62 protein-coding genes and 2 pseudogenes (1 of these 64 running past the window's edge) are annotated in these 55,328 nt (G+C 60.3%); 37 read left to right on the plus strand and 27 right to left on the minus strand.

Going from position 1 to position 55,328, the window contains the following annotated elements; genetic code table 11:
- Both YH62_RS30860 and YH62_RS23990 read left to right on the plus strand, forming a co-directional pair.
- Positions 1-179 (plus strand): annotated as a pseudogene (locus tag YH62_RS30860) (nucleotidyltransferase); the annotation flags it as partial.
- 98 nt (positions 180-277) lie between these two features.
- Positions 278-739 (plus strand): hypothetical protein, encoded by a 462-nt coding sequence (locus YH62_RS23990; protein WP_046796835.1) that lies wholly within the window; start codon positions 278-280, stop codon positions 737-739.
- A gap of 89 nt (positions 740-828) precedes the next feature.
- Here YH62_RS23990 and YH62_RS23995 read toward each other — a convergent pair whose 3' ends face one another.
- Genes YH62_RS23995 through YH62_RS24055 form a run of 13 tightly spaced genes read right to left on the minus strand, consistent with a single transcriptional unit; the run spans position 829 to position 10,378 of the window.
- Positions 829-2,397, minus strand: coding sequence for a hypothetical protein (locus YH62_RS23995; protein ID WP_046796836.1), 1,569 nt, complete (start codon positions 2,395-2,397; stop codon positions 829-831).
- Positions 2,394-3,221 carry a type III secretion system export apparatus subunit SctT gene (gene sctT / locus YH62_RS24000; RefSeq protein ID WP_046796837.1) on the minus strand — a complete coding sequence of 276 codons (828 nt, stop codon included), beginning with the start codon at positions 3,219-3,221 and terminating at the stop codon, positions 2,394-2,396. Before sctT ends, YH62_RS23995 begins: the two co-directional genes overlap by 4 nt.
- Positions 3,222-3,225: 4 nt before the next feature.
- A complete protein-coding gene (locus YH62_RS24005) occupies positions 3,226-3,495 on the minus strand; it encodes a flagellar biosynthetic protein FliQ (RefSeq protein WP_046796838.1) in 270 nt (89 codons plus the stop codon).
- Between the two features lie 3 nt (positions 3,496-3,498).
- Positions 3,499-4,155, minus strand: a complete 657-nt coding sequence (sctR, locus tag YH62_RS24010) for a type III secretion system export apparatus subunit SctR (protein ID WP_046796839.1) — start codon at positions 4,153-4,155, stop codon at positions 3,499-3,501.
- Positions 4,156-4,169: 14 nt separating this feature from the next.
- Positions 4,170-5,135: a FliM/FliN family flagellar motor switch protein gene (locus YH62_RS24015; protein WP_245282176.1), complete on the minus strand. Its 966-nt coding sequence runs from the start codon at positions 5,133-5,135 to the stop codon at positions 4,170-4,172.
- A 53-nt stretch (positions 5,136-5,188) separates the two neighbouring features.
- Positions 5,189-5,674 (minus strand): hypothetical protein, encoded by a 486-nt coding sequence (locus YH62_RS30295; RefSeq protein WP_137326546.1) that lies wholly within the window; start codon positions 5,672-5,674, stop codon positions 5,189-5,191.
- Positions 5,671-6,999, minus strand: a complete 1,329-nt coding sequence (sctN, locus tag YH62_RS24025; RefSeq protein WP_170986279.1) for a type III secretion system ATPase SctN — start codon at positions 6,997-6,999, stop codon at positions 5,671-5,673. The genes YH62_RS30295 and sctN overlap by 4 nt, the downstream gene beginning before the upstream one ends.
- A 5-nt stretch (positions 7,000-7,004) precedes the next feature.
- Complete coding sequence (sctL, locus tag YH62_RS30560; protein WP_046796843.1) at positions 7,005-7,595, minus strand: type III secretion system stator protein SctL; 591 nt, start codon at positions 7,593-7,595, stop codon at positions 7,005-7,007.
- Complete coding sequence (locus YH62_RS30565) at positions 7,592-8,179, minus strand: hypothetical protein (RefSeq protein WP_046796844.1); 588 nt, start codon at positions 8,177-8,179, stop codon at positions 7,592-7,594. The genes sctL and YH62_RS30565 overlap by 4 nt, the downstream gene beginning before the upstream one ends.
- Positions 8,176-9,000: a type III secretion inner membrane ring lipoprotein SctJ gene (gene sctJ, locus YH62_RS24040; RefSeq protein WP_082118483.1), complete on the minus strand. Its 825-nt coding sequence runs from the start codon at positions 8,998-9,000 to the stop codon at positions 8,176-8,178. Before sctJ ends, YH62_RS30565 begins: the two co-directional genes overlap by 4 nt.
- Positions 9,000-9,452, minus strand: coding sequence for a hypothetical protein (locus YH62_RS24045; RefSeq protein ID WP_046796845.1), 453 nt, complete (start codon positions 9,450-9,452; stop codon positions 9,000-9,002). The genes sctJ and YH62_RS24045 overlap by 1 nt, the downstream gene beginning before the upstream one ends.
- Before the next feature lie 38 nt (positions 9,453-9,490).
- A complete protein-coding gene (locus tag YH62_RS24050) occupies positions 9,491-9,706 on the minus strand; it encodes a hypothetical protein (RefSeq protein WP_046796846.1) in 216 nt (71 codons plus the stop codon).
- 54 nt (positions 9,707-9,760) lie between these two features.
- On the minus strand, positions 9,761-10,378 hold the full coding sequence (locus YH62_RS24055) for a secretin N-terminal domain-containing protein (RefSeq protein ID WP_046796969.1): 618 nt from the start codon (positions 10,376-10,378) through the stop codon (positions 9,761-9,763).
- Positions 10,379-10,760: 382 nt separating this feature from the next.
- On the opposite strand from YH62_RS24055, the gene YH62_RS24060 reads away from it, so the two are divergent.
- Entirely contained in the window at positions 10,761-10,988 is a 228-nt protein-coding gene (locus tag YH62_RS24060; protein WP_046796847.1) for a hypothetical protein, read from the plus strand.
- Positions 10,989-11,332: 344 nt separating this feature from the next.
- Here YH62_RS24060 and YH62_RS30300 read toward each other — a convergent pair whose 3' ends face one another.
- Positions 11,333-11,602, minus strand: coding sequence for a hypothetical protein (locus YH62_RS30300; RefSeq protein WP_137326547.1), 270 nt, complete (start codon positions 11,600-11,602; stop codon positions 11,333-11,335).
- Positions 11,603-12,192: 590 nt separating this feature from the next.
- On the opposite strand from YH62_RS30300, the gene YH62_RS24070 reads away from it, so the two are divergent.
- Complete coding sequence (locus YH62_RS24070) at positions 12,193-12,420, plus strand: hypothetical protein (protein ID WP_046796849.1); 228 nt, start codon at positions 12,193-12,195, stop codon at positions 12,418-12,420.
- Between the two features lie 33 nt (positions 12,421-12,453).
- On the opposite strand, the pseudogene YH62_RS29670 reads toward YH62_RS24070, so the two are convergent.
- Positions 12,454-12,718 (minus strand): annotated as a pseudogene (locus YH62_RS29670) (transposase domain-containing protein); the annotation flags it as partial.
- Positions 12,719-13,297: 579 nt separating this feature from the next.
- On the opposite strand from YH62_RS29670, the gene YH62_RS24075 reads away from it, so the two are divergent.
- Positions 13,298-13,537 (plus strand): DUF378 domain-containing protein, encoded by a 240-nt coding sequence (locus tag YH62_RS24075; RefSeq protein WP_046796850.1) that lies wholly within the window; start codon positions 13,298-13,300, stop codon positions 13,535-13,537.
- 174 nt (positions 13,538-13,711) lie between these two features.
- Here the strand turns inward: YH62_RS24075 and YH62_RS24080 are convergent, their stop codons facing one another.
- A complete protein-coding gene (locus tag YH62_RS24080; RefSeq protein WP_046796851.1) occupies positions 13,712-13,900 on the minus strand; it encodes a hypothetical protein in 189 nt (62 codons plus the stop codon).
- Positions 13,901-13,991: 91 nt separating this feature from the next.
- On the opposite strand from YH62_RS24080, the gene YH62_RS29675 reads away from it, so the two are divergent.
- A complete protein-coding gene (locus YH62_RS29675; RefSeq protein ID WP_082118497.1) occupies positions 13,992-14,219 on the plus strand; it encodes a DUF982 domain-containing protein in 228 nt (75 codons plus the stop codon).
- A gap of 982 nt (positions 14,220-15,201) precedes the next feature.
- Here the strand turns inward: YH62_RS29675 and YH62_RS24085 are convergent.
- The 4 genes from YH62_RS24085 to YH62_RS24105 form a co-directional block, all read right to left on the minus strand.
- Positions 15,202-15,438: a hypothetical protein gene (locus YH62_RS24085; RefSeq protein ID WP_046796852.1), complete on the minus strand. Its 237-nt coding sequence runs from the start codon at positions 15,436-15,438 to the stop codon at positions 15,202-15,204.
- 393 nt (positions 15,439-15,831) lie between these two features.
- The gene (locus tag YH62_RS24095; RefSeq protein WP_046796854.1) at positions 15,832-16,125 is read right to left on the minus strand and encodes a hypothetical protein; all 294 of its coding nucleotides are present in this window, start codon (positions 16,123-16,125) and stop codon (positions 15,832-15,834) included.
- Between the two features lie 130 nt (positions 16,126-16,255).
- Positions 16,256-16,498 (minus strand): hypothetical protein, encoded by a 243-nt coding sequence (locus YH62_RS24100; protein ID WP_046796855.1) that lies wholly within the window; start codon positions 16,496-16,498, stop codon positions 16,256-16,258.
- 62 nt (positions 16,499-16,560) lie between these two features.
- Positions 16,561-16,755, minus strand: a complete 195-nt coding sequence (locus YH62_RS24105) for a hypothetical protein (RefSeq protein WP_046796970.1) — start codon at positions 16,753-16,755, stop codon at positions 16,561-16,563.
- Positions 16,756-17,498: 743 nt separating this feature from the next.
- On the opposite strand from YH62_RS24105, the gene YH62_RS24110 reads away from it, so the two are divergent.
- The 8 genes from YH62_RS24110 (at position 17,499) to YH62_RS24145 (ending at position 24,113) form a co-directional block, all read left to right on the plus strand.
- A complete protein-coding gene (locus tag YH62_RS24110) occupies positions 17,499-18,170 on the plus strand; it encodes a hypothetical protein (protein ID WP_137326548.1) in 672 nt (223 codons plus the stop codon).
- Positions 18,171-19,090: 920 nt separating this feature from the next.
- A complete protein-coding gene (locus YH62_RS24115) occupies positions 19,091-19,300 on the plus strand; it encodes a cold-shock protein (protein ID WP_046796857.1) in 210 nt (69 codons plus the stop codon).
- A gap of 626 nt (positions 19,301-19,926) precedes the next feature.
- Positions 19,927-20,229, plus strand: a complete 303-nt coding sequence (locus tag YH62_RS24120) for a hypothetical protein (RefSeq protein WP_052760496.1) — start codon at positions 19,927-19,929, stop codon at positions 20,227-20,229.
- A gap of 467 nt (positions 20,230-20,696) precedes the next feature.
- Positions 20,697-20,906, plus strand: a complete 210-nt coding sequence (locus YH62_RS24125; RefSeq protein ID WP_046796858.1) for a cold-shock protein — start codon at positions 20,697-20,699, stop codon at positions 20,904-20,906.
- Positions 20,907-21,086: 180 nt separating this feature from the next.
- On the plus strand, positions 21,087-21,467 hold the full coding sequence (locus YH62_RS24130) for a DUF6481 family protein (RefSeq protein ID WP_046796859.1): 381 nt from the start codon (positions 21,087-21,089) through the stop codon (positions 21,465-21,467).
- A 46-nt stretch (positions 21,468-21,513) separates the two neighbouring features.
- A complete protein-coding gene (locus YH62_RS24135) occupies positions 21,514-22,551 on the plus strand; it encodes a fatty acid desaturase (protein ID WP_046796860.1) in 1,038 nt (345 codons plus the stop codon).
- A gap of 177 nt (positions 22,552-22,728) precedes the next feature.
- Complete coding sequence (locus YH62_RS24140) at positions 22,729-23,187, plus strand: type II 3-dehydroquinate dehydratase (protein ID WP_046796861.1); 459 nt, start codon at positions 22,729-22,731, stop codon at positions 23,185-23,187.
- Entirely contained in the window at positions 23,184-24,113 is a 930-nt protein-coding gene (locus YH62_RS24145) for a glyoxylate/hydroxypyruvate reductase A (RefSeq protein WP_046796862.1), read from the plus strand. Before YH62_RS24140 ends, YH62_RS24145 begins: the two co-directional genes overlap by 4 nt.
- A 4-nt stretch (positions 24,114-24,117) precedes the next feature.
- On the opposite strand, the gene YH62_RS24150 is transcribed toward YH62_RS24145, so the two are convergent.
- The gene (locus tag YH62_RS24150) at positions 24,118-25,035 is read right to left on the minus strand and encodes a LysR family transcriptional regulator (protein ID WP_046796863.1); all 918 of its coding nucleotides are present in this window, start codon (positions 25,033-25,035) and stop codon (positions 24,118-24,120) included.
- Between the two features lie 342 nt (positions 25,036-25,377).
- Here YH62_RS24150 and YH62_RS24155 point away from each other — a divergent pair, with 342 nt between their 5' ends.
- From YH62_RS24155 to argE, 15 genes are all read left to right on the plus strand, one after another.
- Positions 25,378-26,421: an ABC transporter substrate-binding protein gene (locus YH62_RS24155; RefSeq protein WP_046796864.1), complete on the plus strand. Its 1,044-nt coding sequence runs from the start codon at positions 25,378-25,380 to the stop codon at positions 26,419-26,421.
- Positions 26,422-26,493: 72 nt separating this feature from the next.
- Positions 26,494-27,345: an ABC transporter permease gene (locus YH62_RS24160; protein ID WP_046796865.1), complete on the plus strand. Its 852-nt coding sequence runs from the start codon at positions 26,494-26,496 to the stop codon at positions 27,343-27,345.
- Position 27,346: 1 nt separating this feature from the next.
- Positions 27,347-28,162, plus strand: coding sequence for an ABC transporter permease (locus tag YH62_RS24165; protein WP_046796866.1), 816 nt, complete (start codon positions 27,347-27,349; stop codon positions 28,160-28,162).
- Positions 28,146-29,291, plus strand: a complete 1,146-nt coding sequence (locus tag YH62_RS24170) for an ABC transporter ATP-binding protein (protein WP_046796867.1) — start codon at positions 28,146-28,148, stop codon at positions 29,289-29,291. Before YH62_RS24165 ends, YH62_RS24170 begins: the two co-directional genes overlap by 17 nt.
- 581 nt (positions 29,292-29,872) lie before the next feature.
- On the plus strand, positions 29,873-30,856 hold the full coding sequence (locus YH62_RS24175) for a TRAP transporter substrate-binding protein (protein WP_046796868.1): 984 nt from the start codon (positions 29,873-29,875) through the stop codon (positions 30,854-30,856).
- The gene (locus YH62_RS24180) at positions 30,853-31,659 is read left to right on the plus strand and encodes an Asp/Glu racemase (protein ID WP_046796869.1); all 807 of its coding nucleotides are present in this window, start codon (positions 30,853-30,855) and stop codon (positions 31,657-31,659) included. Before YH62_RS24175 ends, YH62_RS24180 begins: the two co-directional genes overlap by 4 nt.
- Positions 31,656-32,174, plus strand: coding sequence for a TRAP transporter small permease subunit (locus YH62_RS24185; protein WP_046796870.1), 519 nt, complete (start codon positions 31,656-31,658; stop codon positions 32,172-32,174). The genes YH62_RS24180 and YH62_RS24185 overlap by 4 nt, the downstream gene beginning before the upstream one ends.
- The gene (locus YH62_RS24190; protein ID WP_046796871.1) at positions 32,174-33,454 is read left to right on the plus strand and encodes a TRAP transporter large permease; all 1,281 of its coding nucleotides are present in this window, start codon (positions 32,174-32,176) and stop codon (positions 33,452-33,454) included. The genes YH62_RS24185 and YH62_RS24190 overlap by 1 nt, the downstream gene beginning before the upstream one ends.
- Positions 33,455-33,762: 308 nt before the next feature.
- The gene (locus YH62_RS24195) at positions 33,763-35,013 is read left to right on the plus strand and encodes an NAD(P)/FAD-dependent oxidoreductase (protein WP_046796872.1); all 1,251 of its coding nucleotides are present in this window, start codon (positions 33,763-33,765) and stop codon (positions 35,011-35,013) included.
- An 82-nt stretch (positions 35,014-35,095) separates the two neighbouring features.
- Entirely contained in the window at positions 35,096-36,121 is a 1,026-nt protein-coding gene (locus YH62_RS24200) for an NAD(P)H-quinone oxidoreductase (protein WP_046796873.1), read from the plus strand.
- Positions 36,118-36,753 carry a glutathione S-transferase N-terminal domain-containing protein gene (locus YH62_RS24205; protein WP_046796874.1) on the plus strand — a complete coding sequence of 212 codons (636 nt, stop codon included), beginning with the start codon at positions 36,118-36,120 and terminating at the stop codon, positions 36,751-36,753. The genes YH62_RS24200 and YH62_RS24205 overlap by 4 nt, the downstream gene beginning before the upstream one ends.
- Before the next feature lie 104 nt (positions 36,754-36,857).
- A complete protein-coding gene (locus tag YH62_RS24210; protein ID WP_046796875.1) occupies positions 36,858-37,271 on the plus strand; it encodes a RidA family protein in 414 nt (137 codons plus the stop codon).
- A gap of 50 nt (positions 37,272-37,321) precedes the next feature.
- Positions 37,322-37,996 (plus strand): DUF1028 domain-containing protein, encoded by a 675-nt coding sequence (locus tag YH62_RS24215; RefSeq protein ID WP_046796876.1) that lies wholly within the window; start codon positions 37,322-37,324, stop codon positions 37,994-37,996.
- Positions 37,997-38,032: 36 nt separating this feature from the next.
- Positions 38,033-38,971 (plus strand): LysR family transcriptional regulator, encoded by a 939-nt coding sequence (locus tag YH62_RS24220; protein ID WP_046796877.1) that lies wholly within the window; start codon positions 38,033-38,035, stop codon positions 38,969-38,971.
- A 62-nt stretch (positions 38,972-39,033) separates the two neighbouring features.
- Positions 39,034-40,200 carry an acetylornithine deacetylase gene (gene argE, locus YH62_RS24225; RefSeq protein ID WP_046796878.1) on the plus strand — a complete coding sequence of 389 codons (1,167 nt, stop codon included), beginning with the start codon at positions 39,034-39,036 and terminating at the stop codon, positions 40,198-40,200.
- 249 nt (positions 40,201-40,449) lie between these two features.
- On the opposite strand, the gene YH62_RS24230 is transcribed toward argE, so the two are convergent.
- From YH62_RS24230 to YH62_RS24240, 3 genes are all read right to left on the minus strand, one after another.
- Positions 40,450-42,666 carry a xanthine dehydrogenase family protein molybdopterin-binding subunit gene (locus YH62_RS24230; protein ID WP_046796879.1) on the minus strand — a complete coding sequence of 739 codons (2,217 nt, stop codon included), beginning with the start codon at positions 42,664-42,666 and terminating at the stop codon, positions 40,450-40,452.
- A gap of 3 nt (positions 42,667-42,669) precedes the next feature.
- A complete protein-coding gene (locus YH62_RS24235) occupies positions 42,670-43,128 on the minus strand; it encodes a (2Fe-2S)-binding protein (protein ID WP_046796880.1) in 459 nt (152 codons plus the stop codon).
- A 251-nt stretch (positions 43,129-43,379) separates the two neighbouring features.
- Positions 43,380-44,324, minus strand: a complete 945-nt coding sequence (locus YH62_RS24240) for an AraC family transcriptional regulator (RefSeq protein ID WP_245282171.1) — start codon at positions 44,322-44,324, stop codon at positions 43,380-43,382.
- A 243-nt stretch (positions 44,325-44,567) separates the two neighbouring features.
- On the opposite strand from YH62_RS24240, the gene YH62_RS24245 reads away from it, so the two are divergent.
- The 7 genes from YH62_RS24245 (at position 44,568) to YH62_RS24275 (ending at position 52,330) form a co-directional block, all read left to right on the plus strand.
- Positions 44,568-44,945: a cytochrome c family protein gene (locus YH62_RS24245; RefSeq protein ID WP_052760497.1), complete on the plus strand. Its 378-nt coding sequence runs from the start codon at positions 44,568-44,570 to the stop codon at positions 44,943-44,945.
- Between the two features lie 590 nt (positions 44,946-45,535).
- Positions 45,536-47,140 (plus strand): ABC transporter substrate-binding protein, encoded by a 1,605-nt coding sequence (locus YH62_RS24250; RefSeq protein WP_046796883.1) that lies wholly within the window; start codon positions 45,536-45,538, stop codon positions 47,138-47,140.
- Between the two features lie 70 nt (positions 47,141-47,210).
- Complete coding sequence (locus YH62_RS24255; protein WP_046796884.1) at positions 47,211-48,173, plus strand: ABC transporter permease; 963 nt, start codon at positions 47,211-47,213, stop codon at positions 48,171-48,173.
- A gap of 3 nt (positions 48,174-48,176) precedes the next feature.
- Positions 48,177-49,082 (plus strand): ABC transporter permease, encoded by a 906-nt coding sequence (locus YH62_RS24260; protein ID WP_082118485.1) that lies wholly within the window; start codon positions 48,177-48,179, stop codon positions 49,080-49,082.
- Positions 49,069-50,118 (plus strand): oligopeptide/dipeptide ABC transporter ATP-binding protein, encoded by a 1,050-nt coding sequence (locus YH62_RS24265; RefSeq protein WP_046796885.1) that lies wholly within the window; start codon positions 49,069-49,071, stop codon positions 50,116-50,118. The genes YH62_RS24260 and YH62_RS24265 overlap by 14 nt, the downstream gene beginning before the upstream one ends.
- A complete protein-coding gene (locus tag YH62_RS24270) occupies positions 50,115-51,128 on the plus strand; it encodes an ABC transporter ATP-binding protein (protein WP_046796886.1) in 1,014 nt (337 codons plus the stop codon). The genes YH62_RS24265 and YH62_RS24270 overlap by 4 nt, the downstream gene beginning before the upstream one ends.
- Positions 51,129-51,148: 20 nt before the next feature.
- Entirely contained in the window at positions 51,149-52,330 is a 1,182-nt protein-coding gene (locus tag YH62_RS24275; RefSeq protein ID WP_046796887.1) for an amidase, read from the plus strand.
- On the opposite strand, the gene YH62_RS24280 is transcribed toward YH62_RS24275, so the two are convergent.
- Positions 52,318-52,974, minus strand: coding sequence for an aspartate/glutamate racemase family protein (locus YH62_RS24280; RefSeq protein WP_046796888.1), 657 nt, complete (start codon positions 52,972-52,974; stop codon positions 52,318-52,320). The two genes, YH62_RS24275 and YH62_RS24280, sit on opposite strands and share 13 nt — an antisense overlap.
- A gap of 36 nt (positions 52,975-53,010) precedes the next feature.
- Here YH62_RS24280 and YH62_RS24285 point away from each other — a divergent pair, with 36 nt between their 5' ends.
- Positions 53,011-53,499 (plus strand): RidA family protein, encoded by a 489-nt coding sequence (locus YH62_RS24285; RefSeq protein WP_046796889.1) that lies wholly within the window; start codon positions 53,011-53,013, stop codon positions 53,497-53,499.
- A gap of 548 nt (positions 53,500-54,047) precedes the next feature.
- Here YH62_RS24285 and YH62_RS24290 read toward each other — a convergent pair.
- Positions 54,048-54,983: a pirin family protein gene (locus YH62_RS24290; RefSeq protein ID WP_046796890.1), complete on the minus strand. Its 936-nt coding sequence runs from the start codon at positions 54,981-54,983 to the stop codon at positions 54,048-54,050.
- Between the two features lie 166 nt (positions 54,984-55,149).
- Positions 55,150-55,328 carry the final stretch of a LysR family transcriptional regulator gene (locus tag YH62_RS24295; protein ID WP_046796891.1) on the minus strand. 697 nt of this gene lie beyond the right edge of the window, so the window shows 179 of its 876 coding nt (coding positions 698-876); its start codon lies off the right edge, out of view; the stop codon is at positions 55,150-55,152.

The following is a 55,328-nucleotide window of genomic DNA, read 5'->3' on the forward strand; positions in this document are numbered from 1 at the left end:
GCTTCACCGCCTGGTACAACATCCTCAACGAGGCCTATGTGAAGGCGCGCTATTCAAAGCATTTCGAGATCACCGAGGAAGCACTCGCCTGGCTTCTCGAACGGACGGAACACCTCCACAGCCTTGTCGAGATGGTCTGCAAGGAGCGGCTGGCGGAATTGGAGCAGAAAAACGCGTGAGCTGATGTCTTCGTCGCCGGGAATTCCATTCGCTTCATACGGGCGTCACGCGGGTGGTTAATAGATGCTGACGGTTCAAAAAGCCGAGGAAGTATCCGATGTCCATCACATTCCCCGCCGGCATTACGCCTCCGACCCAAACCTCCAGTGCTTCGTCGTTCGAGCAGAAGCTGAACGCCGCGAAATCCAGCCAGGTTCTGGTGGAATATTTGAAAGAGAACGGAAAGTCCGCGATCAATGCGCGTGAACTCTCCGAGCTTGCGAACAACGCCAATGGCGGCGTTCCTTCCGATGTTTCGGCAGCAGCCGCCTACATGGTGCGCCATGAAGACGTCTTTGCCTCGATCGAGACCCACGACGTTGCCGGGGAGGATGGTCTTTCTGGCGTTTGGAATTTCGAATGGGCAGCTGCGGGCGGCCTTGAGGGCTCGTCCATCGAAGCCATTGCCGCCATGAGCGATGCTTTCGATCGCGCCATCAACGCCTCGGCGAAGATCACCGAGATCACCACCGAGAGCAAGACGGAACTCGACGCGACCAAACAGCGCGCGCAGAACTGATCTATCCAAAAACGGAACGCCGGCAATGCACGAAGACCCTGCCGGCGACCCGTTCATGGACATGCCATTTCCCTTTGCGGCTATGCCGCCTAGATCTGCATGTCAGGATCGTCGAAGCCAACGATATCAGGCGTCGCGGCGACGACGTATTGCCCGTTCAAGAAAGCTAGAAGACGCTGGAATGCGCGGCCTTGCGCTTCCATCCGCGTGAAGCTTTCGAGGGCCGTCCAGTTCGCGCCCAGCATAAGCGCGTTCTGACTAAGCTGGCTGAGATCGGCCAGGAAGGCGGCGCGCGGCGCATCGAATCCGACATCCGTCAATGTCAGCCGCATCATCTCCAGCGAGGGCCCCGGTTCTTCGCCGCTTGCAGCCAGCGAAATCTGCCGAATGTCTTTGAGTGCCGCATTGCTTCCGGCGATCGATGCAAAGACGCTCCGGCTGGCCAGAAAGCGGTCATGCACATCGCGCAGTTTGCCGTCGAAGGAATAGGCAGCAAGATCGCGAATGGCGCGAAAAGCTTCCAGCCCTGTGTGTTCGAGACGCTCCAGCCGCGGTTCCAGATTGTCCAGAAAAGCCGACTGCCCCTTGAGGAAATCGATGAGCGCCTGGATCGCCTCCTCCTCGCCCTCTCCCCGCCACTTTATCCATTCGATGCAAAGCGGGCCGGCATGCCGCAACAGGTCGGAATAGGCTTCGTCGATACGCTCGCCGAGCCGGACGAAGCCGGCGAGAAGAAGCGTCAGCAGCGCCTTCGCGCGCGATGGATTTTTGTCGCGATGGGCGAGTTGCGCCGCAATCGCCAGCGCCAGCTTCGCACCCGCACCGATGCCGATCGCCTGGGCAAGGCCTGAAAAGATAGTGTTGTCGTTCGGGGTCGCCGGCGCCAGGATGACGGCGCTGATATCCTGCATCAGGCGGGTCGCCGCTGGATTGCGAGGGTCCTTGTCGATGGCGGCCGCGACTTGGGCGAGAGCCAGCGCGGTGCGCACCTCGCGCTGCCTCTCATCGATCCTGCCGCCGCGATCCTCGCCGCGGACCACCTGTTCGAAAATCGTCGCGACAAGTCCGGCTGCCCTGTCGAGCAATGCCGAGACCTGTTCAGGAGAAAGCGAGCGTACGGCCGCATGCAGCTTCTGCGCTGCGACGAAAGAACCCGATGCTGCGAGACTGTACTCGATGCCGGATGCAGCAGCTGCAATCGCCTGTCCTGATCCGGAGGGGGAAGACACAGGCGACGGCGAGCCAGGATAGGATATGGTCTGCCATTCGGCGGCGGCATTCGATGCGGCAGTCATACGCATCTCCGCTGCCGGAGCGACCCGTGCCGGCGCGGCGAAGTCGCCCTGACCTTTGTCATCACGATCTTCCGTCCCGCCTACCTGAGCCGGCCTGCCGGCATCGTCGATCAGGTTTTCAAACGTTAGCGGCGCGGGGTCGATCACGTCGGGCTTCGATGGCTGGACCCGTGCCAATGCATCTGCGACGACCGATGTCGTCAGCGCCGTGCCGGACAGCTTTTGTCTGGCATCCGCCCCCAGCGATCCCTGTTCCTTCTCCAGGTCCTCGATCTCGGTCCAGTTCTTTTTAGCGGCGCTGTCTAAAAAGGCGTCGCTCAGGCCTGCCAGACCGTCGAGCAAGGGAAGCACCGGATTGTTCATGACGCACCCTCTCCATTCGTCACGAAGCTGCGCAGGATGTCGAACGTGCCGCGCAGCGCCCCCAGCTGGTCGAGCAGCAGCGGTACCAGGAAGATAAGGTATAATACCATCAGAAATGCGAAGAGCAGGTTTTTCACCGCCAGCGACAGATCGAAGACGTGGAGCTGCGATGCCATGCGCGACAGAAAGGCCATCATGATGTCAACGATCAGAATGGCGATCACCAGCGGCGCGATGATGATGACGCCAATTTGCATGATACGATCCAGGACACGCAGGATCCCCGTAAATGCCTCTGCGTTCAGAACGGGGGCGAAATTCGCCGCCGGCCAGAGCTGATAACTTCGGTAAAAACCATCGAGCAGCAGCATGAATCCGCCCGACATGAAGAAGAGCGCCAGCAGCGTAACGGTCAGCAGCGTCGCCGTGACGGAGGATTCGCCGGCCGCCAGCGGATCGACGAGCTGCGACATCGTCGATCCGCGCTGCAGGTCGATCAGGTCACCCGCCACTTCGGCCGCCCAGAAGGGAATGCCGAAGGCAAGTCCGATCAAGGCGCCCACCACCATTTCCTTGATGAGGAGGCCGGCAAGATCAAAACTCGTCGGCTGGCCAGTCACGGCAAGCTGCTGAAAGATCGGAAAGATCATCGGCAAGGAGATGGCGACGGCCACCGCGGAACGGATCATCCCCGTCAGGCCGAGCCGCATGAATGCCGGCGTCAGCATGATCATGCCGAGCGCGCGTGCGACGGCGATCGAAGCGGCGACGAGCACCGGATAGGCAAATTCGGTGATCGCTGCCGTGATCGCCGCGAGGTTCATCGGCCTACCGTGTCAGCGACGCGAAGCTGTCGAGCGATTGGCTCGCCAGCGCTGCGACCTGGACGGCAAGAAGCGGCCCCGCGAAAATGAGAACCAGCATGACGGCGACCAGCTTTACCGCCTGCGGCAATGTCTGGTCCTGGATTTGCGTCAGCGCCTGAATAAGGCCGACGCTGATGCCGATGATGATCGCCACACCGAGTGCCGGCGCCGAGACGATCAGTACCGTCACCAGCGCGCGGTTCATTTCGTTGAGAAAGACCTCCTGGCCCATCCGCTATCCTCCATAACTCAGGATCAGCCCGTGCATCAGACGCGACCAGCCTTCCACCGCCACGAAGAGGAAAATCTTCAAGGGAATGGAGATCAGCGTTGGTGAGACCATCATCATGCCCATGGCCATCAACACGTTGGCGACGATCAGGTCGATCACCAGGAACGGGATGTAGAGAAGGAAGCCGATCTCGAAGGCGCGCGTCAGTTCGGATGCGACGAAGGCCGGGATCAGCACCACGAGATCGTCGTCGCGAAGCGCGGCGCGAGCTTCCGGCGACCACACACTCTCCGTCGCCTCGATGAAGAACTGGCGCTCGCGCTCATTTGCAAAGCGCTTGAGATATTCGCGCAAGGGCTCGGCCAGCGTTTCTCCTACACTGCGCAGCCCCTCGACGGTTTGGATATCCATCGGCCGGCTTTCGGCCGCCCGGTACATATTGCCAACCAGCGGCGTCGTCACATAGACCGTCAGGATGAGCGCGATGCCGTAGAGGACAAGGTTCGGCGGCGATTGCTGAATTCCGAGCGCATTGCGGATGAGGAAGAGCACGACGGAAATCTTCAGGAAGCCCGTCATTGTTACCACCGCCAGCGGCAGGAGACCAATCGTCGAAACGACGATGATGATGGCGATCAGGTTCGGCTGGAATTCTGTCATGATGTCTGGCTGCTTTATACCGGGGTCGCGGGCAGAAGATGAAGGATGCGCACACCCATGCCGGCGCCGATCATGACGAGCTCGCCGCGCCCGATACGCCGGCCATCGACGACGATGTCGACGCCTGTTTCATCGAAATAGGAAAGCGGCAACGGCTGACGCAACTTCAGCGCATCGATTTCGCCGAGCGTCATCGTCGTCCGTGCGAATTCAGCGACCATATGCAGGATGTGCGTACCGTTCCGATTGTCGCGAAGATCCGGCAGCGAGCCGACCATGGCGCGGCGGCTCTTCGGATAGAAAGGCCCATCCAGCTCGGCGCAATCCGACTGGCGCCGCACGGGGGCAATCAGCTTTCCATCCAAGACCACGACTGTCCGATGGGTTGCGAGCATGACGATATCGCCGGGCCGCAGGCTCTCCAATTCGTCGAGAGTCAGATCCTGCGATCCGGCCTCGATGACGAGCTCAACCGTGAGCCCGGAAAGGTCCGCCGGTTCGGACGGCTGGACGCGGTCGAGAAAATCAGCCCAGATCTCGGCGAGCTGAGGCGGCAATTCCAGACGCAGCGGAAGCGACCGCTCGTCGGCGACGAAGGCCAGATCCAGCGTATGCGGCAAATCCGCGTCGCCACCTTCGCCGAACCGGATGTCTTCGCTAAGCCGGCTTTCCAGCAGGTGCAGAAGATCGAGGGCCGCCAGCTCCAGAAGCAGGGCACGCTGTGGCGGCTCCTCGTCGATCAGCACACCTTTGAGCCCAAGCGGCTGCTGCAGCCATTCGATCAATGCCGCCGACAGGTGCAGGCGGCAATCATCGGCGCCCACACGGACCGGGACAGCCACGGCATCTTCGCCCGAAAACACCTCGCCGATATGGAGGCTGACTTTCCTCTCGCCGAGCACACATGCGATCGGCGTGCGCCGACGCGACAGGCGCTCCTGAAGGCCGGCTGGCGGCAGTTCGGGCGGCGACGCAAGCATGTTCACGACACTCGCTCCACCGCATCCGATTCCGAAATGGGCGCCCGTATCTCTCAGCATGATAGTCGTGCCCGATCTGCACTCATTTCTTCCGCTTCCTGCTCCGCCAAGGCGTCGATCCGCGCCCGGTCCGAATGGCGCAGCCGACTTTCCGCCTCGGCCAGCTTGTCGCGCTCGAACAGGCGCCGGCGCCACTCGGCTTGGGCCGCGGAAAGCTGCCGCTCGCGGTCACCAAGCGCCTCAGCGGCTTTATTCCGCTTGTCGATCAGCGCATCGCGCCGCTGATCGGAGGCGCGCAACAGGTCATGCGTTCGGCCGAGTTCGTTTTCGGAGAGAGGCCGCATATGCATGGCCTCGAAAAACCGCCGCTCCTGTTGATCGGTCTCAAGGTCATGGGCGTCAATTGCCGCTTCGGCCTCCGACATGGCACGGGATGCCTCCTGAAGTCGGGCCGCAGCGATCGATACCGCAGCTTTCGCACGTTCTTCGCGGAGAGACCGCAGCGCCAGAAGCTGCGGTAGATCCGATGTTGCACTCATGCGACGATCTCTTTCATCCGTTCGACCGTCGTCCGAATATCGCAGATCTCGTCAGAGGGCTGGCGCAGAAAGGTTTCGATCGCATCGTGGCGGGCCACAGCCAAATCCGCGCGCGCGTCGCTGCCTGCCTTGTATTCGCCGACGCGCAATAGCAGCTCGATGTCACGATAGGCCGCCATGTTTTCGCGAATGGTGCCGGCAAGGTCGCGATGCTCGGCGGAAACGATGCCGTTCATCAGACGGCTTCGGCTTTTCAGCACGTCGATCGCCGGAAAATGATTGCGCTGGGCAAGCTCACCCGACAGCACGATATGGCCGTCGAGGATCGCCTTGGTTTCCTCCGCCACCGGATCGAGGCCGTCTTCGCCCTCGGTCAGCACGGTATAGAGCGCCGTGATGGACCCGCCCTTCCCCGGCCCGGCCCTTTCGAGGAGGCGCGGCAGGGCGGCGAAGAAGGACGGCGGAAAGCCGCGCCGGGTCGGCGGCTCGCCGGCCGCAAGCCCGATCTCGCGCTGTGCACGGGCAAAGCGCGTCACCGAATCCATCAGGAGCAAGACGTTGCGACCACGATCGCGAAAATATTCGGCGATCGTGGTCGCGACATAGGCGGCCTTGACGCGCTCGATGGCCGGGCGATCCGACGTCGCCACCACGGTGACGGCTTTTTTGCGCGCCCGCGCACTCAGTTGCACATCGACGAATTCCCGCACTTCGCGGCCGCGTTCGCCGATCAGGCCAACGACGATCACGTCCGCCTCGGTGCCGGCGACGATCGAGGCAAGGAGTGACGACTTTCCCACCCCCGGCTCGCCGAAAATGCCGACGCGCTGACCGCGGGCTACGGTCATCAACCCATCGATCGCACGCACGCCAAGGCGCAATGGATGCTCGATGATGTCACGCTCCAGCGCATGCGGCGGATCGGCCTGTACGGGATAGGTCTCCGTCGTGGCCGGAATCGGCGAACCGGCATCGAGCGCACGCCCGAGCGGATCGATCACCCGCCCCAGCAGAGCCTCGCCGACCGGCACCCGCAAGGCCCGCCCGGTCGGGATGACTTCGGCACGCGCGGACATTCCCTCCAGATCCCCGATCGGAGAAAGCACCGCACGCTCGTCCTCGAAGCCTATGACTTCGGCCGGTACCTGCCGCCCGGTCACCGGATCGCGCAGATGGCAGAGCTCGCCGATACGCGCTTGCGGCAGACTGGCATGAACGATGACGCCGCGGATCTCGCGAACCCGGCCGCGCGTCGGGCGCGTATCGACGGAGGACACCGCCAGCGACAGACGCGGCAGAATGGAATCGAGATCGGAGCGGCGCATCTGGTTCATGCGCCGCTCCTGCCCTGTTCGCTCATGGCGGCGCGGATCGCATCGAGTTGCGCATCGATACCGACATCAATGCTCGTCGCAGGCGTCGTCACCATGCATTGCCGCGCCGAAAGATGCCGGTCGGCAGAGATACGAATGGTCATACCCGTCGGGCCAATCGCAGCCAGATGCTGCTGCACGTCGCCCACCAGCTCGGGCGCGACATTCACGACGACGGCATTTTCCTCGCGTAGGGCTTCCAGCGCCTGGCGCGCCGCACGCGCGACAAGTTCGGCGTCGCCGATCGTGCCGATCACCCGTTCGACGATCTCCATGGCCAGCGCCGCCACCATCGGCTCGACCGATGCGAGATAGCGTTCGACATCCGCCTGGGTGCACATGAGGAGGGCCGCGGCTTCTGCCTCGCCGGACTTGCGTCCTTCCTGACGTCCCGTTTCACGCGCCTTGGCAACTTCGTCTTCGGCGGTCGAACGAATGGCCGCAGCCTCGGCCTTTGCCCGCTCCAGGAACGCGAACCCGTCAATCCAACTGGCTGCGTCCTCCGCCCGGATGATACGAGCGAGCGGCCGGTTCGGCATTTCCGTCATGCGCCAAGGCCCGCAACGGACGCTAGGCGTCGCAGAATAACCGGCCCCCGTTCGATAACATAGGCATCGTCGGTCGACGGTACGGCGTGGTCGTTCGGCCATTTCAGGCATACCCGCCGCGACAATGGCGCCGGCAAAGCCGCAATCCAGGCGGCAAGGCACGCTTCGCCATCGAGGCTCACGGCAGCTTCCAATCCGTCGAGATCGATCGCCGGCGGTCGATTGCCCGCAAGGTCCACATGCCGGCGGGCGTCTTCGAGCGCGCCTGGGCCGAATCGTTCGGCCAGGGCGGCCAGCACCGGCCCCCGGATTTCCCGAAGAAATTCTCGGGCGCGAAGAATGACGCCCGCACGCACGGCGAGCCGTTCGAGTTCGTCGCGCGAAAGAGCGACAAGGCCCTGATCTTCTGGTGCACCGCTGCCTTCGTCCATCTCGGTCAGATCGTAATGTCGGTGCAGCACGCCGGCGAGGCGCCCCGCGAAACGTGGCTCGGCCGTCAGTCTTTTCGGCAGGCCGGTGGCGCCGACCGTGCGAAAACAGGCCGCCATACGATCCGGATGCAGATCTGCCGGCATCTCGCTCATCGGTAGCTCTCCAGCTCATAGGTGCGATGACCGCGCTGGCGCCAGATTACCGCTGCCAGCGCGCCGGCGAGCGCGACCACGAGGAAGGCGAGGCCGCCAATGATCCACATCGCGCGGGATACGCTGGTTTCCAGCATCCAGAGGCCGAGGAAGGCGACCATCGGTTGCGTGGCCGAAGCCGGCTGCGTGACAGGTGCGGCCACAGGCACGACCGAGACCTTGTCATAGGAAAGGCCGGCGATACCATTGGCGACCAGCGTCTTGATCTGTGGAATGAGCGGATCGATCTTCAGGCCAGACTCATGTCGGATGAAGACCGAAGCGGAGGACGGCGAAGCTTCGCGGCGCAGCGGATCATTGTCCGGCAGCACGATATGGATGCGTGCGGAGAGAACGCCATCAATCTCCGAAACCGTCTTCGAAAGTTCTTCCGACAGCGCATAGAGCATCTTGGCGCGCTCCTGCATCGGCGAGGCGACCAAGCCCTCCTGCTGGAAGACTTCGCCCATGGTAGCAAATGCCTGCTTCGGCAGGCCGGCATCTTCGAGCACGCGTACCGCCTCGGAGAAGCGGTCGCGATCGACGACCACCTTCATGCGGCCGTCCTCCTGCAGCATGCGGCTCGCCGGAATGCCGTTCCGCTGCAGGGTTGCGATCATGGAATTAGCTTCGCGCTCGGCAAGATTTGTATAGAGATCCTCCTGGCAGCCGGATAGAACCAGCGCACACAGGATAAGCGCCGCGCCCGCGAGCTTGCGCAATGGCGCAAGCACCAAGGGTGCGGCCAGGGAGGTAGTTAGCCCCGAAATACGCGCGTTCATCACTGGCCGCGCAACAGAGTATTCGCTGCGCCCGATACCTGGGTCGTACCGCGCACCACGAGCTGCGTCTCGATCGAATGATCGAACATCATGCTGAGCGACTGGATGACTTTGTCCATCTGGCTTTGGTCGACCGGGATTGCCGAATTCCGCGTCTGCGGAAGATCGGCCAAACCAGCGCCCTTCGAGCCGGCGCTGACGAGCTCTCCGCCCGTCGCCTGCGGCGTGCGCTGCGTCAGACTGCTCGCACGCTCGGCAAAGCTGCCGCTGCGCTCGAAAAAGCCCTTGAGGTTCTGCAGCATTTCCTGGCCGAGCTGCGCCGGTCCAGCACCTTCCGGCAGAGCTTTGGCTTGGGCTGCGACGTGTTCGAACAGGTTCTGGGTCGCCTGCGGCAGCACATCCTGTACTGCTGTCGGCTGCTGCACGCTCGCAGCCACGATCGGTGTCGTCATGACTTTCCCTCCAAAAGGAGCACCTAGTTCTCAGACGATTATTCGTCGGACATCGCTTCGTTGAGAATGTCGTTGGCGCGCGGCATGATGATCATCTGGCCACCGATGGTGATGGCGCCCTCGATCATCATCTCTTCCATCTCGGGCGTCATCTCGCCGCTCTGCGCGTTGTTCAGGGCCGCATCAAAAGCGGCTTCGCCGTTGGTCGTCGAAAACGAACCGGAATCCACTCCGGAAACAGGGGTCATTGCCATGCGTTGCTCCTCTTTTTTAGGCTAGGTGACAAGCGAAAGCGCCTTCCACCCGTCTCAAGGTCGAGCCGCCCGCGCCTTGCGGGCAGCATTCTCACGATCCGAACCGGACTGGTCGGCCTCTGTCGGCCCGGTCGAGACGACTTCCGTCATCACGCCGCCGCGAAACACACGCACGCGCGGATCGTCACCGGAAACGACCGGTTCGGGCTGCATGCGCTCCACGAGCTGTCCGACGACATTGATGTAAGCAGGTGGTCCTGACACTGTTATGACATTTCCGTTGCGCGCCGCGCGGAGCGAGAAACGTTCATCAGCCAGACCCAGTTCGCGCATCTCGCTCGCCACCGCCTCGCCGCGCAGGCGACCGGCATCGAGAACGCGCGTCACGAATTCCTTGTCCGCGCTGACATGCAGCACGGAACCGTCGAAATACCAGGTCAGGCCATTGGCGCCGGCCAGGCGCTCCATGAAATCGCCGGCCGTCCTGGCCTCGATTCGTCCGCGGACACGGCCGTTGACGGCATCGGACAGCACCACGGGCAGGCCAAGGTTGCGTCCGAACTCGGTGAGTGCGACCCGCACGTCCTGATCGAGAACGACGTAATTATAGGGGGAATTGAACCATGCCGGCGCAGCATTGGCCGGGGCGGCAAAGCCGGCAAAAGCAATCATCGCGCTTGCGGCAAGATACAGCCTTGCGCCCGAAAAAACGGGCTTGGCCCGCCAGGAAACGGCAGCGGTCGTCTTCCACACGGAAAAAGGCGAGAACCAAAACCCCATGCTTAAAGGCTAGCGGATCGAACCGCCCGAATGAACCGGCCAATATGAAATTTTGATGAAATTTCACCCTCTCCGGAGACCTTAAAACGCTGGAGCGAGCCCAAGCTTTGGGTACGGCACTTTTCTGACAAGAGCGAGACCCGCACCTGAACCGCGACGGTTGCCCTCTAAAGAAGCTCAGCACGGACAGCCGCCTATGCCATGTCGGCTACAAGCGCACTTCCGATAGTGCTAAGCTGTTTATATGCAGTCTTATGAGGGAGGCAGTCGGGCGATGAGCTGGAAGTCGAAAGTGATTGGGTGCTTTGGGAATGTGGACTCTTCTTCTCGCACTCTTGATGAAGGAAACGCGCGAGATCTCATTCTCGAAGCCAAGATCGCAGGAGCGAGTTTCGAGGAACTCGAACGAGAAATGGTTTGGAACCTATATCGTAAGGGCGCCACACGCGAACAGATGGATAAGCAGATCGATCACGCCCGCCGGCTCTGGTCTCCTTCGTGAGCGGCGAGAGCAGGCTAGCTTTAATCATCGACGAGCATCGCAAGTTTGCTGTGGTCCGATGCGCGCTTCCAGCAAAGCAAAATGATAAAGAGAACGGATCCGCAGATCATCCATGGGACGTGGAGATCGATCCGCGGTGCCGTCGAACTTCCTTACGAGCTCGACGAACGTCATCATCACGTTGCCTAATTGCTCGTCACCGCGAGAAGCTATCGATCCGCGCCCGCCACAGCTCCAAGATTGAAGGCCATGTTCGAAAGCTTGAGCCTTGTGTTCGAGCGCAGCTATCCTGGACCGCGGTCCGCAGCTCCCTGGAGTGCTCCCCTTTCATCGTGCCTGTCAGCTCAACGCAGCACGTTGCCAGCTTGATCTATGTACAAGACGACCGATTTCATTGCCGAAAGATGGCCATAGCTTCCACGACCGCTTACGGAGTGCCTACCGAAATGCTCGTCGATCACGTCCAACTGCTTCAGCCGATCGAGCCAGATCAATTGGAGATGTTGCAAAGAGTATTCGATCGCGCGTGTGAAGCCAAACTTGCCAGCAAGCGCACAGTCGAAGCCACCGAATTGGCCGCCCAGATCATTAGCTTCTATCAGCATGGCGTTCATGGAGAGCATCAGCTCTACGTATTGGTCGCAGGAGACTGATCGACGGAGCCGTCTTTTGGATTCGTCGGATCGAACAATGCAGCCTCAGGTTTATTCCCCACCATTAAAAGTATGTGTCTGACTGTCCTGGATGAAGGCGTGAAGGTTACTTCTTTCATAGCTTTGCCATGCCATTGGCCAGTGTTTGATAGGTGTCGTCCTCCTTGCAGCCTGATACCTACGATCCAAAGGAGTAACGAGGCGGCTCGTTTCCACTATTTTGAGGGATTGTCGCGATTCTATTTCTGGGAGAGCATGCCATTGCCGTTCCCAAACCCTAACCCGAGCGGCGAGAGGGGTCCGAATCCTGCTTCGCAGCTTGGTCGGGCCTCTTTTTATATGTGTTGGTTCAGACGTCGGTGCATAGCAGTATCCTATAGAATGTAAGGAAACACACGGTGTCCTGCCGCCAAGGCGTTGACCAACAGCCACAACAGGTCAGTTTGGTAGACACATGCTCCTCGCGGAGCGAATTGCCTTGGTTTTACCTTCCTGCGGACATCAGCGCTTCTTATCGGCGTGCGAATCTGAGAGCTGAAAAGGAGGCGATCATGCCGGAAATGACAGCCGAAGACATGCTGAACGATGCCGTGATCGGCCAGGTTTTGCGAGCCGATGGAATCGATCCACGCTGGTTTGCAGCGTTTTTAGAGGTTTCAGCAACCCGATACCTATCAGGATTGGGGCGTGCCTTCGAGCTGCCTGCTCTGAACGAGGCCATTGTCGATGATGTTGTTTTGCCCCAGGTGTGCAATGCACAATATGGCTGCCCCCACTAAAGAGTATAAACACCACAGCTGATATCGAATGCGCTAAAGGTGGGATCGGAGGAGACGGAAGTTCTGACGGCAATCATCGAGGTACGGACAGGTGACCGGCATGTCGGCGATGCTTGCGAGAACGTCGACAAGCCATGCCCGCGGATCGATGTCGTTGAGCGTTGCCGTCATGATCAACGTGACCATGAACGCGGCACGGCCAGCGCCGCGATCCGATTAGGCTTCTTGCCGGGCGCGAGCCCTGCATCGCTCGCTCAGCAGCATTATTCGTCAGACAAAACCTGCCGACCTCCAAAAAAATATCGCATAAACCCGGGAGCAACCGTTGCAGTCGATTTGACGGCTGGGTTGAACGAGTAAAAGCGTTGGTTATATTCGTCCGATGCCCCTTCAGACCTGCGAGCTTTTACCATCATCCTGGTTTTCGCGGCAATGGTATGCGGCCTCGTTTTCGCCATTTCCGCGTGGATGACCGATTCCACAGGTAACGTTGATACGAAGAGCAGCGTCACCAACCCACCGCACTAAACGAGGCTACCTAGTTGCGGCCGCGCAGTTAATCTGCTCGCGCCATGCCGATCTTTCGAGGAAGTTCTTCTCCGCGGTCCTTGCCATATCGCTGACGAGCCACAGGGAGGTCTCATCGATGAAGGCTTGTTGTTGGCGGTCTCTGCCAGCATCATGACCACGAACCGCGCGTGGTCGTCTCATAGCGGTTCTGATGCGGTCGAGCGCGCCTATTGCAAAGATTACTTCGGCCCCGGGTGGTTCATGCGGCCCTCGCCCCGGTAAAGATCACGAATGATTGCGCAGTACCCGTGGAACGCGCGAGCCGCAGCAACGTTGGGTCGATTATAAGCACGCAAAGGAAGAAGAAATGCACGCGCTCAACCTCGTCACCCTTTTGCTGATCATCATCGGTGGCATCAGTTGGCTTTTCGTCGGCCTCTTTCAGTTCGACCTTGTAGCCACGTTGTTCGGTGGTCAGGAAGCTATCCTTTCTCGGATCGTCTACGTCCTGGTCGGCCTCTCCGCCGTGTACCAGCTCATCCCGTTCTCCAGAGCCATCTCGATCGGCGAACCTGCTGCGGAAGGTTCTCTTGGTCATCGCCATTGAAATGGATCGGAATCATCGAGACCGCAGGATCCGTTCCTGCGGTCTCGCCGACGACGACAGCCATTTTTCCGCTCGAGCGACGCCTTGAGCACTTCGCTGTAAATCAACTCTCTGGAACCTTCGATTAGCGCTAGCTGGTGAATACTCATGCTTCCGCCCTCACCCGCTCGACCTCTACGGCCTCGCTTTGCGCAATAGCTTCTTGGCAGTCGCGCGCCGTGTTCTCTTCAGCGTCAGCGCATCAACGCCATGCCACGAGGAGGAAATCGTGCCGGATGACGTTCTTCCCCAATAGTGGACCATCCGGTAGAAGCTGAGGAAACCACCGCGCAGGGGGATTGCGGCGAAGTTGAGCTTGTTCATGACTTCACTCCTCATTTGTGATTGTCGACGGAACTATGACAGCCTGCCCGGAATTGGTTTGTATAGACAATGCGCCACTAGGGACTGGATTATGCTCGTCACACGTTGGGATAAGCCCATAGTCTTTGAAGATGATGGCCTTCGGATAAGCGTCGGATCGCCCGAGGAGGCGTTGACTTGGCTTTCTCACACTCCGAACCAGACCAGTAGGAGTTGGCGTCACGCATGGAAAACCTGCGTAGCCGTTCAGGAAGGCAGACGGTCGCCTGATGATGCGAAGGTTGCCGTCGAGCAGGCAGTTAGCAGCACACGGCACTAGGTTTCGGGTGGAACTACCAGACCCGCGTATCGGATGGGCATGACCGGCGTAGTGGTTCAAAGCTCTGTCTCCTTTTCGGCGACCAGCTTGGATAGAAGCGCAAGCACCCGTTACGGTCTCGTACTTAGGAATAAATCGGACTCCGACCTCGTGCGCGTGGTAATGAAGACAGTCGGGGAGATTTCTCCTCGGCCATCTGAGAGGTGAGCGTCCTTGAGTACCGTAATCAGGATCGCATTTGCCGCCCGCTGGCGACGCCCAGTGCACGTGGAGGGAGCCGATTTGCTCGGCAGGGCCATCAAAGGTCCCGGCGATGCTCTTCGGCACATGCAAGAGCATTTCCGCCACAAATCCGGGCCGCTCTACTGGAGCGCCTTCAATTTATGTCACAGCGCAATCCGCGGCGAAGTTCGCACCGAACAAGCCCGTCCTCATTTCGTTGCGGCCTGCGCTGAGGACGATGCTCGTGATCACCTTCACCATTAGCACGTCTCCTCTTGCGCTCTTCTGGGCTTAATCGATCCGTAGCGGGTGAACTGGGGTTCAAATTGAAGCGCTTCACGGATGGTGGGATCGCCAAAGCGGACCTTGGCAGAGTTGATGGCGGCGGTGGCCACGTACTGGACGCCGATAGGGGCCAGCGCCTTGAGAAGGTCACCTCACCGGGAATACGGTCTGCCGAAAGCTTCGGATCGCGCGGTTTACCCCGATGTGGTGGATGACGATGAACAGTGTTTGCCATTGGGGAGATTCTTGATGAACCGGCGGCATCCGCGGCATCGAATACTGGACGGCATCCAAAGGAAGTCGGCTATCGAATGGCGGTGAAATCCAAGATAGCCAGGATGAGAAAAGCGCCTGCTGAGAAAGCAAACGTCTTCCCTATCTTACCTACCTTAAGCGCCTGATAGACGGCACGGTCATTGACCGCCGCACGGGCGAAGCCGTCGGAGCCGCACAACTCCGCAGCGGCTTCCGCCCATCATTGGTTGTCGTCTTGAGTGTCTTTCCGGCTTTCCATGGCAAGACTGTGAAGCCCATGCACCGTGTCCGGATACTTCTCCGCAGCCATGATGACTGCGTAAAAGGCGCCGCGGGTGATCTCTCCCTTCGTTGCTTTTGGATGCACTTTCCTCACCGCCTCGAACAGGTTCTTCGGCTGCATTTTCGGCTTCGCCAGTTTAACAACCGTGTTCGCAATTTTCTCGATCTCGGACATTGCAGCTTCTCTGTTGGTAAGGAATCTTGAACGGCATGACGCTGTCACAATCAAGCATGTCGGAGTGGAGGAAAGCGCCGAAATCCGCTCCGCCCCTCATTGCAGGGAGCCGAGCGGCGGCGTATCGACATCACTTGCGTGGCACGGAAGCGTGGCTTCTCAAGCCATGCCGACATGGAGGCTGGGCGAGAGTACCCGCGGCAGGCGCCTTGGGGCTACATCATCCGGTCCGACAACGGGAACAGCCTAGGGCTGAGTGATATTGACGGTTATCATGCCACATTTGAGGCGTCGCAAGCGGCAGCATGGACCGTCCGCCCCAATTTCAGAGGGCTGTTCCTTCGCTCGGATGCTAGAATTCGCTATTTGCTTTGAATAGCGAAGACCGGCGTGTCACTTGTCTTTCAGAAGCCACATCTTGCCAGCCATCGTAATCCCATGGGCGGCTTCCTCTGTTTTCACATCCGGATTGAGACTTCGCAGAAGCCCCAATTCCCTCAATGCATCCAATGTCTCTGTCGTCAGGAACTTGATTTTTTGTGGCCGCTCCTTGAACCGATCGCTTTTGGCGTAGGTGACGACGGCATTGAGATGCGTCCATTTCTTCGCCTCTTGGGGAAAGAGGTCTCCTTCCTTGGCGAGTTTCAGGCCCCTGATTTGGACGGGCGTAAGGGTAATTTTATTCAACGTTCAATCCTTGCTGGGTGGAGTAATCTATTGGGAAATTTGCTATTGGGGGCCGGTTGTTAGGCTCCAAGGCCTATGTCGGCATGGCACGGCGAGGCGATCGAAATGCGGGGTTACGGGAGCTGCGGCATCACAACTTTCTGGTGAGCGGGTACCCAGCAGCGTCGTAGAGCTTGCGCATCTGCATACCATCGAAACGAGCCTCCTCGACCTCGAGAACGGAGCCTCGAAGCAGAGAGGCCGGCATGTCCTCAATTGCAAAGCGAAGCGCCTCTGCGGCAGAGTCGAACCTCTTATAGCGGAGATGACTCCTCCTCTTGAGGGTTTTGCATGGGTAAAGCCCCGCGCCGGCGCTATAGTCGAAAATTGCCATGTTTTATTCCTTACGATCAGAGACGTTGCGGACGAGCCCGCTGGACTTTGCAACTCACGGCGTCAACGGAAGAACAAGGTCATGGCAGGATCCGCAGCACGCTTTTCAAGACGCTGCTGCAGCTCGGCAAGCTTTATCTCGCGTTTGCGGAGGATTTGCCTGCTGCGGAAGTCTCGCAGCTTCGCGGCGTTAGACCCTTCCCCGGCGTCCGGACGTTTGAACAGGCCTTCGGCGGCATGGCGAGCGGTATCAATCAAGGTAGTATCCTCGTTCTGGCTTGCGGACGACAAACGTCCGACGCAAACATCTCCAGCCGGTGGGGCGGAGTTCAAAACGTTCGCAAAATCAGGGTTAGCCAAGCAACCGGCTGAGCCGGGAGGATCAGGTAGCCGAAAAGGCTGAAAACGTGAGACCCAATATAGCGATGCATTGTGCCTCTTTCAAGACGAAGGCCGATGACCAAAGCACCGCTTGCCAGAAGCGGGAATGAAGTCCAAGGTGACACGTCGGCCGCTATTTGTAAGGGCGCTGCCGCCTGAGGGACAGTAGGTGAGCCCTAGCCCCCGACAAGAGGAGGACGCGATGCCGTCCTACTCCTCACATCTGAACTTTCTGCTTTATTTCCAGAAAATGCTCGTGAATGTCCGCGGCATGAATGAGCGGGATCTACGAGATCATCGAGTTGGAATGGCGGCAATTCTTAAGGGACGACCTCTTCAAGGTCCACCGCTTGCAAGTCCGGCAATCTCTCCGGTCCGCATCGACCTGTGGATGCACCGAAAAAATTGAAGCCCCGTAGGCTGGGCCGCAACCACCTTCGTTCTTCCCTGCCTTCGACCTGCTTTCCACGAACCTTCGGACCTGGAGGCGCCGGTGCAGGCTTATTGGAGATAAATTTATGTACCGACAATTTCGCAGGGCAAAGGTCCTGACAATAGCCGTACTCTTGCTCTTTGCGCCGATGCTCAGCTCCACTACATTCGGCCAGACTGGGAAACCGATGCCTGAAAATGCCCAAGCAAGCCGCTACGGCTCCGGCTGGGAGTGCAGCCATGGCTTCCGGAGGCAGGATGACACCTGTTTTGAAGTAAAACTCCCAGATAATGCGTTCCTGACGAACAGTTCCTACGGCAAGGGCTGGGACTGCCACTATGGATTCGTCGAGACGGGCGATCAATGTCTCGCCGTCCCGGTTCCAGACAATGCCTATATCGACCCGTATTCCGGCGATCGCTGGAAATGCCTGCGTGGATACCACCAGAGCGATGCGGGCTGTGACCTGATCAAAGTTCCGGAGAACGCCTTTTTGTCGGAAACCACTCAAGGGTCGGGTTGGGAATGTGAAAGGGGATATCGCACCACCGATCAGGCATGCGTCCAACTCGAAGTTCCGGCCCATGCATATCTGACAACCAGCGGAAATGAATGGAGGTGCGATCGGGGCTTCGAACAGAAGGATCAGGCTTGCATCGCCGTTCAGGTTCCGAAGAACGCTATTTTCGTTGACGCGCCATATGGCCAGAAATGGAAATGCGACAGGGGCTTCGAAATGAAGTCAGATAAATGTTTGCAGATCATGGTTCCGGAAAACGCGCATCTGAACTCGACCGGCAGCGCATGGGATTGTAACCATCCTTATCGACTCCGCAGCGGCGTCTGCGTCATGGAGTGAGTGGCGGGGCAGAGGCGCCAAGCCGGCGCCTCCCTAAACCCTGCGCCTACGTCGAATTCATGTATGTTTCTTCCCGAGACCAAGGCCACTGCCGGCAAGCTTGACCTGCGCCCCCTGAACTGCCGCCACCGGAGCTGCGCTCTTATCCTTTTTCGGCTTTCTAGCTTCCCGATTGCTGCGCATTTGTCCTTTAGCCATTTCTGTATCCTCTGTATTGTTTGGGTATGAGATTGCTTCCGTTCAAGCCGATACATCTGCTGTTGCGCTGACGATCGCAATTACGGTCTATTTTACAGCAGAGGCAGTGCCGTACCCCCACGCGTCTCGGACAAGTTGATGCCTAACTTGAGGAGACCAAATGATGAAAATGATTGATGGCCGGCACTGCATGTCGAGCGCGCTCTCCGGCTTCCCTGAGTCCGATATTCTGTCGGCATCTCGGGCAATCTTGAGGTGAAGGATGGAAGACACGGTGTCCTCCTTTCATTGGGCCAGGGTAAGGACACCCTGAAACAGCAGCGCCCTTTAACGGCTGCTGATGCGCAGCATGCGCTCTAGGCGTGGCGAAAGCAATGGGTGAACGGATGTCAATACGAGCAACTGCAAGCCCTAGGCCACTGCCATTGCTAAAGAGGCTCCCGTCGGCACTCGATTCTCGATCTGAGGCCAGGTGTTCTGACGATAAGGGCGGCGAGGCCCAGGACAGTTGCACGTCATCCTCACGTTAACAGCCCGCGCCCCATTCAGCTTACCGCCTTTCTAGGAACACAGTTGTAGCCCACCTACTAAATATCGAGATTGCTTGTCGAGCTTCGTTTTTGCGCATTTGCGCACGAGCTGATCTTTCCTTTCAAAATCGATCTTTTGCCGCAAGCGTATTGCTGCGCGGCTGGCGCATAACGATTGAAAGGATAGTCTTCATGAACAATGGTATCGTAAAATTCTTCAACACTGCCAAAGGCTTCGGATTCATCCAACCCTCTGATGGCTCGAAGGACGTGTTCGTTCACATCTCTGCGGTCGAACGCTCGGGCATGACCTATCTTAGCGAAGGCCAGAAGATCAGCTATGATCTTGTCGAAGACAAGCGCTCGGGCAAGAGTGCCGCGGAAAACCTGCAGTCCATATAAAGCCAATATCGCTTCCGTCTTTGACCCGGATGCACTGGATTTGAATATTGAAGTGCGAAGGTCGGGTTTCCTACCCGGCCTTTATTTTTCTCACACGAAAGAGTTTTCATGAAAAAGCATAACGCAGAGCAGCAACTGAGAAAGGCCCAGCGCCAAGTTGCCAATACCAGCGGCGGCGGCCATCTCGGTGGCACGAACCACGGTCAAGGTTACGATGCAAAGACGTCGTCAGCTTCCAGGAGCAAGACGGACAAGGGACGTCGAAAATAACGGCGCGTTGGATGTTAACGTGAGGCACGACCAATGGCGACATATCTAGTTCAAACATTTCTCGATGATGCAGACCGCCCTGGCATCCATGCCGGAGCCGCCCTTGAAATAGAAGCAGATGACCCGTTTCATGCGGTGTCCAAGCTTCTTGGGCATTCTGTGGAACCCAGTTCGCCGGGTGGCAGGTTGGCTGCTGTGGTACGAAAACCGAAACTCGCTGGTCCGGAACCACAATCATTCGATTTCATTGACTGATTGGCACCTCATGAGCTGACTGCGAGCTTTAGGCTCTGGGACAGCCTTTGAGCGAAAGCACTCTCTTGCATTCCATCTTCCCTATGCAAAAGGAGAAAAGAATGACCAATCGAATGGTAGCTCCGATATCAGGGGAGTTCACGGTCCTGAACTTGAGCGCCGCGATAACCATGCTTGGACCGGCACTACAGACGGTAATCGAAAAACTTGCGACCATGCGGACAGAAGGTGACTTGGCCTGGTTCGATGAACTTGAAAAAGAGCTCCTCCTCGAAGCCAAAAACACCATTTCTGAGGGTGTTTCAATTGAGGCGGAGGTTGAAGGTCTCAAGTTCGGAGTGGACTTGCTCCAGGCTACCCTCGATTGTTGTCGCGACAACCTAAGACTTAACTACCGCGAATAACCGATCCGCAGCGCTCGAATGGCTTTTCCCACAGCGTTCTTCTCTCCGCTGCGGCAATGGAGACTGGTCTTTCCTGCGAAGCAGCCATTTAGCATGGCTGCGGGATCTGGCCACGTCCCCATTCCTGCGATTGGTCGAGCGTAAAACACCGAAGCCGCGGATCGTAAGGAAACATTAACTGATGCGGCCCCGTAGCGCGCGATACGCCGGACGCTAAATCACCAAGGGAATTGCGGATGGAGATATTTTCCAGACATGTACTTATGGTAGTAAATTGCTTTTTCATAAAACAAAAAGTTGACATCCGTATAAGGATGGTATATCGGAAGATCCATCGATACTTTGTTTGCCGATATTTGTTTTGTGCTGCACTTCGCACCTCTTGACGAACTTCCCCTCTCAAAAGTCGAAAACAACCGCCGTGCGTCGCCCGGTGGTAGATCAATGTTGCTATGAAAGGGTTCGTTATGACCACAGGCACAGTTAAATGGTTCAACGCCACCAAGGGCTTCGGCTTTATTCAGCCTGACGACGGCAGCGCCGATGTCTTCGTTCACATCTCTGCTGTCGAGCGTGCCGGCATGCGCTCGATCGTCGAAGGCCAGAAGCTTGGCTTCGAGCTGGAGCGCGATCCCAAGTCGGGCAAGATGTCCGCGGGCCAGCTCCAGGCCGCTTAAGCTTTAGCGTCCCATGACCACGGATGTACTGGCATGGTAGCAAAAGTGTTCAAAGGCCAGGCGGATGTCTGGCCTTTTTCCGTTACGGCCATAGGCTGACGCGAATATCCGCACGACCTCCCGTTAAGCGCGATATGCATCCTCAGCCCGGCCCGCCCGAAACCCGATAAGGAAGACACGTTGAGACACCCGAACGACAATAGCTTTGCCGAGCGCCGCAAGACCGCAGAGGCTGCCAAGCAGCAGCTTTTGGCAAAATTTGCGTCCGCTCCGAAATCGACCGACCCCGCCATACAGGAGCGGCGTGCCGCTCGCGAGGCCGTTGCCGCCGCAAGGAACGAACGCCGCGCCGCGCGCGAAGCCTTAAAGGCGGCGGAGGCCGAGCGCATTTTGACGGAAGCGGCAGCTCTGACGGCAGCTGCGGAGGCCCATGAGAAGGCCGAGGCGGAAGCCAGGCAGGCGGAAATCAATGATCGCGTTGCTCGCGTCGTGGCCGATGAAGCCGCCCGCAAAGCGGAACGCGATCGCCGATATGCGGCGCGCAAGGCCCGTCAAGGCTGACGTTTGAAGAGCGTGCCCGAGGCCGAGAAAAAGCGGAGCGAACTCCATGAATGCCCATGTAATTGAGACAGCTCCGAAGGACGCAGCCGGCGCTTGGCTGAAGACCCTTTCGAAATACCGGCAGCCGCGTTTCGGACGCAGCATATTCGAGCTTTTCGTGACGGTTCTCCCTTTCGTCGCATTCTGGGCCGGCGCCTATATCTCCGTCTTTCAGGGTTTTTGGCCCGGGCTGATCCTGGTGCTCCCGGCAGCCGCCTTCCTGCTGCGGCTTTTCATGATCCAGCATGATTGCGGGCATGGCTCGTTTTTCGCCCGCCGGCGTCTCGATAACTGGACGGGACGTATCCTCGGCGTGCTGACCTTGACGCCGTACGATTACTGGCGGCGGGCACACGCGGCCCATCACGCGACGGCCGGCAATCTCGATGAGCGCGGCGTCGGCGACATCACCACTTTGACCGTTGCGGAATATCATGCGCTTCCTCTGTTGAGGCGGCTTGCCTACCGACTTTACCGGCACCCGCTGGTGATGTTCGGTATCGGGCCTGCCTGGCTTTTTCTCTTCAAGCAGCGCCTGCCTTTCGGGATGATGAAATCCGGGGCCCTGCCCTGGGTTTCCACCATGGCCACAAATCTGGCGCTCGCAGTTCTGACCGCAGTGATGATTTGGGCCGTCGGGCTTGTTCCCTTTCTGCTGATCCACCTGCCGGTCGTGCTGCTCGCAGGAGCGGCGGGCGTGTGGCTCTTCTACGTTCAGCACCAGTTCGAGGAAACGCATTGGTCGAAGACCGAGGATTGGCACTTTCCTGAGGCCGCACTTCACGGTGCCTCCCATTACGATCTGCCATTGGTGCTCCGATGGATCACCGGCAATATCGGCGTGCATCATGTTCATCACCTATCGAGCCGAATTCCCTATTACCGGCTGCCGGAGGTGTTGCGCGATCATCCCGAACTCGTGGGTATCGGCCGCATAACTTTATGGCAGAGCCTTCTGTGCGTCAGGCTCGTGCTCTGGGACGAGAGGAGCGGCAAGCTCGTTTCTTTCCGGGAGGCGGCCAAGGCTGCTACGGCGGCTGCATAACCTGCCCCCAACGCCTGCATGGCTGCGGCTCTTTGCAGGTGCCTAACGATACGGCGAATGGAACAGCGTCTTCCGGCTCGTGACCGTTCATACGCTATTCCGCTCCAATGAATAGATTTATAATATTAGATCGCTCCGCTGGTTTGGCTATGTTTGCTCCACATCAAGGAGCAGTCTATGATCCCCCTCCCCACGGTTTTTTTCCTGAACGGCCCGAATGCCAACCTTTATGGTCTCGATAAATCGGGAACCTACGGGAACGAGAGCTTCCAGTCGATCGGCGAACGGTGCCATGCTCATGCGGCCGCGATCGGTCTGCAGCTCGAATTTCGCCAGTCCAACTATGAGGGGCAGATCGTCGACTGGATTCAGGAGGCGAGGCAGGCAGCTCACGGCGTGGTCATCAACGCGGCCGGCCTGACCTACTCTTCCATCCCGATCCTTGATGCCCTGCTCGCCTATGACGGCCCGATCATCGAAGTGCATATGAGCAATATCTGGAAACGGGAACCGTTCCGGCATCATTCCTACGTGTCCAAGGCCGCCACTGGCGTCATCGCCGGCCTAGGGCCGCTTGGCTACGAACTTGCGCTTTCGGCGGTCGCGACGCTGATCCGTGAAGGCGGCTCGAAATGACGCGGTCGTGCATGGTGTTCTACAGCGCCTTCGACGACTTCAACGCCTGGAGGAAAGCGCTCGAACCGGAAGGGATCGAGCTATGCCGCAGCGAGGATATCGCTGACGTGGACTGCGTGCGCTCGGCGCTCGTCTGGAAGCCGCCGCAAGGTTTTTTCCAGAACTTTCCCAAGCTCGAACTCGTCGTCAATCTGGGCGCAGGCGTGGATGCCCTTGTCGGCCGCAGCGATCTTCCGGACGTTCCCATCACCCGTCTTTCCGATCCGCGCATGGCACGGATGATGGCGGGTTTCGTGTTGTTCGCCGTTACCCGCTACGCCCGTGACATTCCGCAATTCGAGAAGGCGCAGCGCGACCGGCACTGGCATTACATTCATCCGAAAGATCCAGCTAGCATCACCGTCGGCGTGCTGGGGCTCGGAGAACTCGGGCTTGAGGCCGCCCGGGAATGCGGCCGGCACGGTTATCGCGTGCTCGGCTGGTCACGAACCCAGAAGGATGTCGAAGGCATCTCCTGCTCCAGCGGTGCCGATGCTCTTGTCTCCGTTTTGTCCCGATCCGACATCGTTGTCTGCATGCTGCCAAAGACCCCGGAGACGGACGATCTCCTCGACGCAGCCATGTTCCGTTCGATGAAGAAAGGAGCATTCTTCATCAACGTATCACGCGGCAGCGTCGTGGACGAACCAGCGCTGATCGAGGCGTTGGCATCCGGCTGGCTCGGCGGTGCCACGCTCGATGTCTTCGCCAAGGAGCCGCTCGCGGAGGATAGTCCGCTCTGGGAGATGGAGAACGTCCTCATCACGCCGCATCTGGCATCGATCGCCCTACCTTCCTCCGCCGCCAGGCAGATCGGCGAAAACGTCAGAAGGGTCGCACGCCAAGAGGCCGTGCTGAGCAGGATCGATCCGCAGCGCGGCTACTAACCCCTTATACGAGGCCGAACATGCCGCTCTTAGAAAAGGCCTCGCGCAGATAATCCGCGAAGGCCTGAACCGCCGGCCGTGGTCCATGGCGCGTCAGACGTAGAAAGGTGACGGTGGCAGGCGGAAGCGGTTCGGAGATCGGCAGGAGAGCGATCCTGCTCCCGTCATAGCCGATCGTCGTGCGGGGCAGAACGTTATGCAGCGAATAGCCCTGCCCATGGCCGACAAGACCGCGGATAAGCTCGGAAGAGCGCGTCCTGAACGCAACCTGTGGCTCCAGCCCGCAAGCGGCGAACAGGGAGAAGAAATAATCGCGCGAATGCGGCAGGTCGAGCAGGATGAACGGCTCGCTCGCCAGCTCCGCAAGACTGACTTCGTCGCGGCCGGCAAGCGGATGGCTGGCGGAGACCAGGGCATAGGGCGGCAGGTCGGCCAGTTTTTCGCCGGTGATCTCGTCGGGCACGGCAAAATGATAGGACAGCGCCAGTTCCGTACGGCCCGAGATAAGGTGGCCGATCATCTCCTGCTGGTCGCCTTCCTCGAGCTTCACCGAAATGCCGGGATAGCGCTGCGCAAAGCCGGACAGGAGCGCCGGCATGAACCGGATGGCCAGGGTCGGGAAACTGCCGACGACGATTTCGCCCCGCAATGCATCGCCGAGCGCTTGTGCGCTGTTGGCGAAGTCGCGTGCATGGTTGAGCAGCAGCCGTGCGTCGTTGACGTATCGTTGCCCGGCCGCCGACAGGGTGACCCCGCGGGCGTGATGGCGGACGAATATCTGGATGCCGAGCTGCGCTTCCACCTGCGCAAGCGCCGTGGATATGGACGGCTGCGACACGTTCAGTCTTCGGGCCGCTTCGGTGACGCTGCCGCAGTCGGCGGTTTCCACCACGTAACGCAGGACACGAAGGGACAAGTTCATAGGTGTAGCCTATTCAACCCAGAAGATAATAATATTTTCCGGATGCTAAGAGGTGCACCATCATCCGTCCAGCTTATTTTTAAAGCAAAATGTTAGACGCACTTGGAAATGGTTACAAAATGGGCGTTTGTGACGACTTAGAGGATAGGCACCGCAGCAGACCCGCCAACGCAGGGATGGCCTGCCCGCATCACAGCTATCTACGCCGTCAGCTTGATTGCGGAAGTTTCAGCCGCGTGAGGCGGAAAGAGGAGGAATTGCGCATCGCCGACGGGAGGAGCGGCGAAGCGCGAAGGATATGCACGGAAACTCGACCTTCATCAAAGAAAACAAGGGAACAGCATGTATCGCACATCCGTATTGATGGCCGGAGTGATTTCGGTCCTGACACTTCTTTCTCAGACCGGCGCCGCCCATGCCCGGGAAAAACTGGTCGTCAGCACCTGGGGCGGCAGCTTCCGTGACCTGATCGACCAGGCGATCGGCCAGAAGTTCACCGAGGAAACCGGCGTCGCGGTCGAATATGTCACCGGCGGCACGATGGACCGTCTCAATCAGGCCAAGCTCGCCGGCGGCACGCCGGAAAGCGACATCACCTTCACCACCGCGCATGTCGGCTGGCTCTATGCCAATGACGGTCTGTTCGAGACGCTCGATCTCTCCAAGGTGCCGAATGCGTCGCATCTGGTGGAGCAGGCGAAGATCAGCCCCTACCATATCGGTGCCTGGGCCTATGTCTACACGATCGGCTACCTGCCGGATCAATTGCCCGAGGGCGTAAAGTTCGACAGCTGGGAGGGTCTGTGGGACCCTGCCCTCAAGGGCATGGTTGCCTCGCCTGATTTCGATCCGAGCCACGTGATCGCGGTTTCCGCGAAACTGGAAGGCAGCGATGCGGCCGGATGGGAGAAAGGCCAGGAAAAACTCAAGGCGCTGAAGCCGAACTACAAGGCCTTCTACACCAACGACGCCAACAGCCAGCAGCTTTTCGCGACCGGCGAAACGCCGGTGCAGGTGATCCTGTCGATGAACGCCTATTACATGCGCGACCAGGGCGTGCCGGTAGAGATCGTCATTCCCAAGGAAGGCGGCGTGCTCGGTGTGGATACTATGGGCATCATGAAGGGGACCGCCAAAAGCGAGCTGGCCTACAAATTCATGAACATCGCGCTCGATCCGGCGGTGCAGGCCAAGATCGCCGAGCTCAAGAAGGGCAGCCCGGTCATCGATAATGCCTCCTTGAGCGCCGAGACCGCCGCCCTTCCCGGCATCTTCACCACCGCCGACCAGTGGGCAAGCCAGACACTGATCATCGACCATAAGCTGCGCGCGGAAAAGACCGCCGAATGGCGCAAGTGGTTCGCGGAAAACATGATCGGCCAGTAACGCACGCATGAGGCGCCCGGCATCGCCCGCCCGTTCGAAACGGCGGGCGATGCCGCGAGTGAGGGATATCATATGAAGCAACGGCCATTCCTGGGCTGGTTCGTTTCGCCCGCCGTCCTTGTGGCGCTCGGGCTGACTGCTGCCATGGCAGCCATCCTGCAATACAGCGTGCGCGCCTATGTGCCGGGCTCGCTCGATGTAGGCGGGTTGACGCTCGAAAATTTCACGGCGCTGCTGCGCCCCCTTTATGCCTGGGCTTTCTGGGGAACCATCCTTCTTTGCCTGCTGACGGCGACCTTCACGCTGATCCTCGCCTATCCGGTCGCCTATGCGCTGGTGCGCGTCAGAAGCAAGGCGCTGAAATCCTTTATCCTGATCGCCTCTGTGACGCCGCTTTTCCTGGGCGAGGTGGTGCGCACCTATTCCTGGATGATCGTGCTCGGAAACAACGGCTTCATTAATAGCGTCCTGAAGTCGCTCGGCATTATCGACCGTCCGCTGCAGATGATGTTCACGACGCCGGGCGTCGTGGCCGCGCTTGTGCATGTAACGATGCCGATCATGGTCATCATGCTGGCTGCGGGCCTTTCCCATATCGACAGGAACTACGAGAAGGCGGCAGAAAGCCTCGGCGCCGGTCCGATCCGCCGTTTCATGACGGTGACCCTGCCGCTGTCCATGCCCGGTATCGTCGCCGGTTTCTCGACCGCCTTCGCCTGGACCTTCAGTGCGTTCGCAACCCCGCAGTTGATCGGCGGCGGCAAGGTCAACACCGTGTCGACCCTCGTTTACCAGCTGGGCTTCGCCTCCTTCAACTTTCCGTTTGCCGCAAGCCTGTCCCTCGCCGGTCTCGTGATGACCTTTGCGGTCATCGCCCTGATGAAACGGGCAATGCGCCCGGTCGAACGCCTGGGAGAACAGTGAGATGTCGTTTCCGATGCGCAAATCTCCGCTCGCGCTGGCGGGAATACTGCTGGTGGCGGTCATTCTCGGCTTTGTCATGCTGCCGGCGATCGTCGTCACCATCACCGCCTTCAACGACAAGGCCATTCTGGCGTTTCCGCCGCAATCCTACTCCTGGCGCTGGTTTGCCCGCGCGCTCAGCTATGACGATTTCCGAAAGGGCTTCTGGAACGGGCTGATCGTCACCGCATGGGCATCCACGATCGCGCTGATCGTTGGCAGCGGCTTCGCGCTTGCCCTCCACCGCTACACGTTCTCGCTCAAATCGACGCTCGAGGCGCTGCTCCTGTCACCACTGGTCATTCCGCATTTCACCATCGGGCTGGGCCTGCTGATCCTGTCGGCTCAGTTGACGGTCGGCCGCGGCTTTCCACTGGTGGTTCTGGCGCATGTCATCCTCGTTCTGCCCTTCGTGCTGCGCAGCGTCTTCATCTCGCTGCAGAATCTTGACGGGCGGCTGGAACTGGCGGCCAGCAGTCTCGGCGCCACGCCTCGCCGCGTTCTCTTCACCGTCACCTTGCCGCTGCTTGTGCCGGGGCTGGTCAGCGGCTGGCTGTTTGCCGCGATCCTGTCCTTCAACGAGTTCACCGCCACGCTCTTCGTCTCCAACCAGACAACCCAGACCCTGCCGGTCGCCATGTACAATTACGTCCGCGAATATGCCGACCCGACGCTTGCCGCTCTTTCGGTGATCTACATCGTCGTCACGGCCCTGCTGCTGACCCTCGCAAACCTGTTCTTCGGTCTTGGAAAAATCCTCAATGTTGACGCGCACTGATATTGCCACCCCCGCTCCATCACTCTCCACAGCAAAGCCTGTGGTCCAGCTGGACGGCGTCACCAAACGGTTCGGCGATGCGATCGCGCTGCACGAGGCATGGTTGAAAATCGCTCCCGGCGAATGCATGACCCTGCTCGGCCCCTCCGGCTGCGGCAAGACCACGCTTCTCAACCTGATTGCCGGATTTCTCGACGCCGATGGCGGCGAGATCTTCATCGATGGCGCCCTGGTGACCGAGACGCCAGCCCATAAGCGTGAGATCGGCATCGTCTTCCAGAACTACGCGCTCTTTCCGCATATGACGGTGGCCAACAACATCGCCTACGGCCTGAAGACGCGGGGCGTCGAGGCTGGCGAAATCAAAAGGCGCGTCGACGAGGCACTCGCCCTCGTCAAACTTAACGGTTTCGGCGACCGCAAGCCCCGGCAGCTTTCGGGCGGCCAGCAGCAACGGGTGGCGCTTGCGCGCGCGCTGGTGATCCGCCCAAAAGTGCTGCTGCTCGACGAACCCTTTTCGGCGCTCGACAAGAACCTGCGCGCCTCCATGCAGATCGAGCTGAAGGAAATCCAGCAGCGCCTCGGCGTCACCACCGTTTTCGTTACGCACGATCAAGGTGAAGCGCTCTCAATGTCGGACCGGATCGCCGTCATGTCGGCCGGGCGCATCCGCCAGATCGCTGCACCGCAGGATATCTATTGCCGGCCGCAGGACCGTTTCGTCGCCTCCTTCATCGGTGACGCCAGCGTGCTCTCGGGAAAACTATTGGCGGTGACCGACGCCGTGGCACAGGTTGCGGTCGGATCGCTGTCGGTGGAGGTGCCGGCAGCCTCCCTGGCCGGGCTCGCCGCCGGGGCGGATGTCGACCTGTTCGTCAGGCCCGAACATCTGGTGCCGGTCGACGGGGATGGGGATGCGACCGCCCCGAGCCTTGCCGGCACCGTCAGGACCCAGGTTTTCCAGGGCGGTCACGTCGATCTGTACATCGATTTGGGCGACCATGCGGCGCAGCCCGTGCTGCTCAGGTCGTCCGCCGCCCTCGCACCTTCGAAATGGAAGGCGGGCGATGTCGTTCGCGTTCGGCCAATCTCGGCGGATCTGGTCGCCTTTCCGAAGCAGGACGACTGACGCCGCATTTTGGCGTCAAGACGACATGCGTTCTGACGCCGCCAGTGTCTTCGGAAAACATTTCCCCGAATTGATCGGTGGCCTTGCGTGGTAAAAACCATGCGCGTCACAACGCCGTTCCACGGAGGCGGCGGCGCGACCCCAGCAGGGCTGCCAATTCTCCGATTCTGACCGCAGCAACGTCAACCTTCCTCGACTTGCCGGGTCACAAACGTTGCGCTGCCGCCATGCGCTTCCCTCGCCGGAGGACCGAATTTGGGCAGCGAAGAATGACCTCACCTGCGCCCAGAAACGGGATTATGACATTCCCAAATATCAACCGTTCCGCCACTGAAAACCGTATAGTCAAATAGCACCGGGCTGTGCACCGAACAGCCAAAAGCTATTCAATTTCGGATTCGAGATAGCCATGGACTATGTGATGAATTGACGTGCAATATAGGCTCCAATTATTCGGCAAATGAACAAAAAATATACAAATTAAAGCGACGCAATGCCTACTATATAGCCGCTTAGCCCCTTGAATATTTTGCTATTCATCAGGAATATTCGATCACCAACAATAAAAGAGGGTGATCAGAATGTCCGTGATGAAGAAGATAGGCTTTGCTTTCAGCCTCGCAGCTAGCGTCCTTTCGGCTGATCTGGCGGCAGCTCAGACGAAGATGCGGCTGGCGGTGGAGACCACCAGCGGTGATCCGACCAATGTGATGTTGGCCGCTTTCCGGGATGAACTTAAGAACTCGACCGGCGATGCCTTTTCGATCGAATTCTCCGATGGCGGCTCGCTTGGAGACGAGAATGCGCTGGCGGAGCTTATCCGCGCCGGCGTGGTGGAAGTCATTCCGCTCGGCTCGGATGGCGTTGCCGCACTCGACTCGAAATTCTCGATCTTCGATACGCCCTTCCTGTTTTCCGGCAAAGAACAGGCGCGTGCAATGCTCGACGGCGAACTCGGGCAGATCATGGCCGCCTCCCTGAAGGAAAAGGCCAATCTCGAGGTTCTGGCCTTCGGCGAGCTTGGCGTACGCGTCATCAGCAATTCCAAGCGCGCGATCAATACACCGGCAGATCTCGGCGGCCTGAAGATCCGCACCCCGAACAGCCCGACACGTATCATGGCCTTCCAGACGCTCGGCGCGGCGCCCACGACGCTCGCCCTCGGTGACGTCTATATGGGCCTGAAGCAGGGCGTTATCGATGGGCAAGAGAACCCGCTTTCGGTAATCAAGGAATTCTCCCTGTTCGAGACCCAGCCCCACATTTCGTTGACCAACCACATCTACACGCCGATCACGCTGGTCATGAACGGCGCAGCCTTCGATGCGCTTTCGGACGATCTCAAAGCCAAGGTCAAAGCCGCCGCCATGGTCGGCGTCGAGAAGACCCGTGTCCTTTCGGATGAAAGCGACGCAAACCTTGTTGCAGAATTCGAAAAAGCCGGCGTGACGATCACCAAGCCGGATATCGCCGCCTTCCAGTCTGCCGCAGCTCCGGTTCGCACCAAGATCGCGGAAGTCGTCACCCCTGAGTTCATGACCAAGGTCGAGGAGACCCTCCGTTGACCGTCGCAGCATCCCAGGCTCCGGCGAAAGCCGAAGCCTACCCGCGCTTTCGCTATGACGGCTCGGGCAACCTGGCGCGCATCGGCCTCATCTATATTGCCTCCAGTGTGGTAATGGAGGAAGAGATGTGGGCGATGTCGGCAGAAGGCGTCTCGACCCATACGGCTCGCATCAAGCTGCCGAAAGTGACGGTTCAGGGCATCGAGGAGATGATGGGCGCGCCGGAACTCGAAACCGCAGCACGTATGGCCGGCGCCGCTCCAATCGATGTCCTGTTGTTCGGCGGAACCAGCGCCTCGTTCCTGCACGGCACGGCCTATGACAGGGCCCTGATCGAGAAGATCAGGCAATGGGTGCCGGGCCCCAAGGTGACGACGGCATCGACTGCGACGCTGGCGGCGCTGAAGAAGGTAAAGGCCGGCAAGGTGGCGCTTGCCACGCCTTATCTGCCGGAAATCCATGAGCGGGCCATTCGCTTCCTGGAGGAGAACGGTCACGCCGTCGTCAAGAGCGGCCATCTCGGCATCTCGGACGACCATGCGCTGGCGGAGGTCACGATTGAAGAAGTCTACGACCATGTCCTTTCCGTCGATCATCCCGATGCCAGCGCGATCTTCGTCTCCTGCACCAACTTCCGCACCGTCGGCGCGATCGAAGCGCTGGAAGAGCGTCTCGGCAAGCCGGTGATATCGGCAAACCAGGCGTCCTTCTGGCACTGCCTGGAGCTGGCCGGCGTTGCAGGCGCCCGCCCCGGTTACGGCCGCCTTTTCGACGGCAGCGTCTGCGAAGGAAGCGAACGATGACGGAAGCCCTCGCTCCGACACCCAGCGAGATCCTCAGCGAAGAGGTCAGGCGTCGCTCGAAACTCCGCAGCGCGTTCCAGTGGCTGGTCGAGACCGCCGCCATTGTGCTGCTCGTCTTCCTTGTCGGTCTCGTGCTCACCAACTCGCTCGGACGTTATCTTTTCTCAAAGCCCCTGCCCTGGACCGAGGAAATCGTGACGGCGCTGCTGATGTGGCTTGGCGCACTTGGTATCACTATCGCTGCGCTCAAGAACGAACTCATCAGCTGCGCGATCTGGACGCGACGCCTGACCGGGACCTCCAAATACGCCCTTGCTATCTTCCAGTCGGTGTTTTCGATCGCGGTCGTGGCGGTCGTCGGCGTACTCGCCTGGCGTTACCTCGGCATTTTCGGTTCTGACCGGACACCGATCCTGGGCATATCGAAGGCCGTCGCCATCTCGGGCATTCTCGCCACCTGCGCGGGACTCGGCGTCGCTTTCGCCCTCAACATCATCGAAGGGAGGAAAGACTGATGCTGGGTCTTGCAGCCATAACGCTCTTCATTCTCTGCGCCTTCGTGCTGATCGGACTGCCGATCGTCATATCGCTCGCGGCCTCGGTCCTTTTTTTCCTCGCATTCAGTGGCGGGTGGGAACTGGCACTGCCGCAGCAGACGCTCGGTGGCGTCGGCGACTATATTCTCATCACGCTTCCTCTGTTCATCCTCGCCGGCGGCATCATGAACGCGACGGGGATCGCCGATAAGCTCTTCGATTTCGGCGTCGCTCTGGTGGGCTGGCTTCGCGGCGGCTTGGCCCATGTCGATGTCGTCGCCAGCGTCATGTTCGGCGGCATGATCGGCACCTCGGTCGCCGATCTCGCCGGCAGCGGCTCGGTAACCATCCCGAAACTCAAGGCCCACGGCTATCCGGGTCCATTTGCGGCAGCCGTCACGGCAACCTCTTCGGGCATAGGTGTTCTCATTCCGCCAAGCTCGCCGATGATCCTCTATTCCGCCGTTACCGGCACCTCGCTCGGAGCGCTTTTCCTGGCCGGTGTCATTCCGGGACTCTTGATGGCGGTGGCGATGATGATCACCATTTCCGTTCTTGCGCGCCGTAACGGCTGGAAACCTGTCGGAACGTTTCAGTGGAAAGAGGTTCTTCGCACGGGCAAGCATGCGATCCTGCCGCTCGGCATGCCGGGTCTCATCCTCTTCGGCCTGATGTTTGGCGTATTCACCGCCACAGAGGCAGGTGCGTTTGCGGTCGCCTACGCGTTGGTCCTGGCGGCTGTGGTCTATCGTACGCTGACGCTCTCCAACTTGCGCCGCGCCCTCGTGGATTCCTGCATCCTGACCGGCGAAGTACTGATGGTCGTCGGCTTTTCGACGGCGCTCGGCTGGGCGCTTTCGCAGGCGGGCGTTCCCGCGGCACTTGCGCACGGGCTGGAAACGGTTTTCCCGTTCGAGAACACGACGCTCAAGATCTTTGCACTTCTCGCGATCGCGCTGATCGCCGGCATGGTGCTTGATCCGCTGATCCCCATGATAATGCCCGTGCTTTTGCCGTCGCTGATGGTGATGGATGTCGATCTTGTCCATTTCGGCGTGCTGATGGTGACGACGGTCGTCATCGGGCAGGTGACCCCACCGGTCGCGATCGCGCTTCTCGTTGCGGCGAAGATCGGCAACGAGGATGTCGTGCGGGTGACGAAGGCAAACATGCCCTTTCTCATTGCGCTGTTCCTGTTCCTGATCCTGTTGACGCTGTTCCCCGTCCTGTCGACGGCCCTTCCGAACCTTTTGAAATAGCGGAGACGGGGAGCGTTATTGCTCAAACAGTTCGAGTTTTCTTGGCCGGCCAGCAAAGCCGGGAGGACGGTGCTCGCCAGCAATCATGCAGTCAACCCGGCAGCACGTCGGGTCGACGCCCCGGCCGGACAAACGTGCTCGGTTTGAGCCACCAAGGTTTTCCCGAGCTTCTAACAAGGAAGATACTTCTTTTCACCGCAGCCCGTCGCACGCAATTTTCTGCGGGAGACGTCTGATCAGCCAGTCCCGCTCCCCCTGAAGCAAGGGGCACCCCGTCTGATCGCACTGCCCAAATCTAGGAAATGAAGATGACAATCGAAAAGATAGATACGCTCGTCGTCGGCGCCGGTCAGTCCGGGATCGCCATGAGCGAACACCTGAAGGACTGCGGCGTCCCGCACATCGTTCTTGAGCGGAACCGGGTGGCCGAGCAGTGGCGGTCGGGCCGTTGGGACTCTCTCGTTGCCAATGGGCCGGCTTGGCACGACCGTTTTCCGAACCTCGAATTCGACGACGTTTCGCCCGACACCTTTCCGCCCAAGGAAAGAATGGCGCGCTACTTCGAAGACTACGCGAACATGATCGGCGCCCCAATTCGCACGGGCGTCGAGGTCAAACGTGTCCAGCGCAACGAGGGACGCCCCGGCTTCCTCGTCACCACGTCCGAGGGCCTGATCGAAGCGCAGCGGGTGGTGGCCGCCACCGGTCCGTTCCAGGTGCCGCAATATCCCGACATCGTTCCGGCCGAAGCCGGGATCGAGCAGCTCCATTCCTCCGCCTACAAGAACCCGGGGCAATTGGTCGACGGTGCCATCCTCGTCGTCGGCGGCGGTGCCTCCGGTTCGCAGATTGCCGAGGAATTGCAGCGCGCCGGCCGCAAGGTCTATCTGTCGATCGGCGAGCACTACCGCCCGCCCCGCTCGTACCGCGCGCGCGATTACGTCTGGTGGCTGGGCGTCCTCGGCAAGTGGGACGAGATCAAGACGATTGCCAAGAAGAAGCACGTGGCCTTCGCCGTCAGCGGTTACGACGGCGGCAAGACTGTCGATTTCCGCCGTCTGGCCGAAAGAGGGGTCACGGTTCTTGGCATGACCAGCGGCTACGGCGACGGAATATTGAACATCAACAACGACCTCGCGGATAACATTGCCGAGGGGGATCGGGCCTATCTGGATGTGCTGCGTGAGGCCGACGCCTATGTCGAGCGCAACGGCATCGACCTGCCGCTGGAGCCGGAAGCCTGGGATATCGCGCCGAACCCCGACTGCATCGCCAATCCGATCCTGCAGCTCAATCTGGCCGAGGCCGGGATCAAGACGATCATCTGGGCAACCGGCTTCAAGTTCGATTTCAGCTGGCTGGATGTCGATGCTTTCCACGAGGACGGCACGCCGTTCCACAAGCGCGGGATCTCGGCGGAAAGGGGTATCTATTTCCTTGGCCTTCCCGAACTGACCAACCGTGCGTCATCCTTCATCTATGGCTGCTGGTACGACGCGAAATACATCGCCACCCACATCGTGGTGCAGCGAAATTACGCTGCCTACGAAAAGGAATAGTCGGTTTTCAACGAAGCTCGATCGGGGGGCGCTGTCTCCGCCCGAGCGTCTCAACGCTTACACTTTTCGGAAGAGCTGACCTATGACTGCCGAGGCTGCCGCCATCCCGCGAACCATGACCGCCGTAATCGCCGAAGCCCATGGCGGACCTGAGGTTCTGACATGCGTGCAGCGCGACGTTCCACGCCCGGCCATTGGTGAAGTGCTGATCGCCGTTGCTGCGGCCGGCATCAACCGACCCGACATCATGCAGCGATCCGGCGCCTTGCCCGCGCCGGCCGGCGCGTCCGACATTTTCGGACTGGAGGTGGCGGGACGCGTGGTGGCCTGTGGCGAGGGCGTGGCTCCCAATTTGATTGGGAGCGACGTCATGGCGCTGGTCAAGGCGGGTGGCTATGCGACGCATGTCTGTGCCCGCGCCGACCATTGCCTGCCGATCCCTGTGGGACTTTCCCTGGTCGAGGCCGCGGCTCTTCCGGAGGGGCTGTTTACCATCTGGCACAACCTCTTCGACCGGGGTGCGCTCCGCTCCGGGAACGTCCTGCTCATCGAGGGCGGCGCGTCGGGCATCGGCACGCTGGCGCTGCAGCTGGCAAAAGTCGTCGGCGCAAGCGTGATCACGACTGCAGGCGGGCCCGAAAAATGCGCAAGGCTCGCCACGATGGGCGTCTCGGCGATCGACTACCGCGAACCCGGCCAGGACGAACGCATCCTTGCGCTGACCCAAGGTCGAGGCGTCGACGTCGTTCTCGACATCCTCGGCGGCGAGGCCGTCAACCGGCATCTGACGCTGATGGCGCCGGGCGGGCGTCATGTGGGCCTGTCGTTCATGACCGGTGCTGTGGCCAGCATCGATCTCGGGTTGCTGATGCGCAAGGGGCTCTGGCTGACATCCTCGACGCTGCGGCCCAAGCCGGATGAGGAAAAAGCAGGCATCGTCCAGGATATCGTCCGGCATCTGCTGCCGCATATGGGCGCCGCAGGTGTCCGTCCCGTCATCTCTTCCATTCTGCCGCTCGCGCAAGCCGCCGAGGCGCATCGCCTGCTCGAGAGCGGTTCGAATTTCGGCAAGATCGTCCTGCAGATAGCAGAGGAAACGGAAGCATGATCCGCATATCGCTCTACTGGGGCTCGGCCTCGCCCTTTGTGCGTAAGGTCATGGTGTGCGCACACGAGCTCGACCTCGCCGATAGGATCGACATCCTCGACAGCGCCGCAAACCCGATCGAACGCGACACCCGTATCCAGGCGTTCAATCCGCTGGCCAAGGTGCCTGCCGCCAGCACGTCGGACGGAACGACGCTGTATGACAGCCGGGTCATCTGCGAATACATGGATGCTCTCGCGGCCGAAGAGGGCGGAGGTTCGACGCTCCGCCTGTTCCCCACCGCGGGCCCTGCCCGCTGGAGCGCCTTGCGGCGCCAGGCGCTGGCCGACGGGCTGCTCGATGCCGCGCTGCTGGTGCGCTACGAGACCCTGCTAAGGCCGGAGCCGCTGCGCTGGTCGCAATGGGTCGACAAGCAGGGCGAAAAGATATCGGATGCACTGGATGCGATGCTCTCCGACATCCCCGACCCGGAGACTGTGGATATTGGCAGCATCGCCTATGCTTGCGCGCTCGGGTGGCTCGATTTCCGCTTTCCCGATCTCGACTGGCGCAACGGCCGCCAGCCGCTTGCCGCCTGGCACTCCGCCTATGACGATCGCTTCGCCATGATCGCGACGCGCCCGTGGGCATGAGGACTGCCACATCCGCTCCGCCGGCACGGCATCCCGCTGTCGGCCATCCTTAACCACAACCGTGCTGCGGCCGAGAGCACAGCTCAAACAAACAAAGGTACCAAATGGCCCATATCCGTCACCGCAAATTCAACACTCGCGAAACCTATCCCGAGCAGAAGCTCGACAACGATCTGGCGCAGGCGGTGGTCGCCCGCGGAACGACCATCTTCCTGCGAGGCCAGTGCCCGCAGGACCTGGATACTGCAAAGAACATCGACAGTCATGACCCGGTCGAACAGACCCATAAGGTGATGCAGAACATCCGCCAGCTGGTCGAGGAATGCGGCGGCAGGATGGAGCATGTAACCAAACTCGTGGTCTACCTCACCGACGTGCGTCACCGCGAAGCCGTCTATCGCACCATGGGCGACTATATCCGCGGCGTGCACCCGGTCTGCACCGGTCTGGTGGTCGTGGCGCTGGCCCGTCCCGAATGGCTGGTCGAAATCGACGCGACCGCCGTCATTCCTGATTGATCGCCTCGCCTGAACCAACCCGCCCGTAGCAAACGCATCGAGGATAGAACATGACCTTTTCCATCGTTGGCCACTGCCCCGAAACGGGGATGTTCGGTCTCGCCATCTCCTCCTCCTCCCCTGCCGTGGCGGCCCGTTGCGCCTTTGCCCGGGCGGGTGTCGGGGCCGTTTCAACGCAAAACGTCACCGATCCGCGCCTGGGGCCGAAAACGCTGGACCTTATGGAGCGTGGAGCCACGCCTGGCGAGGCACTGGCGATCCTTGAGCGGACCGGCGAGCATATGGCCTGGCGCCAGGTGCTCGCAGTCGGGCGCACCGGCGAAAGCGCGATCTATTCCGGCTCCCATGTGCTCGGCCTGTGGAGCGAGGCGCAGGACGTGGACGTGGCTGCGGCGGGCAACCTGCTTGCCGATACCGCCGTCCCGGAGGCAATGGTCACCACATTTCGCAGCACTAAAGGTGGACTGGGCGGTCGACTGATGGCGGCGCTTGCCGCGGGTCTGACTGCCGGCGGCGAGGCAGGCCCCGTGCATTCGGCTGGCCTGCTGATGGTGGACCGGCAAAGCTGGCCGATTGCCGAACTGCGTATCGACTGGACCATGGGATGCCCGATTGACGCTCTCACCGAAGCATGGAAGGTCTTCGAACCGCAGATGAACGCCTATGTGACGCGCGCGCTCGACCCACGCAGCGCCCCCTCCTACGGTGTGCCGGGCGACGAGTGACCGCAGCGGCCGACAGCTAGAGGATATGAAAGCACTATGCCGCTTCGATTCACGCTTCGACAGCTCGAGTATTTCATCGCCGTTGGCGAAGCGGGCAGTATCGCCACGGCCGCCGACAGGAAGAACGTCTCCGCGCCATCGATGTCCTCCGCCATCGCCCAGCTGGAGTCGGGATTCGGGGTACAGCTTTTCACCCGCCGCCATGCCCAGGGCTCCGTGCTAACACCGACGGGCGAGCGGTTCATGGAACAGGCGCGCGTGGTTCTGGAAGAGGCCGCCCGGCTGAACGAGCTGGCGACGGTCTTCACCGGCATGATCCGGGGATCGTTGCGCGTCGGCTGCATGCGAACCTTCGTCCAGACCATCATTCCGCAGCTCCGGCGCAGCTTCGAAGACAAGTACGAGAACGTCGACTTTTCGCAGCAGGAGCTCGATCAGGCGCAGATTTTCGAGGCTTTGGGGCAAGGGCGGATAGACGTCGCCCTCACCTACGATCTGGCGCTGCCGAGCGATATCGCTTTCAAGCCGCTGCACGCGCTGCCGCCCTTCGTGCTGATATTCCCCGACCATCCGCTGGCGCGCCGCGACCGGCTGCGGCCGGAGGATCTGCTGGATCACCCGATGGTGCTTCTAGACTTGCCCCATAGCGCCGAATACTTCATGTCCCATTTCCGCCACCTGGGGCAGCGCCCGCGCATCTCGGAGCGCACCGTGGAGGTGGCCGTCCAGCGAAGCCTGGTTGCCTCCGGATACGGTTTCGGCATCACCAACCTGCGCACGATTTCGACAGAATCCCTCGATGGCCGGCCTCTGAAATTCATTCCGCTCGAAAGCGACGTCCAGCCGCTTCAACTGGGGCTTGCCATGTCCCGGGTCGCGCATGTGTCGCGCACCATCCAGGCCTTCATCGATCACTGCCACGAAGCGGCCGACGACGGCGGTCTGCCGGGCATCGTGATCTCTCCCAAGGCGTAATGGTAGACACGCCACCGTCGCTGGAGTCACGGCTCCCCGCCCACAATCCGGATACCAAGCCAATGGCACCTGAAATATCCGAAATCCTGTCCCGACTGATCGGCTTCCCGACTATCTCCCGGCAATCAAACCTGGAGCTTCTCGACTATGTCGAGAGCCTGCTCGTGCCGGCCGGCATTACCGTGCGCCGGTTTTCTCATGCCGATGGCAGCCGGGCCAACCTGTGGGCGACTGTCGGGCCCGAGATCGATGGCGGCATCATCCTGTCCGGGCACAGCGACGTGGTCCCTGTTGCCGGCCAGGGCTGGAGCTCCGATCCCTTCGTCCTGCGACAGGACGAAGGGCGCTGGTATGGCCGCGGCGCCGTCGACATGAAAGGTTTTGTCGCCGCCGCCATCCATGCGATGCTGAATGCGGCGGGACGAAACTTGCAAAAGCCGCTGCACCTTGCGCTGTCCTATGACGAGGAAGTGGGATGCCTCGGCGTGAGGGGCATGATCGAAAGCCTTGCCCAGGAGCCGCTGCGCCCGGCCCTCTGCCTGATCGGCGAACCGACCGGGATGCGCATTGCTACAGGCCACAAGGGCAAGACGGCCCTCAGGGCCTGCTGCCAGGGGCAGGAAGGGCATTCGGCCCTCGCCCCGAAAGCGCTCAATGCCCTTCATCTCGGCGCCGCCTTCCTGCAGAGATTGCAGATCCGCCAAGAGGAACTCGCTTCAAACGGTGCACAGGACCCGGCCTACGCCATCCCCTACACCACAATCCATGCCGGTATCATGCGGGGCGGCGAAGCGCTGAACATCGTGCCCGGATCCTGCGAGATCGATTTCGAGATTCGCCATATCGCCGCGGATGATCCTTCAGCTATCCTGTCGAACCTCCTCCGCGATGCCGAGACCATCGTCGCTCCTCATCGCGATCGTTTCGCCGGAGCGGCGATCAGGATTGAGACGCTGTCGGGCTACCCCGGCCTTGATACGCCCGAGGACAGTCCGACGGTAAGGCTCGTGGCGTCGCTTCTGGACACCAACCTGCCGACGATCAAGGTGGCGTATGGCACCGAGGGCGGTCTTTTCGCTGAAGGTCTCGATATCCCGGTGCTGATCTGCGGGCCCGGCGAGATGACGCAGGGGCACAAGCCCGACGAATATGTCGAGATTTCCCAAATCGAAAAATGCGAGCGCTTTCTCGAACGCATCGTCGATGTTCTGGGACGGAGGCACACCTAACTCAGCCTACGGTATCCGCCTACTCGCCACGACTTCAGTCACCGCGATCGCCCCATTAAATCACCGAGCACTCACGCGATGTCAGAACTTCACGTTCAGGAAGGTTTTACGGCGTGGTCCCGGGCGTCCGAGGCGATCTGTCCCTGGTAGGTGATACCGAGCGCGACGGCGAAATCAAGCCCCGCCGCGTCTCTCGCGCTTGTCACGCGGAAATGTGCCCGGCCGACAAAATCGACCGCGCACGGGAGATTACGCGTTGAGCGACTTTGCGAAAGGCAGCACACGTATCCGTTTGCCGAGTGCCTTGTAGGCAGCGTTGGCGATTGCGGGTCCGACGGGCGGAACGCCGGGCTCGCCGATGCCGGTCGGCGGATTGGCCGAAGCGAGGATATGGACCTCCACCCTCGGCATGGCGTCGATCCTAAGCGGCGTATAGAGATCAAAATTCCCTTGATCGACCTGGCCATTCGTCAAAGTGATCTCTTCGCTCAGGATGGCGCCAAGTCCGAAGCCGATGCCGCCCTCGACCTGGGAGCGGACCTGATCCGGGTTGATGGCCAGACCGCAATCCACCGCGGAGACGATACGCTCCACCTTGATCTGGCCGTTCCCGTCGTTCGACACTTCCGCGACATGCGCTACGACCGAGCCGAAGCTTTCGGCAACGGCGACGCCCCGGAAGCGACCTTCCTGCAGAGGCTTGTCCCACTCCGCCTTTTCCGCCGCCAGCCTGAGGACGGCGGCGTGACGCGATTCCGGCTCGAGCATGGACAATCGGAATTCGACCGGGTCGCGCCCGGCCGCCTCGGCTACCTCGTCAAGGAAGGCCTCGGCTGCAAAGGCTGTATGCGTCGAGCCGACCGAACGCCACCACAGAACCGGGACGCCGAATTCCGTGGTTGTCAGGCCGACAGTCTGGTTGGGTATGGCATAGGGCAGATTGTTCGCGCCTTCGATGGAGGTGGGATCGACTCCATTCTGGATCATTCCCGCAAAGGCGGTGTTCGCCATGATGGACTGGCCGACGACATGATTGCTCCACGCAACGAGCTTTCCATTCGCGTCGATACCGGCCTTGATGCCGTGTACATAAGCGGGACGGTAGCGGCCGGCGCGCATGTCATTTTCGCGCGTCCACTGCACTTTCACGGGCGCGCGGAAGCCGAGAGCCTTTGCGACATACACTGACTCCACGACCACGTCCCCGTCGAACACGGCACGCCGGCCGAAGCTTCCGCCCGTTTTCATGACATGCAGGATCACCTTGTCGGGGGCGATTCCGGCAATTTCGCCGGCGAGTGCCTGGTATGTGTCCGGAAACTGGTGCCCGCCCCAGATTTCGAGCGTGCCATCGGCGTTCATGCGGGAGACGGAATTCAGCGGCTCCATCGGAGCATGGGCCAGATAGGGAAACTCGAAATTTGCCTCCATCACCTTGGCAGCCGTTGCGAATGCGGCGTCGGCATCACCGTCCTTGCGGGCAATCGCTGCCGGAGGCTTGCTCGCGAGGTCGCGATAGATCGACATCTGCTCGGGCGTGCCGCGTTTTTCCGCCGCTGATTCGTCCCACTCGACGGTAACGGCATCACGCCCCTTGAGCGCCGTCCACATGTTCTCGCCGACGACCGCGACACCGCGCGGTGTTTCGACGACGTCGACGACGCCCTTGATGGCGCGGGCTGCCGAGGCGTCGAAGGATTTGACCCTGGCGCCGAACAGCGGCGGATGGATCATCACTGCCGTCAGCATGCCCGGCAGTTTCACGTCGATCGTGTATTGCTCTGTTCCGTTCGCCTTGCGGGCGCTGTCGAAGCGCTTCAGACCGGCATTGCCGATGAGTTTCCAATCGCCCGGCTGCTTGAGCGTCACGTCGGTCGGCACCGGCAGAGTCGCCGCCTTGGCTGCAAACGTGCCGAAACCACTGCTTTTACCGGACGGGTGCGAGAGAATGCCGTTCTCGACGGTGATCTCCGTTGCAGGCACGCCCCATTCGGAGGCTGCGGCGGCGATCAACATGGAGCGGGCGGCAGCCCCTGCCCTGCGATAGCGTTCCCATGAAGTAGCCATCGAGGTGGAACCGCCTGTTCCCTGCAACGCGCCGCCGAAAGCGATGTTGCCATAGGCTTTTACATCGCCCGCCACGCCTTTGACGTCGATGGTTGCCCAGTCCGCTTCAAGTTCTTCGGCAACGAGGGTGGCGATACCATTGTAGGAACCCTGGCCCATTTCGAACTGCGACGAGAGGACAGTTACCTTGCCATCTGCATCGATCGTTACATAGGGCGAAAAGGCATGCGCCTCGTTTGCTGCCGCTGTCTCGCTGGCAGCAGCCGGCGACGCGGATAGCAGGCGATAGCCGACCGCAAGGCCGGTACCGGCCGCGATTGCGCCGATAAGGAATTGCCGGCGGGAGGCCTGCACCTTTGCGGTGGGAATGATGGCGGATTGCATCAGTTTCGGGATCATGTCTCAGGCCTCCAGACGCTTCGCGGACTCGTGAATACCGGCGCGGATTCGCTGGTATGTGGCGCATCGACAGAGATTGCCTGCCATTGCTGCGTCGATGTCCTCGTCCGTGGGCTTTGGATTGTTCGTGAGCAGATCCGTCACCGACATGATCTGTCCGGACTGACAGTACCCGCATTGCGGAACATCTAGATCGGTCCAGACGGCCTGTACGGTTTCTGCAACCTTGCCGCTGATCCCCTCGATGGTCGTTACCTGTGCCCCTTCTATCTCGCCGACGAAGGTCTGACAGGACCGCACCGGCGTTCCGTCCAGATAGACGGTGCAGGCACCACACTGTGCCATGCCACAGCCAAATTTCGTGCCGGTCAGTCCGACCAAGTCGCGTATGACCCAGAGAAGCGGCATATCCGCATCGGCTTCCACCGTATGTTCGGTGCCGTTGATCGTTACAGTCACCATGAACTCTTCTCCTATGTTGGGGCGCGCGACCCGGGCATACCGTCCCGGATATGTGGCCGGGCATGCGGCTTGAGACCCGCGGCCGTTCGCCAGATTTCCTCGTCAGCTTAGAGGTCCAACCGGAAAAGAAGTAGGATCAATCCTGCCGGATTATTGCCCATTCCTGTCGACTTGCTGAGAACGCGTTCACCGGCTTTGCCGAAGCAATTCGTTCGAGCGCGTTTTCGACGCCGTGGTCGGCATGCGGAGAGCTAACCGACTGAATTGGGTCTGCCCGATTCATCGGAGTTCAGGATCGCTCTGATGTCACGCAGAGGTGGATGGCCGAATGCTCGTCTATACTCCCGGCTGAACTGCGTCGGGCTCTCGTAACCGACACGGAGTGCGGCCGTCGTCGCGTCGAGTGATTGCGCAAGCATCAGTTCCCGCGCGTGATGCAGGCGCAGGTGCTTCTGGAACTGTAGAGGGCTCATGGCTGTCATCGCACGAAAATGCCGATGCAGGGTGGAAACCCCCATATTTGCTATCTCCGCCAGTTCTTCGACACGCAGTGGTCGCGTATAATTCTCCTTCAGCCACGCAATGGCTTTTGCCACGCGGTTGCTGTTCGTGCCGGCAAGTGCAAAGCGTCTCAGGCGCGCACCTTGCTCACTTGTGAGAAGTCGATAGAGAATCTCGTTATGGATATGGGTGGAAAAGAACGGGATGTCTCCCGGCGAATTCGCAAGGGAAATCAGCCGTGAAAGCGCATCGAGCATTTCCGGCGTGGAGACGCCGACGACGACGCCGAGGTCACGCTCCGGCACCTCGGTCGGAGGTGGATCGTAGTCGGCGATGATCCGCCGCAACTTCTCCAGATCAAGCCGGATGGTGGCTGCGATATAGGGCTCGCCCTTGCTTACCGCGCAGATCTGTCCAGACATAGGCAGGCCGATGGTCGTCAGGAAGAAGCTGGATTCGTCGTAAACGAGCGTTTCGTTGCCAACCTTTACGCGTTTGCTTCCCTTGATGATAAGCGACAGGCTCGGTTCGTAGATGGTCGAAAAGGGACCGGGCGGTTCCTCGATACGATAGAGCGTAAGTCCCGGCACTGCATGCTCGAAGTTCATGCCGTCCCAACGGAGAAGCGCGAGGCCATCCAAAATACGTTGGCGTATGCTCGCCGATTCCTCGCGCAGATCCCGTTTTAGAGACATCGTCCTGCTCATTTTCTTTGATTGACCAGAGTGTCGTCTACTGCGATTTGGTCCGGGTATCTTCTCAAGTTATTTTGATATCGGCAGGATCGGGCAATAATCACGCAGGATTGAGCTATCGCCTCGGATTGATTGTCATTACCTCCTAAGTGCGGGTTCCAGGTCGATCGAGACCATTGTGCAACGTGGTTTGCCACGTAGGCCGACGCGTAGAGTAGAAAGGGCATTCAATCCATGAATAGAATGAAGCTGGTCGCCTCTTGCGCCCTCGTCAGTTTGGCGCTCTGTCCCACATTTGCCGCTGCTGAAGGCGACTCAGCCCGCGGAGAAACGCTCTTTTCCCGTTGCAGCGGCTGCCACACGGTAAACGGTCAAAATCGGGCCGGCCCGTCGCTTGCGGGTGTCCTGGGTCGCAAGGCTGGCTCAGTTGAAGGAGCGCGGTATTCGAAAGCACTCTCTCAATCGGAGCTGGTTTGGAACGAGGAAAATCTCGATGCCTATCTGGCGGCCCCCGCGATGCTTGTCCGCGGCACGACAATGACCATGCGGATCACCAATGAGCAGGACCGGCAGGATATAATCGCATATCTGAAGTCTCTCGGCCCCGGCGCTGAGCAGTAAGCTCCTCGACGGATCAACTTCGTGGAGCTGAGATTTTGCCCTCGGCCTAGAATCGGGTGATCACGCAGTCACAGCCCGCTTGTGGGCAACGATTTCGTCGTGGGTCAGCTTGACACGGCCGCCGCGAATGGCGCCTGGGGTCAGCCTCTTGCGCCGTGTCGTTCCTGAATCTGCGTTCGACCAAAGTTTAGCGTCGCCCGCACTCGCCCTCGGGCCGGATCCGCGCGCTGTGGGGAGCTTTGACGCTGCGTCACTCACCGTATCCGACGCTATTTCTCAGCGTGATAGCAATATGCCTGGCCGTTAGCAGATTGCTGTTGAGAAGCACCGGTTGTCGATTGGCTGGCCGGCAGGCTCCGCATTCTTCCGCGCCGTATGCTGATTTAGTCGAACCTGGAAGATCAAATTATATACAATTTCAATTTTGCCCAAAAATTAAGCAATTGGCGAGTTGAACAATTCATGGCCCTCAGCTCGCTTCCTCAATTTTCGCAACTGCTTTGGCAATTCTCGTCTGGCATGGCGCTTGCTTCGATGTCGACACAGGGACGCAAGCCTCCCTTCCGTGTTTGATATTCAGGAGTTCAATGATGGTTTCAGCGATCCTTCGAAAAGCCCTCCTCGCCGCTGCCGCAGCTACTTTTCTCGCCACCTCGGCTTTCGCGGGCGGGACATTGCGGATCGGCATGACGGCCGCGGATATTCCACTGACGACCGGCCAGACCGATCAGGGTGGCGAAGGGCAGCGCTTTATGGGCTACACGGTCTACGACTCCCTTATCGAATGGGACCTGACCAGCGCCGACAAGCCCTCTCAGCTCCTTCCGGGATTAGCCGAGGAATGGAGCGCCGATCCGAGCGATCAGACCAAATGGACTTTCAAGATACGCAAGGGTGTGAAGTTTCATGACGGCAGCGAATTCACGGCGGAAGTCGCCGTCTGGAACCTCGACAAGCTTCTGAAGGCGGACAGCGAGCAATACGACCCGCGCCAGGCTGCGCAGGGCAAGTCGCGCATTCCCGCTGTTGCCTCCTACCGAGCCATCGATGACTACACGCTTGAAATCACGACCAAAGAGCCGGATGCAACCCTCACTTATCAGCTTTCCTGGATCACCATGTCTTCCAAGGCCAATTGGGAGGCGAAGGGCAAGAACTGGGAAGAAGTCGCGAAGGCACCCTCGGGCACCGGCCCTTGGAAGCTTGCAAGCTTCGTGCCGCGCGAGCGCGCCGAATTCATCCCCAATCCCGATTACTGGGACAAGACCCGCGTGCCGAAGCTCGACAGTATGGTGCTGATCCCATTGCCCGAGCCCAACGCCCGCTCTGCAGCCCTGATGTCCGGCCAGGTCGACTGGATCGAGGCGCCTGCTCCCGACACGATTTCGGCAATCGAGGCGAATGGCTTCAAGGTCGTCTCCAACGCCTACCCGCATAACTGGACCTGGCATCTATCGCGGCTTGAAGGCTCGCCATGGAATGACATCCGCGTGCGCAAGGCAGCAAACCTCGCCATCGACCGGGATTCCATGAAGGAACTGCTTGGCGGGCTCATGGTCCCGGCCAAAGGCTTCTTCCCGCCGTCGAGCCAATGGTTCGGCAACCCTACCTTCGAGGTGAAATATGATCTGGAAGCCGCGCAGGCGCTGATGAAAGAGGCCGGCTATGGGCCGGACAACCGCCTCAAAGTCAAGGCGCTGATCTCGCCTTCCGGCTCCGGTCAGATGTTGCCATTGCCAATGAACGAGTTCATCCAGCAGAGCCTTGCGGAAGTCTATATCGATGTCGAGTTCATGGTCGTCGAATGGAACCAGATGATCAATCTGTGGCGCGCAGGCGCCGCGGACAAGAGCGTCGAAGGCTCGCAATCGATCAATTTCACGTACTTCATCCAGGATCCTTTCACAGGCTTTATCCGTCACCTCGGCTGTGATCTGACGGCACCGAACGGCACCAATTGGGGCCATTATTGCGATCCCGACATGGAGGCGCTGTTCAAGGAGATTCGCACCACTTTCGATGCGGAAAAGCAGGATGAAGTGATGCGACGTACGCATGAGAAATTCGTCAACGACGCCCTCTTCCTGATGGTGACGCATGACGTCGCTCCCCGCGCCATGAGCCCGAAGGTCAAGGGCTACGTCCAGGCGCAAAACTGGTTCCAGAATTTCTCCAGCATCACCATGGAGGAATGAGGCTTCTTTGCCTCTGCCCGGCAGGGCAGCGGCTCCGGGGATCATAACCGTCGAAAAGAACGCAGAGCCTATGCTGATCTATCTCCTGCGCCGTCTCCTCTATATCGTGCCTGTCGCCATTGGCGTCAGTATCATCTGTTTCCTGCTCGTGCACATCGCCCCTGGCGATCCACTGACATCCATCATGGCGGTCGACGCGACCCAGGAGGAGCAGGCAGCGATGCGCGCGGCCTACGGTCTCGACAAGCCGTTGCCCGTCCAATACGGCATCTGGATCGGCAAGGCCGTCACCGGGGATCTCGGAGAATCCATCGCGACAGGGCGCCCGGTGGTGGGAGAGGTTTTCAATGCGGTACGCAACTCGTTGCTGCTTGCGGTAGCCGCAAGCTTCGTCGCCTTTCCGGTCGGTCTCATTCTCGGCTTTCTGGCCGGCTATTTCCGCGATACCGTCGTTGATAAGGCGATCACCGCGGTGGCGATCACCGGTGTATCCTTGCCAAACTACTGGCTCGGCATTGTCCTTGTCATCGTTTTCTCGGTAACACTTGGTTGGCTGCCGGCCATGGGCGCCGGCCCCGGCAGCTCCGGCGGTTCCGCCGACTGGGCATGGGACTGGGCGCATATCCGCCATCTCGTCCTGCCTGCGATCACGCTGTCGGTGGTGCCGATCGGCATCGTAGCGCGCACGGTGCGGGCGCTGGTCGGCGAGATTTTTTCCATGGATTTCGTCCAGGCACTTTATGCCAAAGGGCTCAACCAAGGTGCCGTCCTGCGTCATGTCGTGCGCAACGCCGCTCCCACTGCCCTGTCCGTCATGGGCATCCAGCTTGGCTATCTTCTCGGCGGCTCGATCCTCATCGAAACCGTATTCAACTGGCCGGGGTCGGGCTTTCTCCTGTCAAACGCCATCTTCCAGCGCGATCTGCCGCTGCTGCAGGGCACGATCCTCGTGCTCGCCCTGTTCTTCATCTTCGCCAATCTCATCGTGGATGTCGCTCAAGCCGCAATCGACCCGCGCATCAAGAGGAGCTGAGCCATGGCATCCGCCATTTCTCCATCGGCGGCATCGTCGCCGTCCGAGATCACCGCTACCGCGGCGAAGACGCGGAGCTACTGGTCGAATGTGCTGCGCCGTTTCCTTAAGGACAGGATCGCCGTTGCCTGCGCCGTCATTCTCCTTCTCCTGATCCTCGCCGCCATCTTCGCCCCCTGGCTCGATCTCGCAGACCCCTATCGAGGTAGCATGATCAAGCGGCTTCGGCCTATCGGCACGGAGGGACTTCCGCTCGGTTCCGACGAACAGGGCCGCGACATGCTCGCCCGCCTCATCTATGGCGGCCGGCTGACGCTGCTCATCGGGCTCTTGCCGGTGGTGTTCGCCTTTTTCATCGCCACGGTTCTCGGCGTGGCGGCTGGTTATGTCGGTGGGTGGGTGAACACGATTATCATGCGCACCGTCGACATCTTCTTCGCCTTCCCCTCCGTTCTTCTGGCGATCGCCATTTCCGGTGCGCTCGGCGCAGGCATCGTCAACAGCCTTGTCTCTCTCACCATCGTCTTCATCCCGCCGATTACGCGGGTTGCCGAGAGCGTGACCTCGAGCGTGCGCTCGCTCGACTATATCGATGCGGCGCGCGCCTCCGGCGGCAATGCATTTACCATCGTCCGCGTGCATGTGCTCGGCAATGTGCTCGGCCCCATCTTCGTCTATGCTACGAGCCTTACCAGCGTGTGCATGATCCTTGCCGCAGGGCTTTCCTTCCTCGGCATCGGCGTCAAGCCGCCCCAGCCGGAATGGGGGCTGATGCTCAATACGTTGCGCACCGCCATCTATGTAAACCCGATCGTTGCCGCCCTGCCCGGCGTGATGATCTTCATTACGTCGCTCTGTCTCAACCTTCTGAGTGATGGGCTGAGGAGTGCCATGAATGTCAAAGACTGAAGTCCTTCCCCACCAGGCGGATCGCGGCGGTCCGCGACAGCCGCTCATTCTTGCCCAGAACCTGAAGAAGCATTTTCCGGTCCGCTCCGGCCTCCTCAACCGGCAGACGGCTACCGTCCATGCCGTCGATGGCGTCTCCTTCGAAGTGCGTAAGGGCGAGACACTCGGCATCGTCGGAGAATCGGGCTGCGGGAAATCGACCACCGCCCGCCTCCTGATCGGGCTGACGGAGCTCGATGACGGCTCCGTCATCTTCGACGGTGATATTCTGGGCTCGGACATCTCGCTCAAGGAAATGCGCCGCTCGGTGCAGATGGTCTTTCAGGATTCCTATGCCTCTCTCAATCCGCGCCTCACCATCGCGGATTCGATCGCCTTCGGACCGAAAGTGCAGGGGCTTTCCGATCCAAAAGACCGGGCACGCGACCTGATGGCGCGGGTGGGGCTCGATCCCAACCGTTTCGCTCATCGCTATCCGCATGAGCTTTCCGGCGGCCAGCGCCAGCGCGTCAATATCGCGCGCGCGCTTGCCATGTCTCCGCGCCTCGTCATTCTCGATGAGGCGGTCTCGGCGCTCGACAAATCGGTCGAGGCACAGGTGCTCAATCTTTTGACTGAGCTGCGCAAGGAATTCGGCCTCACCTATGTCTTCATCAGCCATGATTTGAACGTGGTGCGCTATATTTCCGACCGCGTGCTGGTCATGTATCTCGGGGAAGTCGTGGAGGTCGGGCCGGTCGAAGCCATCTATGCGAAGCAGGCTCACCCCTATACCGTCTCGCTTTTCGCGGCGATGCCTTCCATGGACCCCGACAATCGCACGGAAGAGCCGCCACTGGCCGGTGACCCGCCCAATCCGATCGATCCGCCTTCGGGCTGTCGTTTCCACACCCGCTGCCGGTTTGCCGAGCATGTGTGCCGCGATAAGCCCCCCACGCTTGCGACTTTCGGTGAAAATCCCGATCATCTCGCCGCCTGCCATCTGCGGGATCCGTCTTCCGGCCATTCACTTGCAGGCAAGGAGGTCGCAGCATGAGCGAAGCTCCCTTGCTCGAGATCGAGAACCTGCATGTCCGCTTCAATGGCGAGCGGACCGTCCATGCCATCAATGGGCTCAATCTGCGCCTGCAGGAAGGAGAGATGCTGGGTTTGCTGGGTGAATCCGGTTCGGGCAAGAGTGTAACGCTCAAGACGCTCCTGCGCCTTCTGCCACCCAAGCGAGCGGAGATCGACGGCACGATCCGCGTCAACGGCACGGATATCATGACGCTTTCCGGCGCGCGGCTTTCGGCCTATCGCGGTGGCGATGTCTCCATGGTGTTTCAGGAGCCGGCATTGGCGCTCGATCCGGTCTATACGATCGGCGACCAGATCGCCGAGACGGTCATGCGTCACAAGAGCGTCGGCCGTGCCGAAGCACGCGAGGTGGCGCTCGATATGCTGACGCGGGTGCGTATTCCTTCACCGGAGCGGCGGCTCAAGAACTATCCGCACGAGATGTCGGGCGGAATGCGCCAGCGTGCCATGATCGCGCTGGCACTGGCCTGCCGCCCCAAGCTGCTGCTCGCCGACGAGCCGACCACGGCGCTCGATGCCACGGTGCAGATACAGATCCTCCTGCTCCTGCGTGAACTTCAGCGCGAGTTCGGCATGAGCATTATTTTCGTCACCCACGACATCGGCGTTGCGGTGGAAATCTCCGATCGCGTGGCGGTGATGTATGCCGGCAATGTCGTCGAATCCGGCAGCACCCGCGATATCATCAAGGATGCGCGCCATCCCTATACCCGCGGTCTTCTCGCGGCGAACCTGCATGGCGTCGACCGCGGTACGCGGCTTGATGCCATTGCGGGCTCGCCGCCCTCGCTGGAAACGAAGCCGGATGTCTGTTCTTTCGCGCCGCGGTGTACGGAAGCGCAGCCGCAATGTCTGAGGGCGCTGCCGCCCTTCTTTGCCCCTAGTCCCGGCCGGCAGGTGGCCTGCAATCTCGAAGAGGGGCACTCACCCGCCTCAAATGGCCTTACCGCCGCGCCGGCGATCGCTTGATAACTCCATACGGGAATTCCATGCTTCTTGAACACGACCCGGTCCACGCCTTCATGCCCTACCCGCCTGTGGCGGTCGCCTCCTCCCCTGAGGGGGCGCTTGCCGGATTGACGCTTGCCGTCAAGGATCTTTTCGATGTCGCCGGATACCGCACCGGCTGCGGTTGCCCAACCAAGCTCGCCGAAAGCGATATCAAGACCAAAACCGCGCCTGTCGTACAGAAGCTTCTCGATGCAGGCGCCCGATTTGTCGGCAAAACCCATACCGATGAGCTTGCCTGGTCGCTTTACGGGATGAACGTGCATTTCGGCACACCCATCAATGCCGCGGCACCCGATCGGATACCGGGCGGTTCCTCCTCCGGCTCGGCTGCCGCGGTCGCCGCCGGACTTGCCGATATCGGCTTGGGGACCGATACGGGCGGATCCGTCCGCGCGCCCTCCAGTTTCTGCGGGCTATGGGGCATCCGCCCAACCCACGCTCGCATTTCGCTCGAGGGCTGCATGGAGCTTGCGGCGAGCTTCGATACCTGCGGCTTTTTCGCTCGCGATGCGAAAACCCTTGCCGAGACCGGCGCCGTCGTATTTGGGAACGATCGGATCGAACTGCCGGAAACCCCGCGTCTCATCCGGCCCGTCGACATGGTGGCCCGCCTCGGCGAAGAGCAGAAAGCCGTTTACGACTCCTTTTTTGGTGATCTTTCTGCTCAGGAAGCAAGGATTTACCCCGCAGGCGGCGCTGATGCCCTTTATGAGGCCTATCGTATCCTGCAGGCATATGACGCCAAGCAATCCGTTGTTCCCTGGATCGAAAAGAGCGGCATGCCGCTTGCCCGCGGTATCGACGAGCGCTTCGCCCAGGCCCGATCCATCAGCGCCGCCGAAGCTGAAGGACCAAATGCCCTGCGCGCTGCTTTCCGTGACAAAATGGATGACATGCTCGGCACGGACGGCGTCCTGCTGGCGCCGGTAGTGCATGATGCGCCCTTCCGGCTCGACGCACCGCAGGAAGTCTTCGACGGCTTTCGCCACCTTGCGATGCCGTTTCTATGTGTGGCGGGCATGACCGGACTTCCGCAAGTGGTCTTTCCAGCAGGCAAGGTCGATGGCGCGCCGTACGGGCTTTCCATTATCGGCCCGCGCGGCTCCGACCGTTCGCTCATCGGATTTGCCGCAAGGCTCGCCGGGTATCAACACGGATGAAGCATGGCGGCAATGCGCCGGGCGGCAGCCGGAACCGGCTCGATGATCGGCACCGCATGGCGCCTTCCCAGATCGCGCGCAGCCATGGCCAGAGGTCCGCCACCGATGATGACGGCCTCCGCACCGGCCCGAATTGCCGCCTCCACCGTCAGGCTAAGCTCTTCCTTCAGTCTTGCGGGATCAGCGATAACCGCAAAGGGATCACCGGGGGTAAAGAAGGAGCCTATGAACCGGCTGGAAAGCCCCGTCTTTTCGACCCGTTCCGCGATGGCCCGCTCAAGGGCAGGTGTCGTCGTGGCGACTGCGAAACTGCGTCCGGCCGCACCCGCTTCATGGAAGCTTGCCTCACCGATCCCGCAGACTGGAACGGTGCCGAGACGACGCGCCTCATCGAGGCCCGGATCACCGAAAGCCGCGATGATCGCGCCATCGAAGACCGTCCCCTCGGCAATCTCACCCGCGAGAATGGCGGAGACGGCGCGCGCACCGATCACAAGCGCCTGCGGTTCGACGATCATGCTCTCCCCGAAGGGGGCCGTCCTGCCCGCGAAGTGGTGATCGGGCATGGCGGAAGCGGCGATCGCGACCATTGCCTCGGTGGTTTCCCGATTGCTGTTCGGATTGATAAGGAGAATACGAGACATGCTGCCCGAAAAAACGTAGGATGAAAAGGCACTATCATGGCTGATCACACCGATCAAACGCTCGCACGGCTCGCCGAGCTCGGCCTTTCTCTGCCGGAAAGCTCGCCGTCCCGCGCCAATTTCCTTCCTTACAAGCGGAGCGGCAATCTGCTCTTCCTTGCCGGGCAGATCTGCGAATGGAACGGCAATCCGCGCTATTTCGGTCCGGTCGCGCCGGACTACGACCTCGCTGCTGCGAAGAAGGCAGCTGAGATGTGCGCTCTGAACCTTCTCTTCAACATTCGGGCCGCCGCAGGCTCCCTCGATTGCCTGGCGGAGGTCCTGAGGCTCGGCGCATTCGTTGCCGCGCCGGCGGGCTTCCCTGACGGCCCGAAAATCGCCGACGGCGCATCCGAACTCTTCATCGCCCTTTACGGCGATCGCGGACGCCACGCACGAACGGCAGTCTGCGTCTCAAGCCTCCCCGCCAACGCGCTGGTGGAAGTGGATGCCATCGTGGAGTTGAGGGATAAGGTGTGCCGCTGAAGACATAAATCTTCATCGTGCGGCGCTGGCGAGGCATCAGCGTTGCATAGGACGGCTTGTTCAAAGCGACCGCTCCAGTCAAGCCGCCTGCAACGCCTTCTGAACGGCCTTTGGCGCACGGTTGATAACTTGAAGATAAGCCTGAACTGGCCCGCGAACTCTTCCTGCATCATGTCGAGGTTGGCGTGGATCGCCTTCACGTCGATCCGTTCGGGAACATTGACGCGATAGGCGTTCGCGGTGGCCCTGCCTTCGACATAGGCCACCGCCTGCTCAAGCCCACGACGGATGCTTCGGCAACATTGCTCATGGCTTTCTCCTCTTGAACCTGTCCATAAGCACCATGGTCAACTGCCAGAAGCCGTTCTTGGCATAGGCGGTAAGCGCAAAGAGCGGCATATCGGTGTCGTGTTAGAAATAGATCACCCGCGCGCCACCGCACTTGCCCCCACCAGTCCCCAGAGGGACCGTGGAGCGGCGGCGCAACCCGCCGCGCAATAGCGCCTGACCTCAAAGGGCGTGCTGACATGCTAATTCCCCGCGCCCCATCACTCTGGAAGCGGGATGTGCTCATCCCGGTCATCGATCGGAAGATCGAAGCGCCCCGCGCCCCAGTTCTGTGCCCGCCATTCAGCCTTGGCTTCCTCGATCCGCTCCCTGGATGAGGCGACGAAGTTCCACCAGATGTAGCGTGGGCCGGAAAGTGTCGCCCCGCCTAAGATCATCAGCCGCGCGCCTTTTTCCCCGGCTGCGACCGTGATCCTGTCGCCAGGACGAAACACCATCATCTGGGCTGCTTCGAACTCCCGGCCGGCGATCGAGATCGAGCCTTCGACAATGTAGATGCCCCGGTCCTCATGATCGTCCGGCATCGGCAGCCGAGCGCCTGCTTCAAGCCTGACATCGGCATAGAATGTTTCGGAAAACATGGTCGTGGGAGCGAACTTGCCATAGGCGTTCCCGAGAATGAGCCTCACCGACACACCATGATCCTCGATCATCGGCAGCGTCTCCTTGCCGTGGTGTTCGAACATCGGCGCCATGTCCTCGTGGGCTTCCGGCAAGGCCAGCCAGGTCTGGATCCCGAACAAGCCGTTCGGCCCTGTCCGCGCCGCTGCGGATGTCCGCTCGGAATGGGAAACACCTCGCCCCGCAACCATCCAGTTCAACTCACCGGGACGGATGATCTGGTCAGCCCCGGTGCTGTCGCGGTGGTGAAAGTCACCGCGATACAGATAGGTGACCGTGCCAAGACCGATATGGGGGTGCGGCCGAACATCGATGCCCTGGCCGGTCAACAGCTCGGCAGGGCCAGCCTGGTCGAAGAAGATGAATGGTCCCACCATCTGCTGCTTCGGCGCCGGCAGGGCGCGCCGAACCTCGAAGCCGCCAAGGTCGCGAGAGCGCGGCACGATAAGGGTTTGGATCGAATCGATGCCGACCTCGTCAGGACAGCCTGGTTCGATTGCAGGGTTCCAACTCATGCGCCTTCACCTCATCCGTTTGGCGATCTCCTGCCTGCGTGGAGCGCAGGGGTCGCTGCATGGCCCCAAGTGACTAACGGGTGAGCGCCTCCGCGACTAGTTGCGCGGCGCGGTGAACTGTGTCGCAAAAGGCGGAACGCGCAGTCGATGTGTCAACACGCAGACCCTACAAAAGCGGGCTTCTTTCGAATGATCCGATCAGGAACTCGGAGAGGATGCGTACTTTTCGCGCGGGGTGCGGGCTGGATGGCCGCACGACGTAGACCCCACCGACAGGCAGCGGAAAGCGGGTCATGACTGGAACGAGTGCGCCGGACGCAAGATATTCATGGGTAACACAATCGG

Source organism: Rhizobium sp. LC145 (genome assembly GCF_001005825.1).
In the GTDB taxonomy this organism is placed as follows: domain Bacteria; phylum Pseudomonadota; class Alphaproteobacteria; order Rhizobiales; family Rhizobiaceae; genus Neorhizobium.

Bases quoted from the DNA above. Each gene is read 5' to 3' on its own strand.
- YH62_RS24205 (WP_046796874.1), top strand. From the start codon at position 36,118: ATGATCCGCATATCGCTCTACTGGGGCTCGGCCTCGCCCTTTGTGCGT.
- YH62_RS24245 (WP_052760497.1), top strand. From the start codon at position 44,568: ATGAAGCTGGTCGCCTCTTGCGCCCTCGTCAGTTTGGCGCTCTGTCCC.
- sctR (WP_046796839.1), bottom strand. From the start codon at position 4,155: ATGACAGAATTCCAGCCGAACCTGATCGCCATCATCATCGTCGTTTCG.
- YH62_RS24060 (WP_046796847.1), top strand. From the start codon at position 10,761: ATGAGCTGGAAGTCGAAAGTGATTGGGTGCTTTGGGAATGTGGACTCT.
- YH62_RS24285 (WP_046796889.1), top strand. From the start codon at position 53,011: ATGGCTGATCACACCGATCAAACGCTCGCACGGCTCGCCGAGCTCGGC.
- YH62_RS24220 (WP_046796877.1), top strand. From the start codon at position 38,033: ATGCCGCTTCGATTCACGCTTCGACAGCTCGAGTATTTCATCGCCGTT.
- YH62_RS24115 (WP_046796857.1), top strand. From the start codon at position 19,091: ATGAACAATGGTATCGTAAAATTCTTCAACACTGCCAAAGGCTTCGGA.
- YH62_RS30295 (WP_137326546.1), bottom strand. From the start codon at position 5,674: ATGAGTGCAACATCGGATCTACCGCAGCTTCTGGCGCTGCGGTCTCTC.
- YH62_RS24195 (WP_046796872.1), top strand. From the start codon at position 33,763: ATGACAATCGAAAAGATAGATACGCTCGTCGTCGGCGCCGGTCAGTCC.
- YH62_RS24185 (WP_046796870.1), top strand. From the start codon at position 31,656: ATGACGGAAGCCCTCGCTCCGACACCCAGCGAGATCCTCAGCGAAGAG.
- YH62_RS24160 (WP_046796865.1), top strand. From the start codon at position 26,494: ATGAAGCAACGGCCATTCCTGGGCTGGTTCGTTTCGCCCGCCGTCCTT.
- YH62_RS24100 (WP_046796855.1), bottom strand. From the start codon at position 16,498: ATGGCAATTTTCGACTATAGCGCCGGCGCGGGGCTTTACCCATGCAAA.
- YH62_RS24175 (WP_046796868.1), top strand. From the start codon at position 29,873: ATGTCCGTGATGAAGAAGATAGGCTTTGCTTTCAGCCTCGCAGCTAGC.
- YH62_RS23990 (WP_046796835.1), top strand. From the start codon at position 278: ATGTCCATCACATTCCCCGCCGGCATTACGCCTCCGACCCAAACCTCC.
- YH62_RS24190 (WP_046796871.1), top strand. From the start codon at position 32,174: ATGCTGGGTCTTGCAGCCATAACGCTCTTCATTCTCTGCGCCTTCGTG.
- YH62_RS24165 (WP_046796866.1), top strand. From the start codon at position 27,347: ATGTCGTTTCCGATGCGCAAATCTCCGCTCGCGCTGGCGGGAATACTG.
- YH62_RS24075 (WP_046796850.1), top strand. From the start codon at position 13,298: ATGCACGCGCTCAACCTCGTCACCCTTTTGCTGATCATCATCGGTGGC.
- sctJ (WP_082118483.1), bottom strand. From the start codon at position 9,000: ATGAACGCGCGTATTTCGGGGCTAACTACCTCCCTGGCCGCACCCTTG.
- YH62_RS24240 (WP_245282171.1), bottom strand. From the start codon at position 44,324: ATGTCTCTAAAACGGGATCTGCGCGAGGAATCGGCGAGCATACGCCAA.
- YH62_RS24015 (WP_245282176.1), bottom strand. From the start codon at position 5,135: ATGCTTGCGTCGCCGCCCGAACTGCCGCCAGCCGGCCTTCAGGAGCGC.
- YH62_RS24085 (WP_046796852.1), bottom strand. From the start codon at position 15,438: ATGTCCGAGATCGAGAAAATTGCGAACACGGTTGTTAAACTGGCGAAG.
- YH62_RS24250 (WP_046796883.1), top strand. From the start codon at position 45,536: ATGGTTTCAGCGATCCTTCGAAAAGCCCTCCTCGCCGCTGCCGCAGCT.
- YH62_RS24155 (WP_046796864.1), top strand. From the start codon at position 25,378: ATGTATCGCACATCCGTATTGATGGCCGGAGTGATTTCGGTCCTGACA.
- YH62_RS24125 (WP_046796858.1), top strand. From the start codon at position 20,697: ATGACCACAGGCACAGTTAAATGGTTCAACGCCACCAAGGGCTTCGGC.
- YH62_RS24265 (WP_046796885.1), top strand. From the start codon at position 49,069: ATGTCAAAGACTGAAGTCCTTCCCCACCAGGCGGATCGCGGCGGTCCG.
- YH62_RS24145 (WP_046796862.1), top strand. From the start codon at position 23,184: ATGACGCGGTCGTGCATGGTGTTCTACAGCGCCTTCGACGACTTCAAC.
- YH62_RS23995 (WP_046796836.1), bottom strand. From the start codon at position 2,397: ATGAACAATCCGGTGCTTCCCTTGCTCGACGGTCTGGCAGGCCTGAGC.
- YH62_RS24110 (WP_137326548.1), top strand. From the start codon at position 17,499: ATGCCTGAAAATGCCCAAGCAAGCCGCTACGGCTCCGGCTGGGAGTGC.
- YH62_RS24290 (WP_046796890.1), bottom strand. From the start codon at position 54,983: ATGAGTTGGAACCCTGCAATCGAACCAGGCTGTCCTGACGAGGTCGGC.
- YH62_RS24070 (WP_046796849.1), top strand. From the start codon at position 12,193: ATGCCGGAAATGACAGCCGAAGACATGCTGAACGATGCCGTGATCGGC.
- YH62_RS24120 (WP_052760496.1), top strand. From the start codon at position 19,927: ATGACCAATCGAATGGTAGCTCCGATATCAGGGGAGTTCACGGTCCTG.
- YH62_RS24045 (WP_046796845.1), bottom strand. From the start codon at position 9,452: ATGACGACACCGATCGTGGCTGCGAGCGTGCAGCAGCCGACAGCAGTA.
- sctL (WP_046796843.1), bottom strand. From the start codon at position 7,595: ATGACGGAAATGCCGAACCGGCCGCTCGCTCGTATCATCCGGGCGGAG.
- YH62_RS24200 (WP_046796873.1), top strand. From the start codon at position 35,096: ATGACTGCCGAGGCTGCCGCCATCCCGCGAACCATGACCGCCGTAATC.
- argE (WP_046796878.1), top strand. From the start codon at position 39,034: ATGGCACCTGAAATATCCGAAATCCTGTCCCGACTGATCGGCTTCCCG.
- YH62_RS24080 (WP_046796851.1), bottom strand. From the start codon at position 13,900: ATGAACAAGCTCAACTTCGCCGCAATCCCCCTGCGCGGTGGTTTCCTC.
- YH62_RS24150 (WP_046796863.1), bottom strand. From the start codon at position 25,035: ATGAACTTGTCCCTTCGTGTCCTGCGTTACGTGGTGGAAACCGCCGAC.
- YH62_RS24135 (WP_046796860.1), top strand. From the start codon at position 21,514: ATGAATGCCCATGTAATTGAGACAGCTCCGAAGGACGCAGCCGGCGCT.
- YH62_RS30300 (WP_137326547.1), bottom strand. From the start codon at position 11,602: ATGAACGCCATGCTGATAGAAGCTAATGATCTGGGCGGCCAATTCGGT.
- YH62_RS24260 (WP_082118485.1), top strand. From the start codon at position 48,177: ATGGCATCCGCCATTTCTCCATCGGCGGCATCGTCGCCGTCCGAGATC.
- sctN (WP_170986279.1), bottom strand. From the start codon at position 6,999: ATGCGCCGCTCCGATCTCGATTCCATTCTGCCGCGTCTGTCGCTGGCG.
- YH62_RS24280 (WP_046796888.1), bottom strand. From the start codon at position 52,974: ATGTCTCGTATTCTCCTTATCAATCCGAACAGCAATCGGGAAACCACC.
- YH62_RS24215 (WP_046796876.1), top strand. From the start codon at position 37,322: ATGACCTTTTCCATCGTTGGCCACTGCCCCGAAACGGGGATGTTCGGT.
- YH62_RS24275 (WP_046796887.1), top strand. From the start codon at position 51,149: ATGCTTCTTGAACACGACCCGGTCCACGCCTTCATGCCCTACCCGCCT.
- YH62_RS24235 (WP_046796880.1), bottom strand. From the start codon at position 43,128: ATGGTGACTGTAACGATCAACGGCACCGAACATACGGTGGAAGCCGAT.
- YH62_RS24270 (WP_046796886.1), top strand. From the start codon at position 50,115: ATGAGCGAAGCTCCCTTGCTCGAGATCGAGAACCTGCATGTCCGCTTC.
- YH62_RS24170 (WP_046796867.1), top strand. From the start codon at position 28,146: ATGTTGACGCGCACTGATATTGCCACCCCCGCTCCATCACTCTCCACA.
- YH62_RS24140 (WP_046796861.1), top strand. From the start codon at position 22,729: ATGATCCCCCTCCCCACGGTTTTTTTCCTGAACGGCCCGAATGCCAAC.
- YH62_RS24005 (WP_046796838.1), bottom strand. From the start codon at position 3,495: ATGGGCCAGGAGGTCTTTCTCAACGAAATGAACCGCGCGCTGGTGACG.
- YH62_RS24255 (WP_046796884.1), top strand. From the start codon at position 47,211: ATGCTGATCTATCTCCTGCGCCGTCTCCTCTATATCGTGCCTGTCGCC.
- YH62_RS30565 (WP_046796844.1), bottom strand. From the start codon at position 8,179: ATGAGCGAGATGCCGGCAGATCTGCATCCGGATCGTATGGCGGCCTGT.
- YH62_RS24050 (WP_046796846.1), bottom strand. From the start codon at position 9,706: ATGGCAATGACCCCTGTTTCCGGAGTGGATTCCGGTTCGTTTTCGACG.
- sctT (WP_046796837.1), bottom strand. From the start codon at position 3,221: ATGAACCTCGCGGCGATCACGGCAGCGATCACCGAATTTGCCTATCCG.
- YH62_RS24230 (WP_046796879.1), bottom strand. From the start codon at position 42,666: ATGATCCCGAAACTGATGCAATCCGCCATCATTCCCACCGCAAAGGTG.
- YH62_RS24210 (WP_046796875.1), top strand. From the start codon at position 36,858: ATGGCCCATATCCGTCACCGCAAATTCAACACTCGCGAAACCTATCCC.
- YH62_RS24055 (WP_046796969.1), bottom strand. From the start codon at position 10,378: ATGATTGCTTTTGCCGGCTTTGCCGCCCCGGCCAATGCTGCGCCGGCA.
- YH62_RS29675 (WP_082118497.1), top strand. From the start codon at position 13,992: ATGCTCGTCACACGTTGGGATAAGCCCATAGTCTTTGAAGATGATGGC.